Consider the following 57671-nt stretch of genomic DNA (forward strand, 5'->3'; position numbering starts at 1 on the left):
GAAGGCGACCGACGAGATCTCCTCGCACATTGCAGGGATGCAGGGCGCGACCGCCGAATCGGTCGCCGCGATCAAGGAGATCGGCGCGACGATCGGCCAGATCTCGTCGATCTCGACCTCGATCGCGAGCGCGGTGGAGCAGCAGGGCGCCGCCACCCAGGAGATCGCCCGCAGCGTCCAGACCGTCGCGCAGGGCACCCAGACCGCGGCCACCGACATCGGCCAGGTCAACCGCGGCGCCGCCGAGACCGGCTCGGCCTCGGAAGAGGTGCTGAACTCGGCCAAGACGCTGTCGAGCGAAAGCACCCGTCTTCGCGCCGAGCTCGACCGCTTCATGGGCAATATCAGGGCGGCGTAGAGACCGCGGGAAGAACGCGTAGGGTGGATTAGCGAAGCGCAATCCACCACCTTGATGTCACGGCCGGGAGTGGAACGGTGGGTTACGGCTTCGCCTAACCCACCCTACAAATCTCACTCCCTTCCGAACGCCCGCTTCAGCTCGACCTTGGCCCGCTCCAGCCGCGTGCGCTGCGTCTTCGGCAGCGTCTTGCCGGCGCGGTTGATGTAGAAGGTCAGCATCGACAGCGCCGAGCGATAGGCGCCGGTCTTGCGTCGCGAGCTGTGCTCGGCCGAGCGCTTCAACGAAGCCGCGATCCTCTTCGCGCTCGTGAGCTTGAACACCCCTTGCTTGAGGTCGAGCGCATCGCTCTCCTCTGTCACGCGCTGCGACCAGCGCCTTGTGGCGCGTTTCGTGCTCTTGGGCGCGGCCGCGCTACGCGGCGCGGGCCGCTTTTTCGAGAATGTGTCGTCTTTCTGACCTGAGCCATGCGCCAACTCCTTGCGGCTCCAGCGGAAACGAGCGGTGCCCCCGGGCGTTCCGCGGGAACCCGGCCTCATCGCAAACGTTGTCGCAGGTGGCAGGCAGATTGCCGCAGCCCGATGATCGGATCGACCCCGTCCACGTCGTGTGAAACGGGGTCGCTTCCATTGATCAGACGCAGCAACCCGATGGAATTGCAGCAAAGCCCAGCGCTGACCCATGCACCCGTTGTCCCGGCGGCGGCCGCGACCGACCGCATCGTCGAGACCAGCATTCCCGCGCGGCTCGATGCGCTGCCGTGGAGCGGATTTCACACGCGCGTCGTGCTCGCGCTGGGCATCACCTGGATTCTCGACGGTCTCGAGGTGACGCTGGCGGGTGCGCTCTCCGGGGCGCTGAAGCAGAGCCCGTCGCTGCATTTCTCCAATCTCGATCTCGGCATCGCCAACTCCGCCTATCTCGCCGGCGCCGTGCTCGGTGCGCTCGGCTTCGGCTGGCTGACCGATCGTATCGGCCGCAAGAAGCTGTTCTTCATCACGCTCGCGCTCTATCTCTCGGCAACGGCCGCGACCGCGCTGTCGTGGGACGTCGCGAGCTACGCGCTGTTCCGCTTCCTCACCGGTGCCGGCATCGGCGGCGAGTACACCGCGATCAACTCGACGATCCAGGAGCTGGTGCCCGCGCGCTATCGCGGCTGGACCGATCTCGTGATCAACGGCAGCTTCTGGATCGGCGCTGCCATGGGCGCGGTCGCCGCCATCGTGCTGCTCGATCCCGCTGTTGTCGGCCCCGATCTCGGCTGGCGCCTCGCTTATCTGATCGGCGCAACCCTCGGCCTCGTCGTGCTCCTGATGCGGATGTGGATTCCGGAGAGCCCGCGCTGGCTGATGATCCACGGCCGTCCCGACGAGGCCCACGCCATCGTCGACGAGATCGAACGCTCGGTGACCGGGCATGGCCAGGACACGGGCGAGGGTCGCTTCCCGAAGATCCGCCTGAGAATGCGCGATCACACGCCGATCGCCGAGGTCGTCCACACCTTGTTCTCGGTCTACCGCCAGCGCGCCCTGGTCGGCCTCGCGCTGATGAGCGCGCAGGCGTTCTTCTACAACGCCATCTTCTTCACCTTCGCGCTGGTGCTGACCGATTTCTACGGCATCAGCGCCGATCACGTCGGCTGGTACTTGCTGCCCTTTGCGGCCGGCAATTTCCTCGGGCCGCTGCTGCTCGGACGCCTGTTCGATACGCTCGGCCGCCGCACCATGATCATGTTCACCTATGGCGCATCGGGCGTGCTGCTGGCGCTGTCAGGCTATTTGTTCTCGATCGGCGTGCTGAGCGCGCAGGGGCAGACCATCGCCTGGATGGTGATCTTCTTCTTCGCATCGCCCGCCGCGAGCGCGGCCTATCTCACCGTCAGCGAGACGTTTCCGCTGGAGGTTCGCGCGCTGGCGATCGCGGTGTTCTATGCGGTCGGCACCGGCATCGGCGGCGTGATCGGGCCGGCGCTGTTCGGCGCACTGATCGACACGGGATCGCGAACCAGCGTGTTCGCCGGCTATCTGCTGGGCGCCGTCCTGATGATCGCGGCCGCGATCGTGGCGTGGCGCTATGCCGTCGCTGCCGAGCGCAAATCGCTCGAACACATCGCGCGGCCGCTCGCCTTTATGGAGTAGACTGATGAAATCGGAACTTGCGGAAATGGCGTTGGACCAGAAGCTCACCACACCTGATGACGAAGAGACACCGGAAACGGTGCCAGTGCCGCATGCGTTGGTGCCGCATCTCGATGAGATCGCCATTCTGCTCGACATCGACGGTACGCTGCTCGAGCTGATGCCGACGCCGCGCGAGGTGTGGGTGCCACCGGGCCTGTCGGAAACACTGAAGCATCTGACCGAGCGCACCTCCGGGGCGCTGGCGCTGGTCAGCGGCCGCTCGCTCAACGACATCGACCTGATCTTCGCGCCCGATGTATTCCGCGCCGTCGCCGGCCACGGCGCGGAGATGCGGCTGGCGGTGGACAGTGAAGCGGATGCCCTGCACGCGCCGCCGCTCGACAAGGAGCTGAAGCGACGCCTCGCCGCCATTGCCAAGCTCAGCCCCGGAATCCTGCTCGAGGACAAGGGCTATTCGCTCGCGCTGCATTACCGCCTGGCGCCGCATGCGGAGAAGGCGATCTACGAATCCGTCTCGCTGATCCGGGCCGATCTGCCGAGTGCACCGATCGAGGTGCTGCCCGGCAAGTTCGTCTGCGAGATCAAGCATTCCGGATTCACCAAGGCGAGCGGCGTGCGCGAGTTGATGAAGCACGCGCCGTTCAAAGGACGTCGTCCGCTATTCATCGGTGATGACGTCACGGACGAGACCGTGTTCGCGATCATGCCCGACATGGACGGGCTTGCGTTCTCGGTCGGCCGCCGCGCCATGGGTGTGAATGGCCACTTCGATGCGCCGGCGGATGTGCGTGCGTTCCTGGCGCACCTGCTCGATCCCAGGTGAAACCAAGGCAGCGCCATCTCGCAGACATAAAGGCTTTCATCGCAGCGCCATTGCGCGCCGCGATGCATGCTGCGCAATCGGGCCGGAAACGCTGTCTTTGCAGCGATATTCCCGGGTTCCGTGAGGAAAACCAGTTCCAACGCGCACGCCCGATTTTGGTTTCAATTGGTTGAAACGATGATCAGGAACCATATTGATGAACGGCAGTTAAATGGGGCGGAATGAACAGGAGGGGACGACCTGTGAACTTGATCGTCGTTTCAAATCGCGTCGCCCGCGGCAAACCCAATGAGCCCATGACGGGCGGCCTTGCGGCGGCTTTGCTTCCCGTGGTGGAACATTCTGGTGCGATCTGGGTCGGTTCCTCCGGCCGGGTGCGTGATGGCCATCAGAAGGAACCGTTCGCCGAGATCGAGGCGCTCGGGACAGGCGCGATCGCAACGCTGGATCTGCCGGCGGCGCATTACGGCGGTTATTACGAAGGCTTCGCCAATTCAGCGCTGTGGCCGGCGTTGCATTCGCGCAGCGATCTCATTCGCGTCTCGCGCGAGGATTATGTCAGCTATCGCGAGGTGAACGCCTTCATGGCGCGCGCCTTGATGCGGTTCCGCAAGGCCCGGACTGCTTTCTGGGTGCAGGACTATCATTTCCTCGCGCTCGGCGCCGAGCTGCGCGAGCTCCGCGTCGACGATCCCGTCGGCTTCTTCCTGCATACGCCATGGCCCGTCGCCGCAGTGATGCAGGGCGTGCCCAACCATCGCGAGCTGATCACGGCGATGCTGGCGTACGATCTGCTCGGTTTCCAGACCGAGGAAGATCGGCAGAACTTCCTCTCTTATGTCGGCGGCGAGCTCGGCCTCACCATCGAGGACGGTGTCGTGATCTCGCAGCACGGTCGCACGCGCTGCGAAGTCTTCCCGATCGGCATCGATGCGGAGAAGTTCGCGGCCTATGCCACGAAGTCGGCCGCGCATCCGGACGTGTCGCGGCTGCGCCGCAGCCTCAACGGCGAGCGCCTCGCGATCGGTGTCGACCGGCTCGATTATTCCAAGGGTCTCGTCAACCGCATCAGCGCATTCGACCGGCTCTGGACCGAGCAGCCGCAGTTTGCGCGCAGCATCTCGCTGCTCCAGATCGCCAACCCCTCGCGCGGCGGCATCGAGGCCTATGGCAATCTTCAGAACGAGGTCGCGCGTCTCGTCTCCGACGTCAATGGCCGCCACGGCGAGGTCGATTGGACGCCGATCCGCTATCTGAACAAAGGCTTCAGCCAGGCCGTGCTCGCGGGTCTCTACCGCACCGCGCAGATCGGCGTGGTGACGCCGCTGCACGACGGCATGAACCTCGTCGCCAAGGAATATGTCGCCGCGCAAAACCCCGCCGATCCCGGCGTGCTGGTGCTGTCGAAGTTCGCTGGCGCCGCCAACGAGCTCGACGCCGCGCTGCTGGTCAATCCGCACGACATCGACGGCATGGCCCGCGCGATCGCGATCGCCGCATCCATGCCGCTCACCGAGCGCAAGATGCGCTGGGACGCGATGATGAAGAAGCTGCGCGGCCACACCATCCAGCAATGGTCCGCCGATTTCGTCGCCGAGCTCGAGAAGTGCCGCACCGAGAAGGCGGCCGTGGCCCCGCTCGCAGCCCAGCCGCCGCAGGCGCTGCGCTGGCTGAAGTCGGCGATCTCAGGCGTGCGGTTGATCTAGACTAGCTCGTCTCCCTCTCCCCACAAGCGGGGAGAGGTGAAAACGGCAACCTCAATAGCAATACGACACGCCATCCAGGATCGCGCATTGCCGCTTGTTCGGCGCGTTCGGATCGTCCAGCGGCACCACGCCCTTGCCCTGGCCGACGAACACGCCGGGCCCGACATGCACGGAGCTCTTGTTGCCGATGATCACGCTCTGATGCGGCGTCGAGCTCGAGCGCGTGCCGTCCGGCCAGAGGATGGAATCGCCCGAAAGCACCCCGCGCCGGCCGTCGTCGCAGCTGACGTCGACGCCCTGCCGGGTGCAGACCTCAGCCAGGGCCGGCGTGGCAAGAGCGGAGCCGAGGACCGAAATCAGGCTCAAGGCGGCGATGGTCTTGGTGATGGTCATGGCGTCCCGGTCGTGTTTGGCGGCTTGCCGTGAATCGTCGCGCCAGAGCCGCCCGTGGTTCAGCCGGCAGTCTCGTCCAGGTACGTATCGAGCCTCATATTGTGCTGTAAATACAATAAGTTGCGGAAAATCACCTGATTTATCCCCCGATCCCTTGCAAAATCGTCGGCGCCCCTTCAAGAGAGGGCGCTCCGGAGAGATGGCCGAGTGGCTTAAGGCGCACGCTTGGAAAGCGTGTGTGCGGGAAACCGTACCGTGGGTTCGAATCCCACTCTCTCCGCCAGCTCCTCTTTCGAACACCCTCTCGACGCTCGTCTAGGCTCTTTTTCGCGCGGATTTTGTGCGCAAATTACAGGCGAACCGTACTCAGCGAATGAGTTTTGCGCCTGAAGCCTTCTCCGATGCCCCTGGCTTCTCCAAACCTCTGTACTTTCCGGGCACGTAACGGACGGATAAGACCCATTGAAATTTCAGGAATTTTGCCAAGAACCTTAAAAGATCAGCCGACCATTCTCGGATACGGACAGGGCAAGTCTTGGGATCGCTGGGATCCAGTTTTGCGTCGGGCAGCGTCGATTCTTGGGGAAGCGTTGCTCGCATCGGTTGAGGATCATTTCATACGCGCGCTGTGTAGAATAAAAATGTAGCGGGCAGGGAGGAGTTACATGTCGACCAAGACAAGGAAATTGCAGCAGCGCTGACGTCACTGTTGAGGGTACAGAGCTTCGACGTCGCGGAGCTACCTCGCAGAGAGGATTTGGGACGCGAGTGGTCTTTCGAGCCAGCCGTGCAACCGGCGCAAAAGGCCATCGCTCTGTTCCAGTTGGTCCCCGACCACATAGTCCCGGAGTTGCCGCCAGCCGCGCGTAGCCAGCTCAGAAGCGCTGCCGATTCTGTCTATAATCTGTTCAATCAAATAAAGTCATTCTCTGCGCAGTCGGGAAATGCGTCCGGCGAGCGTCAAGGCATCCTATCTAGTCTGAAAGACAGCTATGAAGGCTGGTTTAACCAATTGCAACCGGCTCTGGTTTTTTCAACCAGCACGCAACGGGATTTCTCACGGATCGAGAACGAGGCCCGCGCCGCAGCGCAAGCTGCTCAGGACGAGGCATTGCGTCTCACGTCTGTACCGGCCGAGCATCAAAAAGAAGCTGAGCGCGTCTTATCGGACGTACGGAAGCTCGCGGCTGAGCAGGGTGTAGGATTTCAGGCGGCATACTTCAAGACAGAGGCCGATAAGCACGACGATACGGCATCCAAATGGCGTTTGTGGACGGTGGGGGCTGCCCTTTTGGTCGCGGCACTAGCGGTCCTATCTCCGTTCGTCACCAAGATAGACTTACTTAAACCGCAAGACATTCACGATTCTATCCAACTGCTCGCGGCCAAGCTCGTTATCTTCACCACAACCGGTTATCTCTTAGTGCTATCTGCGCGGAATTTTCTAGCCCACACCCACAACACCATCGTGAACCGCCATCGACAAAACGCGCTCCTGACGTTTCAAGCTCTCGTGGACGCAGCGAAGGGAGAAGACAAGAAGGACATTGTGCTTACCCAAGCTGCTGCTTGTATGTTTGCGCCGCAGGAAACGGGCTTCACCAAGCACCAAGCCGAAGGGGGAGCGAACGTCATCCAAATGCTCGCGAAGCTTCCGACAGAGAAGTCTTCAGCCTAATTAAATAGCCGGTGTACGCGTCCCACATAGCAAGGTGTTGGTCCCATGCTTAGCCAGCCGGTGGTCAGGCGTCTCGTGCTTGCGCGGTACCTATTTGAGCTTGCTCTGCAGAATGTTCGATCACAACAAGAGACCGGCGACGCCGCTTGCGTTAGTCTGCTGCAGGATGCGACCGAAATATTCTTTGTGGCTGCGCTTGATCATCTCAATGTCCAACAGTCAAAGCCAAAGACCGAATTTCCGCAACTACTGGACAAGCTAAGCGAGGCACTTGGGGCGGATTTGCCTTATCGAAGGCGGCTCTTGGAGGTTAATCGAGTTCGCGTTGCTGCGAAGCATGATGGCATCTTTCCGAACCGAAAGGAGATTGATGGGTACGTGACCGATACTCGGAAATTCCTAGAGGAGGTTTGTCAGAAAGCCCTGGGCGTGGATTTCTGGACGGTGAGCTTAGTCGACCTTCTGGACGACGATGAGGCCAAAACATTCTTGCAAGCGGCCGAGGCGTCACACCGCAAGGCAGACTACGTTGACTGCCTAGTGAACTGCCGCAAGGCTTTTTTCGTGACATTTGAGACGTGGTACGACACCCAAAAGGACCTCAACAATACCTTCGGACTGTTCGGTAGCCGCGCGCCGTACTTTGCTCGCGATAGGGAGTACATTAAGAAGAACGTGCGCGACCACTTCGACTACATCGTTCTGGACCACTCACAAATAGACCGAGATTTGACTAAAGAGGGTATCGATCACACCGCATTTTGGAATGTATGGCGCCTGACACCGGAAGTTTACCGCCACAAAAAAGAGGATGTGTGGCGAATAAAGCATGATCCTCGCCGCGTTGAGCCCTCTGGCTCTAAAGAACGATCTACCGTTGCATTGTCGGCCATGACTTCCATTTTGCTCGCGCGACAAAACACAGCGCGAGCTACGCGATATATTGGAGGATCAAGTTACTCGGACGTAAAAGCTAAAGCGGGCACGACTTTCTATGAAAAGGCCGACAAAAGTAGCCCAGTTGCTGGCCATCTTCCGGAAGGGGAGGACCAAATCTCGATTAGCTACGCAACGCAGGGCCTCAACGATGATGACTGGTATTGGTCCGCGATGTTTGCGAAGCCGGGGGAGCCCCCCTTGCTCATCGTGGGATACGTCTTAGACGCAGACTTGATCCCCGGATAACACGCTAGATCACGGGGCGGGCACGTTAACGAGTGGTAGCGATTGTGCTAGTGATGGTGCGTCGAAGCGAATTGTGCAGATTACAAGGGCATTACTATTGCCTTCACGCCCTCCACTAGAGAGGGCCGGACGCCCGCCGTGATAAACGTCGGCGAGTAGCCGTTTTCATTAGTTCAATTCACGAACCAAAATGTACTCGTTGCGCTGCCCAATCCGAGGGGAAGGGCTTTAGTAGCATTTTAAGCTCAAGGGTCTTGCTTTGCCGTCCGTCCAGTATGGACTGGACTAGATCGGGAGCTAGCAAGGTAAGACGGAGCACGCGGCAGACGTAGGACTCGTTAACTGCTTCACGCTTCGAAAGTTCTGCTGCGGAGCCATAGCATCCAGTCTCGATCAGCCGCCGCCATCGGTGCGCTTTCGCGAGGGCAGTAATCAAGCTGTTGCTTGGTCGTGATCGAGGAGAGGTCCAAGGCTCGACGCCGCCGGGGACCACAATTTGCTTTCTGCCGCCGCTCTGTCGGAAATCGACCGGGATGCTAACAACTAGCTCGCTTCCGTCGCGGCTGAGCCGCACATCGTGTTTGGTTTTGGTTGTCACGCCGCCTCCGCAATCGACCCGTTGCCCTTCAGGTCCGCGACAAGCGAAGCGAAGCCATCCACCCGAAGGTGCAAATCAACCTTTGCAGCGGTCACGACGACCTTAGCCGCAATGAGCTGCAGGATCCGGGCCTGCTCGGCGGGAAATAATTCGCTCCACACCTGATCAAAATCGACGAGAGCTTCGCGGACCGATCGTTCGGTGGTTCCTGGCGTGCAGACCCGCATCTTCTTCCAGGTCGCCACAATTAGCTCAGGGGAGGCAAGCACGCGACGGACCTGGTCGACTACAATCTCCTCGATCTCCCCTGCGGGAACGCGGAAGGCCGCTGATGCGGCTGCGCCCTTGAGGGTCTGCTGGCTGACGTAGTAGCGGTATAGCTTGCCTCGACGGCGAGTGTGGGTCGGAGACATCGCAACGCCAGCGCCATCGAAGATGAGCCCCTTGAGTAGGGCAGGGGTTTGCGCCCGGTGCTTTGCGGCTCTCTTGTGAGGGCTTTCCTGCAGGATGGAGTGTACCTGGTCCCAAAGCTTACGCTCGATAATGGCGGTGTGTTCGCCCGGATAGGCCGTGCCCTTGTGAACCGCATCCCCGATGTAGGTTCGATTATTCAGCAGCTTGTAGAGCACACCCTTATCGATGGCTTGGCCATAGCGATTGCGGACGTCCTTCTGCTTGAGCTCTCGGGCTAGGAGGGTGGCCGAGCCCAAAGTCACAAATCTGCGGAATATCCACCGGACGGTCTCCGCATTCTGGTCATTGATCACCAGCTTGCGATCTTTGACCTCGTAGCCGAACGGCGCCCATCCGCCCATCCACATGCCCTTCTTGCGAGAAGCCGCGAACTTGTCGCGGATGCGCTCACCGGTGACCTCGCGTTCGAATTGGGCAAAGGAGAGCAAGATGTTCAGTGTCAGCCGGCCCATGGAGGTCGTTGTATTGAAGGACTGCGTGACCGAGACAAAGGTGACAGTGCGTCGGTCGAAAGCTTCCACCAGCTTTGAAAAGTCCATCAATGACCGAGACAGCCGGTCGATCTTGTAGACCACCACCACGTCGACCTTGCCGGCCTCAATGTCGGCCAAAAGGCGCTTGAGGGCGGGGCGTTCCAGCGTGCCACCGGAGAAACCGCCGTCGTCGTATTGATCAGGAACGAGAAGCCAACCTTCCTGCTTGTGGCTTGCGACATACGCTTCGCATGCCTCGCGCTGGGCCTCGAGGGAGTTGAATTCCATGTCCAGGCCTTCCTCGCTGGACTTGCGGGTGTAGACCGCACACCACAGCTTGCGAATGACCGGCTTGCTCATACCGACGCTCGCTGGCTCTTCAAGCCAAAGAAGATCAAGCCATTCCACCGCGTGCCCGTGATTGCTCGGGCGACGGCAGAAAGCGACTTGTAAGGCCTGCCCTGGTACTCGAAGTCGGCGTCGCGGACCGTCACCCGGTGCTCGACACCCTTCCACTCCCGAATAAGACGCGTGCCGCTGACGGGGCGGTCCGAATTTTTGTGCCGAACCCGCTTGCTGCCCTTGGACGGCAGGTCGGCCGCCAGGGCCTCCAGGCGCCGCACCGTATCAGCGGAGAGCCCACCGTACGCCAGCTCCTGGATCCGGTACGCCAACCGGCTTTCAAGGAAACGGCGGTTGTAGGGAGGTGGCTCCGAGCCGAATAGCTCGCGCCAGCGCGCCTTCAGCGTGCCCACGGGGGCACTCTTAAGAGCCGAAATCTGCGCCAAAACGCCGCCGCTAGCCATCCGCCATTCTCCAGTCCAAAGGCGCGGCATGTCCGCTCTGGCCGGGCGAGATGTCGAGTGAAACATCTCCCGTGTGGTCGGAAAATCCGCTTGCCTTTCGGGTTTGGATCCGGCTGAGGCCGAGCGCCAAAAGCTCGGCGATTTCGGAAATGCGGTCGTCGGCGGAAGGAAGGTGTGGAGATCCCGTGGGCATGTCCACTGTATGGCGATGATTCGGGAGAATATCCCGCGGTGAACCCCTGGCTTTTTGCGTTAGGTTGACACCGGCCGATTTCCGACTTGGGATGATTATGACCAGCCCCTTCAAACCTGTTCCTGACAAAGAAGTACGGCCGAAAGGCAAGCAGAGTGCTCGTGACGAGGCGGTAAGGCTCTTGAAGCCTTTTGCGCGGGTTTGGGAATGCGGGGAGCCACACGACGAGTTTCGCAGGCAGGCGAAGGAAATCACACCGCGTGAATTGGCAGAGATCGAGGTTGAAAGCCTGGCGGAAGATCTGAACTCCATGCTTTACCGAGCTCGTACGTCTCCGCGCCTGAAGGATGTGGTGGCCGGTCTCACACAGTCGCGGGAGTCCCTTGAAGCGGCCAATTCCGCCCTGAGCTCGCTAGACGGATGGTCGCGATTCCATCTTGCCTCTCGATCGGAGCTGGCTGGAGTAGAAGCCAAATGGCTCCCTCCTCTCGACTGCTCAGGACCAGGAGAGTTTGTGGAGCTCTCATCCCGAATTGCTCGCCAAATCGAGGCGACCATAGATGACTTGCGAATTCGTTTCGGCGGTCATGACACTGCAGACCGTGGCGGAAGGAGCCGTTACGAGGAGCGTTTTTTTGGTCCAGTCAAAGGCAGGTTCGTCAAAGAAGCTTTTGAGCTATTTGAGGCGTATCACCCTGGGAGAGCGACCTCTCACGCGGAATCGGATTTCTGCGAGTTTGTTCACCATGTGTATGCTTATGCCACCAATGTTACTAAGGAGGACTCGGTCGCGATAGCCTATAAGCTGCGCGAAATAGTCGGCCGTTTGCGCGAAGCGAAGAAATTGAGGCTCGAGATTCGCAAGATCGAAGAAAGAATGCAGGTGGTCTCGCGGGATAGCATTGAGTACCAGGTTCTGCATGAAGCGCATAAGCAGAAGAGAAAAGGCGTCGCCGCAGCTGGCTCAAAAGTGGTGCCAAGTCTCGTTCCTCGTTCGAAAAGGGTACCTGCGAGAAAAGAGCCTAAGTAGCCAGCGGGATTAACTGACGAATTTAAGGCCTCCTTCAGCTTCGATTCGGCTGGACGGAGGTCTCATGGCTGGGAAACAAGATCAGGACGAACAACCCGCCGTCATGCTGAGGGCCGCGCTCGGCTATGCGGCAAAGGGATGGCCAGTATTTCCCTGCCACCCTCACTCCAAACAGCCCCTCGTGAAAGGGGATGTAGATCCAGCGACAGGAAATTTCATTTCCGGCACTGGAGGTCTCAAGAAGGCGACCACAGACCGTGCGCAGATCGAAGCTTGGTGGCGGAAATATCCAAATGCGATGATCGGGGTGCCGACGGGCGCGGCCATAGGCGCCTTCGTGGTCGATATCGACGCGGGCACGGATAACACGTCAGGCGAGGTTTATGAGGCTCCGGATATCCTCGGTCGCCTCGAAGCCACGCTTGGCTGCTCGCTGCCGCCGACACGAGTATGTCGCACGCCGCGCGGCGGTATGCATCTGTACTTTCGGTTACCCAAGGGCGGCGCGGCGATGCCACGCAATCGTGCCGGCATCTTGAAGCGCGTCGATGTGAGAGGGGAGGGCGGATACGTCATTGTTCCTCCTTCTTTTCGGTCAGACCGCGCCGGTTATATTTGGCAGAGCGAGGACGATGCTGCCGAGGCCTGGGCGCCTGCTGAACTGCTGAGCTTTTTGGCGGCACCGGGTCGTCGCGATGGTTTGCGTCAGACCAGCGCCGGAGCGACCTCAAAAGGGACCTACGGTCTGAAGGCACTTGCCGATGAAATCAGCGCCCTGCGAAATGCAGCGGATGGGACTCGCAATGACACGCTGTTTCATAGCTCCATAAAGCTGGCGCAACTTGTAGCCTCCGGGCACCTCGACGAAATAGTCGCCCGCTCCGCCCTTGAGTCGGTGGCGAGGCAGTGGCCAAATCTCCATAAGTCAAAAACGACCATTGCTTCGGGCTTTGCGCGCGGTCTCGCGGAGCCGAGGTCAGTCGCGACGCGCGGAGCCAAAAATCGGCCTGCTGGGCGGGTTGCTGACCTCGCGCCGGCGGCCCCGAAGATTGCCGCCTCTATTCTCGCGCGCCTCGGTTTGGATGAGGATCACCAGATTCAGCTCGACGGAGAACTGGCTCAGTGTCCCCTGACGGACCTAGGCAATGCCGAACGCTTTGCCCGCCGGATGCAGGATCGGCTGATGGCGGTGCCGACGCGGGGGTGGTTTCAGTGGGACGGCTGCCGATGGACGATGAATGGCGCGGAGGACGCGGCGCGAATTGCAGCGCAGTACGTGGCGCGATCGATTCAGCGCGAGGCGAGTGCGCTGTCCGGAAGCGATGAAGACGCGGTGGTCGAAGTTCGCTCTCCTGGTGCCAAATGTGAGCGGGAGATCAGGTTATCCGACAAATTGAGGGATTGGGGTCGAGAGACAGAAAACGATCGGCATCTGACGGCATTGCGCAAGCAGGCCGAGCCGATGATGGCGGTCGACCAGGCGCGGCTCGACGCTGATCCCATGAAGATCAACACAAAGAATGGGACGCTTAAGGTCAATCGCAACTGCGGCGACGAGGATCCTATTAGCTTTTATGAGCATGATCCCGCTGATCTTATTACGAAGGTTATTGATGCCGAATACGAGGCAAGCGCGACGTGCCCGGTGTACGATTCCTTCCTCAAGAAAGTGCAGCCCTCGGCAAGAGTTCAGCGCTTCCTGCACCAATGGGCTGGACTCGGGCTCACGGGCGACACGTCAGAACAGAAGCTGCTGTTCTTCTGGGGAAAGGGACGCAACGGCAAGACGACGCTGGTGGAGGCGTGGGCGTCGATTTACGGCGACTACGCGTGCTCGCTTGCCGTTGAAACCTTCATGGACAATGGCAGGGGGCGAAGCGGAGGTCAGGCCACACCGGATCTCGCGCTCCTTCCGGGAATTAGGTTCGTCCATACTGATGAGCCGGCTCGCAACGCGCGCCTGTCGGAGAGCCACGTAAAGCTTCTGACCGGAGGCGACACGATCCAAGCCCGGGAGCTGAACAAGGGCTTCTTTAGCTTCAAGCCGCAGTTCAAGTTGACGATGTCGGGCAACTACCGGCCGAAGGTGGACGGTGGCGAGGCGTCTCAGGGCACGTGGCGCCGCCTGATCATGGTGCGCTGGGCAATAACGGTTCCCGAGCAGGACGTTGATAGACAGCTATCGGCAAAGCTAAAGGCGGAGGCTTCCGGCATCTTAAACCGGTTGCTCGATGGCCTTCGCGATTGGATCGACCACGGCCTGCTCGTCCCCGAGGAGATCAAGGAAACGACAGAGGAGTATCGCAGCGACAGCGACGTCCTTGGTCGCTTCCTACAAGAATGCACCATGCGGGCGGAGGGGCAGCGCTTGTCTAACGCAGAGCTCCATAACCTGTTTGTCGTTTGGAGCAGGAAGAACGGGGAGCGGCCGTGGACAAAGAAGAGTTTGACCAGCGCGATGAAAGAGCGGGACTACGAGCAGTCCCGAGGGGAGGAGCGCTATTGGAAGGACATCGTCGCCACCAAGGCAGTGGGTGACTTCGCGGTTAGCGCCTCGGCTGAGGACGATTTAGAGGGTGAGGAGGCCGAGAACGACAGTTGAAAGTGTCGGGAAATGCGAGCGTCCAGGAAGTGTCGGGGCTAAAAAAGCTCGAGAAAAGTGGGGCTTCCCGACGGTTTCGACACTTTAGACAGTTCTTCGCACATAACTCCCTAAGCGCGCGCCCGCGCGCGCAGGAAGGGCTGGCTCAGGACACCCAAGTGTCGGAAGCGTCGCGCAGGTTCGGTGTCAACCGGTGTCAACCTTGTCAACCCTGTCAACCTAACTTTTGGAGTGCTCCGGCTAGCGAGACTGAGGGGTGCGAATTACCCGCGGTTGCTCAGGACGCCAGAGGGACCCGTAAACAAAAGGGCCGAGCGCGATGAAGCCATCGGCCTGATGGATGTGGCGAAGTCTTGAGAGAAAGCATCCAAGGAGGGCAGCGGCGAACCCAACCAGCAAGGCCGCACACTTTTGGGAGCACATCGGGCCGGTTTTGCCTCAATAGCGGGCCTGTGTCGGACGGCGTGCATGGACAGCTTTTTGTCCGTTGCCGACCATCCACGTCCGTTGCGCCCGGCTAGAGCCCTGCGACGCAACAAGGCAAGCAGCGTCCGTAGCGGTTAGCGTGCTGCCTTGGCCGATTGATTGTCTAAGCCGGAGGGAGTGACGTCTCTCTCATGCTGCCCCGCTGCTTCTATCGGATGCTGCCAAGGCTCGCGGCGTATGATCCATCCCTCAACAATCGGTGTAATGCCGCTTGGCACCGCATCAAGAGTACCGATGTATATCTCAACTTGGCGCTCGTTGCGGCTGAAAAGGCGGGAACCGCAATTGGGACAGAAGCTCCGTCCCCGATACGTGTTGACTTCCCCGGTGTATTCGAACTGCTCGGGGCGCCAATCGGCGTAGGCAAGAAAAGCCGACCCAGTCACTTTCCGACAATCCGCGCAGTGGCATAGACCGCTCTTATAGGGATTTCCTGTTACCTTGTAGCGGATGCCCCGGCACAAGCATCCACCTTCTCTAATGATCTCAGCAACCATGCAAACTCCATCGGATCAGCGCTCCCTGACATTAAATGAACGCGTTGCAGCCTTTCTCGTTGCCGCCGGCGTCGAACGGAAATTTCGAGCAAGATCCTGAGCTATCAGACCGGTGACGGCTTATGGCCCATCGCTGCCCAGCGGAAAGCTCGATGGGGCGTCGGCTGCCGTGTGTAGAGCGGAAGCTGATTGCAGCGGTCGGGACCGCCGATTTTGACCCGTTGCAGACATTTGCAGATACATCCATTGGATGTTCGTGAAATGAATCGTCAATGGCGGACAAGCTTTCCGATAAAGAGCATTTAGCTTCTCTCGCTACGAATTTCCAATTTATCGAGCGGTGCGGTGCATAAGCCCGGAAATGGCCCATGGCTTCCATTAGGGCTTAGCGTCCATCGCTCACCGGATACAACAGTGCTACCATCCTGATATCACTGGAGCTGCGCATGCCGACGTGGTTTTCCGCCTCTTCGCTATGGCCTGTATGCCTGCCGCATGTGACATGGTGCGCGACCCTGAACGATCTACAAAGGCTTGGCTCTCGACCGCCTTAGTCTTTGGGCCGTTTGCGCTTCTGGCGCTGCTCATTGTTGGCCGCGCTCGAGCGTCAAGATCCCACTGAGGAGGCTTACGTAAATAGGTAGGCTTGCCCGCTTTGCGTGGTCAAACGCTCGGACCAGCGGTCAGTGAGCTTCGGTTTACCCGCATCCAGCACGCGCCATTTCGATCAGTGGTCGTCCGGACGTCGTCTCGTGCGGGCCCAAGCCGCCACACTCGTGCTTTTCACAAAAACGAGTTCCGTCTCGCGGAACTTTCAAGAGAACAGGTCGTTTTCTGGCTAACGGAGGACGAGATGGTCGTGAGCCAGCCCAGACACGGAGAACCGTCGGTTATCTCTAAGTTCTTCGGCGATCTCGCTAACCGGACTTCCTTAGCCGCAGGTCGTGCCTCGACCTTCCTTTTGGCAGCAGGTGTCGTGCTGGTCTGGGCCATCAGCGGTCCGCTTTTTCACTTCTCAGACACTTGGCAGCTCGTCATCAATACTGGCACGACCATTGTAACTTTCCTTATGGTGTTTCTTATCCAGAATTCTCAGAACCGCGATAGCGCAGCCATCCAGGTCAAACTGGATGAGCTTATCCGGGTAAGCTCGGCTCGCAATTCCCTCGTCGGCATTGAGCATCTCACAGACGAAGAGATCGACGAACTTCGCTCAAAATGCGAAGAGCGCGCGCTGGCGGAGAAGGTTGGCGACGAGACACTTGACAGGACGCGGAAGTCAGCGCGGCGAGCCGCTGAGCAGGTGGCAAGCTAATGTTGCCCCGCCCGGCGTCAACTCGAGCGTCGGTCAAAAATATTGATGCTATCCTGAGCCTTGAAAAGCGTGAGGAAGAGAAGCTCGCTCTCCATCACCGCGTTTTTCATGCGATCGGATCTTTCGTCGGTACCGTACAGTTTATCGTAGTGCAATGCGTCGTGGTGGCGTGCTGGATTGCCGTTAACGCGTTCTTCGCCGACCATGCTCTTGATTCATTTCCCTTCCCGCTGCTCGCGACCATCCTAGCCTTTGAGGCAGTGTTTCTCACGTCCTGCGTTTTGATCCGCCAAAACGCCACTGACCGCATCCTGGAGAAACGAGATCATCTAGAACTGCAAATCAATCTCCTTGCAGAAAGAGAAGCGACACGGTCCTTAAGAATATTGCAGAAGATTGCCAGTCGTTTGGATATTGATGACGAAGACTGCCGGCATGACGAACTGGCGAGTGAAACATCGGTTGACCAGATTGCTCGAGACTTGCAGGAGCGCGAAAACGCCGGGGCTGTGGAACGTTGAAAATCGAACCTGGCGGAGCACACACTGCAGTTTGGGGTTGGCGCTGACAGCCCGGGGGCCAGCGCGGTTGACAAGAAATGGTGCCATTCGGGAAGGCCAGCTTGGCGGCATGAAGGATTGATGGCGATCTCGGTGAGACCCGACGACCTCGGCAAGAGCGTGAGATGTTAAGGTGCTAAAATCATCATGGCAGGCGTGAGGATCGCCATCTGGCGGTGCCGTCATGATCTTCGAATGGTGCGCGCTGGTCGGACTTACAAGGGCGCTGAGCTTGCCAGTTTCGGTGGTGGCCTCTCCCGAATCTCAACTCGCTGCAAAAGCTCACTTGCGCTTTAGCTTCCGCTCTACCTTCTTCCGGCTACTTCCCACCTTCTTGACCGCCTTCTTCACTGCCGAAGCGGAGCGACGAGTCTTCTTCGCCTCGTAACGAACCTCGTAATCCTGTCCGCCCGCCACGCGTGCGCGATCCTGCTTGCGACCGCGAGCGGTCGATTTCGTCGCCTTAGCCATATTGGACCTCCCTTCATTCCTTTGCGAAAACGCACAGAGATTCAGCTGGTTCCGTAATCCTACGTCGGCCTTGCGGTTTGTCGAACGAATCCACCGTCCAATGGGTCCCATCCGCGATGGATCGCGAAATCAAATTCGACGGCTGCCGCTCTAGGTCCAACTCGCGCACGAAGTCGTAAAAAGTCTTCACCGACCGGTGTCACCGCCTGAAGCAACCGCGTCAAGAAGGTGCCGAGGTCTCCTGGCGGTCAAGCCGGGTCGGCGACGGCCGAACTATCGGGGACAACGGGCGTTTACTGATGATGTCAGACGCGTTCGACTATTTCCGCGCCTATGCCGTGCGAGCTCTTTGCAAAGCGCGATCGATGCCGAAGGGCCGGATGAAGCACCTACAGCTCGTCGTCGGCCGCATTTATAACCTCCTCAAGAAGGAGGCGGCTTTTGGCCCGAACACGCAGCACATGGAAGACTTCCGAGCAGCGCAGAAGCTAGAACGATCACTGGATAGTGGCCCGAAAGAACCGTCCGCTCGAACTCGCTTTGGCGCATCGAGTCCTCATCGGGCAGAGCAGGGGGGGCGTTGAGTGGCTCCCCTCGACGCGCGCACCGTAGCAAGTCTCCTGCGAGAATATGCGCAGCGGGCCGCCCTTCGTGGCGGCAACCCGTACCGGGCAAAAGCCTACTCTCGCGCGGCCGACAGTTTGGGCGCCCTTACTGTACCTTTGGACGTCCTCGTTGCCGAAGACCGGCTCACTGAGATCCCTGGGGTCGGCGATGCGATAGCTGACATCATTACCAAGATTCACAAGACGGGCACTCACCCAAGTCTGGAAAAGCTGAGGCAGGAGATCCCTGAGGGCGTGCTCGAAATGCTCGCCGTGCCTGGCCTTCGTCCGGAGAAAGTGCTGCGGCTCTACAGAGATCTGGGCATAGCCTCCCTCGCCGAACTAGAGGCCGCCGCCAAAGACGACCGCATCAAGAAGGCGAAAGGACTTGGTGCAGCGCTGCAGACCAAGATCCTGCAAAACCTCGCCATCGCGAAAAGCGGAGAAGGCCGCCTCCACCTGCACCGTGCCGCCACTCTGCTCGCGCACGCTCAGAATTCCATCCGGAAGGCTCAGCCCGAGCTCAAGCGCGTGACGATCGCCGGCGACTTCCGCCGTGGCTGTGAACTCGTCAGAGACCTTGCAATCGTTGCGGAGGCCGCCCAGTCAGGCAAGACGCCGAAGCCACCGGCGGCCGGCCTGCAAATCTCCATCTCCGACCGCAAGCACTTCGGGGCCGCCCTTCTTTTCGCCACCGGCTCCGCCACCCATGTCGAGCAGCTCCAGACATTGGCCGCGGAGAAAGGAATGCGGTTGGAGCCCGATGGCTTGCATAAGGGCCGCACTCTGGTCGCGGGCGAGGAGGCGGACATCTATCGCGCTCTCGGGCTGCCATTCATCGATCCCGAGCTCCGGGAGGGGCGGGGCGAGGTCGAATTGGCTCTGAAGGGCGAGCTGCCGAAGCTCGTCACCGACGACGATCTCCGCGGTATCCTTCACTGCCACACGGATGCTTCCGACGGCGCCGAGACCCTGGAGACGATGGCGAAGGCGACCCGTCAGCGCCTTCGAATATTTCGGGGTCGCGGACCATTCAAAGTCTGCGCACTATGCCGGTGGTCTCACCGTGGAGGAGATCGTGCAGCAGCACCGGGAAGCGGACCGACTGAACAAGCAGTTCGCCAAAGAGTTCCGGATATTGAAAGGCATCGAATCCGATATTCTGGCGGACGGGTCGCTCGACTACGACGAGGAGGTGCTTGAACGTTTCGACTTCGTCGTCGCCAGCATTCACGGTCGTTTCAAGCTGGACCGCAAGGCGCAAACGCAGCGTTTGCTTCGGACCATTTCCAATCCTCACACAACCATCATCGGCCACATGACCGGGCGGCAGCTCCAGCGGCGGCCGGGCTACGAGATCGACGTCGAGAAGGTACTTCGGGCATGCGCGAAGCACGACGTCGTCGTCGAGATAAACGCGCATCCATGGCGTCTCGACTTAGACTGGCGCTGGCACCAGGCGGCGCTTGAGTTCGGCTGCTTGCTGAGCATCAATCCAGACGCGCACTCGATTGAAGAGCTTGACCACATGCATTGGGGTGTCGAGATGGCCCGCAAGGGCGGCGTCCCTGCCGACCGGGTCCTGAACGCGATGACGCTTCCCGAAATCACGCGCTACCTCCGCCAGAAGCGACGATCGCTTTCCCGCGCTGCCTGAGACAGTCAACTTAGCGCAGCTCGGCCTCATCACCGAAGACGGATTAACAAGCGCCGGGGTCGAGGTATTCATTGCTGCGTTTAAGGCCCAACGTGAAGTATTACGCTAGACGGAATCGATCACGTAGAGCTGGGCCCTAACAGGAATTGCGGGGCCGGGCAGCAGTCCACTATTCCTCTATATGCGGCTCGAAAATCTGTTCATCGCGCTCAGAATCTGAACTCTCGGAATAACTTCTTGCAGGTAAATGGTTGTTCTCAAGAAGTCGACTTCTGCTGGTTGATGAGCTTCGTCGACATCGATGTACCAAGATCTCGGCCTTCCATCTGCGCCGTCGCTCCAACGGTAACCTCGCTTTTTCAACGTGTCTTTTAGTTCAAAGGGCGATTGTTCCGCCCATATCCGAATTGTCTTGCGCCGAGCGCGTTCCAGGAGAATGGCGAAAGCCGATCGAACCTGGTTTGGTACGTTTGTGGACAAGATTTCAATCAAGGCCCGGCAATCGTCAATTGCGCGATGCGCTTGGTGAAAGAGGCCCACACCGGCCAATAAGTAGCCCAGTCGCGATCCGTCAAATCCGTGCCTACGCCATTCGATTTCCGTCGCAGAGCATGCCCACGGCTTCCGCTCAAAAACGGGCCAATAGCGCTCGGCAAATTTCCGATCAAAATTTGCATTGTGGGCGACGATGATCACAGCGTCCGAGACAAACGCCGAAACCGCATTCGGATCGATCCGATGTCCCAGCACCATTTCGTCCGTAATGCCCGTGAGCTCGGTGATCTCGTCAGGGATCGGATTCTGAGGCTCGTTGAAGGATGAAAAGACATCGGTGATTCGTGCAATCCTGTCATCTGGCAGATAGTCGAATTTCACCATCGCCAGCTCGATGATTTCGTCTTGTTCTGTATTCAGGCCGGTGGTTTCAACATCAAGTAAAATACCCGTCTTTGTTGCCTGCCCATCGCATGGCGCGAATTCTGTCCGGGGCGTGAGCCGACGAAGGACACGATAGTCCGGGGACTTCGATAATATGTCGGCCATTGCTGTTAGATTGATCTCGTTCGACATCATAGAATCAACCAAAAATCAGGCGGAAGCGCGCGAAACACAATGAATGGTGCCTTTTATTCTAGCTCGATCCAAGAGCTTGTCGATCTAACCCCAGACGCTATTCTGGGACGTCTCGCCAAGCAGAATCCCTTTGCACTAGATGCGTTGCAGCGCAACGCGTGGCTGAGGCAGATCGAGCTCGCGCGGGCTCAATTTGGTGGGCTCGATGGTTGGATTGCATTTGAGTTTGCGATCCCGCGCATGGGCAAGCGTGCCGACGTGGTGGTGACTACGGCGGGAATCGTTTTCGTCATCGAATTCAAAGTCGGCTCGGATCAGTTCGATGCGGCAGCCCTCGATCAAGTTGTCGACTATGCCCTCGACCTGAAGAACTTCCATGCTGGGAGCCATGATCGGCGAATCGTGCCGATCGTTGTGGCGACGATGGCGGCAAATCCATCCGTTAAGCTCGCATGGCAAAATGACGGAGTCGCGAGCCCGGTCAAGTCGAATGGGGACAATCTGCGAGAAATCCTCGGGCGTGTCGTGCGCGAGATACCAAAGCAGGCTGACTTGGACGGCGCCCAGTGGTCGCGGACTGGCTACAAGCCCACGCCCACAATCATTGAAGCCGCGCAGGCGCTCTACCAGGGCCATCGGGTCGAAGATATTACGCGCTCCGACGCCGGAGCTAGAAATCTAAGTCAGACGGCAGCATGCCTTGCTGACATTATCGAGGATGCCAAGGCCCACCGACGCAAGGCGATCTGCTTCGTGACGGGAGTGCCGGGTGCCGGAAAGACCTTGGCAGGCCTCAATCTCGTGACACTTCGGACGAAGGCTCACGAGGACGAGCATGCCGTCTTCCTGTCCGGCAACGGTCCCTTGGTGGAGGTGCTGCGCGAGGCACTCGCACGGGACGAACACGCGCAATTAAAGGAGCGCGGCGAGAAGAGTAAGAAGTCCGACGCGCTCCGGAAAGTCAAAAGCTTCGTTCAGAACATTATGCACTTCCGCGACAGCAACCTCGTCACCTCTGAGCCTCCGATCGAGCGGGTTGCGGTGTTCGACGAGGCGCAGCGGGCATGGGACGCCAAGCATCTGGCAAACTTTATGAGTCAGAAGAAGGGGCAGACAAACTTCCAGATGTCTGAACCTGAGTTTCTCATCAGCGTCATGGACAGGCACGACGGCTGGTGCACAATCATATGTCTCATAGGCGGAGGACAGGAGATCAACGCCGGTGAAGCGGGGCTAACCGAATGGTTTTCCGCGCTCCAGCGAAGCTTTCGGAACTGGAAAGTCTATACTTCGGAACAACTAGCCCATCGAGACTACCATTGGGGGCAAGATCTACCGGCACTTCTCGCAGGGCTTGAGAGCCAATCTCTGCCGGCGCTTCATTTGGCGGTCTCGGTGCGATCGTTTCGTGCCGAAAAGCTCTCTGCGTTCGTTGGCGCCCTCGTCGCTGGGGAGGCCAAAGAGGCTAAAGCGCTATACCAGGCGATTAAGGAGACCTATCCGATCGTCCTGACGCGAGAGCTCGGCCACGCTCGGCAATGGCTCCGAGATCGTGGGCGGGGTTCGGAACGCATTGGTCTAGTGGCCTCGTCGGGCGCATCGCGCCTGAAGCCTGAGGGACTCAACGTTCACGAAAAGATCGAAGCAACGACATGGTTCTTGAACGGAAAAGATGATGTTCGCTCGTCCTACTATATGGAGGATCCTGCAACCGAGTTCGATATTCAGGGCCTGGAGCTCGATTGGGTGGGGGTGTGCTGGGATGCTGATTTTCGGTCGGTCGATGGCAGGTGGCAGTTCTATCGGTTTTCCGGCACGCGATGGCAGAACGTCAATGACGACAACCGCAAGATCTATCTGACCAACGCTTACCGTGTGCTGCTGACACGCGCGCGACAGGGGATGGTGATCTACATTCCGAGGGGGGATTCGATTGACGCCACCCGTCCACCAGCCTTCTACGAAGGAACGGCCGCGTTCTTAGCGGAGTGTGGGTTGCCGCTGCTTGACCGAGCAAACTGAGCAGAGTGAAAGTCGGTCGCTGGCCGACTTCTTCCATAACGTCGAATACGCGAATCGCCAGAACACCTAGATATTCATGCCTCGCCGCACCGATTAAAGGAACGAGCCCACAAACCAACTTCGCCGAGCGGCCGGACAAGGGAAGTGAAAGGAACCGACGCGATTTGCCGCCGTGGCTGCGCTCACATTCTTATTTTTCTGTCGCAATGCGATCCAGACGCAGCCGATGTCGATGATCAGTGAGCAAGCGCGCACCACCCAGGACGGCGACCAGTGTTCCCAGCCCGGTCCCGCCGGCGATCAGGAACATGATCAGCAATTGATATTTGACAGCATCGACCGGCTCGACACCCGCAAGGATCTGGCCGGTCATCATTCCCGGCAAGGAAACAAGTCCGATTGCCGCCATGCTGTTCATGATCGGCATGAAGCCGCTTCTCAAGGCGTCCCGTATGACCGGCAGCAGGGCTTGGTGTCGGGTGCCTCCCAGCGCAAGACAAGCTTCCACGCCGGCTCGTTCGCGCACCAGGCCGTTCGTCAGCACGTCCAGGCCCAGGCTTATTCCGGTCATGGTGTTGCCCAGCATCATGCCCAGCAACGGCAGAGCGTAGCGCGGGTGATACCAAGGATCGGGTCGCAGTTCCGTCAGGAGCGCGAACATCGTGACCGTACCCGCGGCGAGCAGCGTGCATCCCGCGCCCAGGCCGTACTTCCAGACGCCCTGAAGGCGCCGCTTCTGCCGCGCGACGATCTCTCGAGAGGCGAACAGGACCATGATCAGGGCGGCGAGAGCGGTCCAGAGCGGCGACACCGCGGCAAACAGGAACGTCAGCACGTATCCGACGAGAACGAGTTGCACCACCATGCGCACGGTTGCAATGGCCAGTTGCTTCTCGAGCTTGAGCCGGAGAAAAAGCGAAAAGACGCCGTCCATGACGACAAGAAGCGCAGGTAGGACCAGGTCGCCGTACGAAAGCTGGATGTAGGTCACGGCCGGCTTTCCTCGATCCCGCCGTCAGGCCTCATCACAAAAATCCTAGTCCCAACCCGGCGGGCTTGGGCGCCGTCGTGAGTGGTCCAGAGGACACTCGTTCCATCCGATATTCGTTCGGCAATCACACCTTCCACGGCCGCAGCGGCTGCCGGGTCGAGGGCCGAGGTCGGCTCGTCCAGCAGAAGGACCCGCGATCGCAGCATAAGCGCCCGCGCAAGTCCCAACCGCAATCTCTCGCCGGTCGAAAGTCTCTGGATGGACCACGATCCGCAGTGGTCCGGCAAGCCCAGTCGCGCGACCAGCGGAAGGGCATCCTTCCAGGCTGAGAAGTGCTCTTGCACGGTGTCGGACCACCAGCCTGGCTCGGCGGCGAGGTACGTCACTTGCCTTCGCCAGGCCGGGGCGGGCATCGCCTCTCTGAGAGTGCCGTCCAGCTTGACCGTTCCTTCGTTGGGATCGAGATCCGCGATGGAGCGGAGCAGCAAGGTCTTCCCGACTCCGGAAGGCCCCTGCAGGGCGACGCATTCGCCGTCCTGCAGGTCGAATGAGACGGAGAGGTGCAGGCGCTTGAGCCCACTGACGCTCAGCATGCGTCAGAGCTTAAGCTGCAGTCGGTCGGCAACTCGCCTGGCGATCTCCCCCGGCGCCTGCTCGGGGTATGGATGCACCGAGCTGACGTTGATTTCGCCGAGCACATAGCTGTCGCTCCCGTCGGCCTCGGCGGGGCCGAGCATGAAGTCGGCGTCCCAGATCGCGGGCAGATCACCTCGAGCGATGTCCAATAGAAAAGTTAGCTGCGGCGTCCACTCGTCTTCCATCAGCCGCCGGAGCCGCTGGAAGCGTGGATCCGCGTTTGACGTGTAAAGCCGCGGCCCAGCCTCGGAACGTGCGGCCGTTGATTCGACCAGGGCTTTGACTTTGTGATGGCCGAAACCGGCGCAGCGATCGCCTGCCATGTAGCAGCGCACCACGCCCTCGCTCAGGCGAGGTTGAAACACCTGGTCGACCACGCTGCCGTTCTCGAAATACTCCGCGCACCGACGGACAAAATCATCCAGGGTCAGTTCCTCGGGCGTCTCCTTGGTCGCATCCGTGACCTTAATCATAGAGGAGGTCGGCAGCTTCTCCACCTTCCAGACGCCTTGGCCACCGTTGCCCCGGCTGCGTTTGATTACGCGCGGCCCGGCGGCGAGCCGTGCAGGCAGCTCGGCGCGCATGTCTGCGGCGGTTTGATACAAGGCCGTGTCGCTGCCCCAGCTCATCGAGCGAGTGCGATAGAGGGCCTCCTTGGTTCCCATCTTGAGGATGACGTCAGGATGAGCGCTCACCCACACGCCCTGTGCGGCGATGTCGCGCAGCAGGGCGTCGAGGCCGGTGCGGTTTCTGCCACCTTGAATCGGGTTAACCCAGACGAGCACGCCGTCAACTGCGAGCAGTTGTTCGCGGACGGCGTCGGCGAAGCTTTCGTCATAGATAGCCGGGCGCCCATCGACGCCGACGGCGGCGAGCGCTTCGAAGACGTCGACAAAGCGGCCGTTCTTCGAAGTGGCATCTCGACGTGCGGCGGCATCTCCTCGCGAAAGGATGGCGACGGTACGTCGGGGAGAGGGGTGTCTTTCGGTAACCATGCGCAAGCTCCACTGTTGCGTGCTGCGCAGAACTTGGACCGAAGTCTCGCCGGGAGTCTGCTTGATCCCGCACAGGCAGTCTACGTGAACTCCGCCGGACGCTTCAAGATCGTAGCGGACGAACCTTGATCTAGCTCAACAACGCTTGTCGCCCCCCCCATCGACTCGTGGAGGCATGAAAGATACGGACAGACCAGAGCGAGAAGTTCCTGAGCCTACTCTTCGCGTCTGGAGGAAGCTGTAAAGATCATCGAAGAGTACGCGAAAGATCTCCGGGAAATCATCAAGAAGCTCCGTCAGAGGCTTCACTAAGGCCCAACTTGACGCCAAGTGTCGACTTGTTTCCTTACTTCGGATGAAATCTCGGTGACCCTCGTCTGGTGATTTCTTGAAATCCGTCGGCACACGCAGATTGACAGCCCTACCATCCGGGCCTTTATTTACGGCTCGGGGAAATGCGATCTCCCCGTGAGGCGTCATGCCCAAGAATCGCGTCCTGACCACCAAGGGCGCAGCATGTCAGCAATATTCACCCTCATTTTACCCGACGACCGGTTTCGTTTGATCAGTACGGCGGCCGCGTCGGCGCTCATCGACGCACGCATTGCCGCGCAACTGACGGACCAACAGGGCCGCGGGGCGGCTGGCCGACACATGCGGGGGAGGGCTACGCATCGAACTTCACCTGGGGCAGGGACACGACCAGGAGAACGACCATGCGAAATCGGACAATTTTCCAGACAGTCATCGTGCTTGCGACAACGATCGGACTTTCGGCTGCCAACGCCCTGACCCAGGAAGAGCTAATCGCCAAAATCCAGGCCGCCGGCTACTCGCAGGTGAGCGAGGTCAAGTCGACGGCCGAAGGTACGACGGCCAAGGCGATGAAGAATGGCAAGGAAGTACGCCTGGTGATCGACAGCAGCGGCCAGATCAAAGAGCGCAACTGAGTTCGAGGGAGCAGCACGATGAAACAAATTGGAGCATTGATCGCCCTCGGCGCGTGCCTCTTTGCACTTTCTGCCGGGCCCTTCGTATCGGCAGCACGCGCACAGAGCGTCGACTGGTCAAAGGTCGACGAAGCGCTTGGCCGCAAGGCAGCCGTATCGGATGACGTCCACCGCTACGGCTTCCCCCGCACCGATCTATCTGTCACTTTGGACGGCGTAGCGATCAAGCCGGCGTTGGCGCTTGGCGGTTGGGTTGCATTCAAGCCTGGGCACGGCGGCGCCATGGTTATGGGCGATCTTGTGCTACTGGAGACCGAGGTCAATCCAGTGATGGCGAAGATGATCGCGAGCGGCCTCCAGATCACCGCCGTGCACAATCATCTCCTGCGCGCGAGCCCGCCGACGTTCTACATGCATGTCGCGGGCCATGGCGATCCGGTCAAATTGGCCTCGGCGATCCACGACGCGCTGACCGAGAGTAAGACACCGCTGACCGTCGCGGCGCCGGCGAACCCGCCGCCCGCAGTCGATCTCGACACGGCCAAGCTCGACCAGATCATCGGCGTGAAGGGTCAGGCCAACGGCGGCGTCTATCAATTCAACGTCAAGCGGCGGGACCCGATCACGCAGGACGGCATGCCGCTGACGCCCGTCGGCCCGATGGGCGTCGCGATCGCTATCAACTTCCAGCCGACGGGAGGCGGAAAGGCCGCCATCACCGGTGACTTCGTGCTGACCGGCGTCGAGGTCAACCCAGTCATTCTGGCACTTCGGACGCACGGAATAGAAGTGACCGCGCTTCACAGCCACATGCTGGACGAGCAGCCGCGGCTCTTCTTCATGCATTTCTGGGCGAACGACGACGCCGTTAAGCTGGCCGAAAGCTTGCGCGCGGCTTTGGACAAGACTGCCAGCACAAAGAGTTGAGAAGGATCGAGGAGGAAGCGCGTGATGCCTTTCGAAGTCAAACCGTCGCCCGCGCGGGCGAGGCTTGCTTTGACGCTCATGCTCGTTTGGTGGATGGGAGGGAGCGCCGTGGCAGAAACTATGAACTTTGACGACAGTCCTGCCGGAAAACCTCCGGAAGGATGGACTTTGACGAAGACCGGCCAGGGACGACCGAAATGGACCATTGAGACCGACGCTACCGCGCCGAGCAAACGTGCTCAAGCAATCCGGGCGAGCGACCTTTCCCGTGGCCATCAAGCGCGATACCAGGATCGGTGACGGCTTTGTCGAGGTCAAATTTAAGGCCGTCGCCGGCTCAGAAGATCGGGCCGCGGGGATTATCTGGCGCGCGAAGGACGCGGACAATTACTATGTCGTGCGGGCCAACGCGCTGGAGGACAACGTGGTGCTCTACAAGACCGTCAAAGGCGTTCGAACCTCGCTAGAGATTGTCGGAGGAAAGGGCGGCTATGGTGTCAACACGCCGGTGGCGACCGGTCAATGGCACGCGCTGCGTTGCAACTTCACAGGAAATCGGTTCAAAGTGACTTTTGATGGAAAGCCGTTGTTCGAGGTGGAGGACTCCACGATCACAGACGCCGGCATGATTGGCTTGTGGACTAAGGCGGATAGCGTAACCCTCTTCGATGATATGGCATATGGCGAGGTCAAATAGCTTCCTGTCCAGCTCTGCCGGAGATAGTCGCTGGCGAGCCTAGTATTTCGGGCGATGAGACTTTGCCTATTCTCGCGCGTGCAAATTGGTTCACGTGTCGGGAGAATTGCGCGAAGTTTTTGCGTCTTTGGCAGGCTCTCCATGCGCCTTTCGCCATCGGCGGAATGCTGGATATTTCGGGGCCATGCGCCGGCCTTCTGCCGTCGGGCCGCACGCAACTGATCAGTAAAAGGAAGAATAGCGCCCGACAACTCTTTTCCTATGGCGGGAACGCCTCCCACATTGACCCACAAGGCATAAACTTCCCGAAAACTTTGATCATAAACATCGCAGGGTTCAAAATCTTGAGTGTAAGAGACGAGCGCAAGCGGGATGTCCGCTACGGGAATCCATGGCCTAAGGCGCCATCCTAGTCTGCACCGTCACATCGATCGGAATAAGCCCTCTCAGTGTTGGTGAAACGAGCGGCACTCGGTCGCCGCATCTGCCTCGATGGCAGCGATCAATGTAGCGCTCAGAATCCGTAGTTCGGTAGGGTGTTTGAGGCCTCGAAAAAGGGGGGACTATGTGAACTAGATCATTTTAGGTTGAGAAGGATGTTGGTTCACTCTGCGAGTCAATATCCTCCCGCGAGTTCTCAGGCGACGATTGGATCACCATTGGGAAGCGAATTGATGCCGGTACCACTGCCTGGCGAGTGAATGTTGGCCGTACGGCTTTTTCCAGGAGGACGGACAATGCCCCTCACCACCGAGACGACGTCTTTCACCAAAGACATCCAGGGTCGATATCTCTGCAACAACCTCGCCGAGGTCGACGCGTGGAAGGGATCAGGTGGGCGTCCGTTCGATTTTATCATCGTGGGAGGCGGAACATTCGGTTCTGCGATAGCGGAGCACCTCTGGTTCCGTCAAAAACAAGCCGGCGGCGGATTGCGAACTCTGATCGTGGATGCCGGGAGGTTCACTGTTCCGGAGCACGTCCAGAACACCGGAATTCAGGGTTTTACGGACCCAATCAATCCATTTTTTCTGAATGAGAGCCTCCCCCAGCCGGAGCCGCCGCGAAACGAGGTCTGGGGTATTCCCTGGGCATCGACCATTCCCTTCAAAGGCCTCGCATACACGCTGGGTGGCAGGTCGCTCTATTGGGGCGGGTGGTCGCCTCGCCTGCTTGACGAAGAGATGGCGACATGGCCCGAGGCCACGGTCGCTGACCTAAACGGCCGCTACTTCGGTGAGAGTTCGCGACAAATTGGTGTCGACGAAGCGAATGACTTCATTGCCGGCGAACTCCAAAACGCCTTGCGCCGGCAGCTCTTCGACAATCTCTCTACCGTTCCCGGTGCGTTTTCCCTCAGTGCACTGCCGCCGTCGCCGCTCCTGAAACCCGGCGCCGATCCCCTGCAGCTCCTCGGTTTGGCGTCTGCCGGTGGACTTTCTCAGAGCGACCTTCTGAATCTGTTGAAGCTGGAAGCGCCGCTTGCAGTTCAGGCGCGACCGCCGCATGCCGGGTTCTTTCCGCTCAACAAGTTCAGCGTCGTTCCTCTCCTGATGAAGGCGGCTCGGACAGCGGCGATCGATTCAAACGGAAATGATGCAATCAAGGAATTCATGGTCCTGCCGGACACGCATGTCCTGACGCTGCGTTCGGCTCCGACCGCCGGCGGATCTTGGCGTGTCACCGGTATCAATACCAACCGCGGCCCTATTAATCTGGCACCGGGCGGTACCGTCATCATGGCCCTGGGCACGATTGAGAACGCAAGGCTTGCACTAGCTTCGTTCGATGCAACCGGGCTGCCGACATTACCGCTCATTGGCAAAAACCTCATAGCGCACCTTCGTTCCAACCTAGTTATTCGCGTACCCCGCGCTTCTATCCCTGGGCTTTCAGCGACAGTAAACGAGCTGCAAACCGCCGCGCTGTTCGTAAAAGGGCGGGCGACGCAGTCCAATGGTGATCTAATCGGTAGGTTCCATCTGCAGATTGCGGCGAGTGGAGGCGGCGGTGCGGTCGGCGGGGAGGACGAACTCTTCCGCAAGGTTCCTGATGTTGATTTCTACGACCAACTCCGTACTTCGACTGATACGCATGTCGCGATCGCAATCAGAGGACTTGGAGAGATGGAGCCCGCCGACCCGGCAAATCCTGCCAGCCATCCGAGCCGTGTCGATCTGAGTTCGCGTACAGACGAATATGGGGTCCGCCGCGCATCGGTCACGCTCACGGCAACGCCTCGAGATCAAGTTCTCTGGAGCGCAATGGACGCTGCGATGCAGCAGGTCGCCGCGATATTTGCCAATGGGCAGCCAATGCAGGTGCTACAGAACGGGCAAGACGGGCTGGGGACGACACATCACGAGGCAGGCACGCTTTGGATGGGGACTGATCCGGCCTTGAGCGTCACCGATAGCAATGGCCGCTTCCATCACGTCGAAAACCTGTATGCGGCAGGCCCGGCGCTGTTCCCGACTATCGGCTCACCCAATCCCATGTTGACGGGCATAGCCCTCTCGCGCCGTACAGGCGACTTCATCATGTCGCCGTCACCATTCGTTGCGGACGCCGGCTTTGAAAGGCTGTTCGACGGCAACTCGATTGGTGACTGGAAGATGTCGACGATCAGCAATCAGCCCGGGCGAGACGATCCCGGTTCGTTTCGAGTTCGCCGAGGTGTGCTCGAGGGACGGACCGGCACAGATCTCGGTCTCCTCTGGCTCTCGCGAACAAGTCCAAGCCGCTACGTATTGCGGCTACAATGGATGATGACCGCGCCTGACGACAATTCCGGCGTATTCATCGGCTTCCCGGACCCGCGGAACGAAGGTTACGACAACACAGCCTATGTCGGCGTCAACTTCGGTTTCGAGATACAGATCGACGAATTGGCCCGGCCTGACAATGCGCCGATCCATAGAACTGGTGCCGTCTATTCCTTCAAAGGACCCACAGACGGGACATTGGTCGTCCGACCGCCAGGAGAGTGGAACGACTATGAGATCACCGTCGACGGCGCTGACATCACGGTCGCGTTGAACGGACAGACGGTGAATGTCTTCCATTTCGCCGGTGACCCGCAGTCTCCGCGTCGAGGTCTTCCATCAACCCCGCAGGACCCTCGGTTCATCGGCTTGCAGACGCATACCGGCCGCGTGCTCTTTCGTAACATCCAGTGGAAGCCGCTAGGAGGCATTGTGGCATGAACCTTATGCCACTTGGATCGCTGGGCGCCATCGAGACGAATGGCACCGTTGCGTTCGGACTTTGGCTTCCCTGGGTATCGGGGACCGACGGCAATGTGGTGACCGTCAAGATTATCCACGAGGCCGATCAGTTTCTCCAGGAGATTCCAGCACGCGAATTTCAGCTAGCGCACAGCGATCGTCCGCCATACGGGGACTTTTGGTCAACGACCGTGCCCATCGCCGGAACTGCTCCCGCGGCGCCTGGCTCTGCCTGGGGAACGCCCGGCCGGTATGTGTATCGCTACACGATCACGAATCCGAACAGTGGTAAGCTCGATTGGATCATAGACCCATTTGCACGCGAGTTCGGGGGCGGCAAGCAGTCTGCTTTCACATTGGGCTACCAGCCCTACGAATGGAGCTCCGGGGAAGCGCAATGGAAAACACCTGCGCTTGCCGATCTGATCCTCTATGAAGTCAACATCGCAGAGTTTGGCAGCGACCTCGATCACGTCCGCAGGCTCGTCGCCTACCTAGCGGATCTCGGCATCAACGCGATCGAGATCATGCCTCTGTCCAACGTCGGCGGCTCCGTCGACTGGGGCTATCTGCCGATTGGCTACTTTGGCGTCGACGAGCGTTTTGGGAAGCGGTCAGATTTCCAGCAACTTGTCGATATCTGCCATCAGCACGGTATCGCCGTTATCATTGACGTCGTGTACGGCCATACGGGGGTAGACTTCCCCTATTACGATGCATACACGCGGTTACGGTATCACGAAAACCCGTTCATGGGGCCGTTTGCCAAAGACTATTTCAGCAACTTCGGCAAGAGCACGGATTTTAATCGAGCGATCACTCGAGACTATTTCTATTCCGCAAACCACCATTGGCTCGACGTGTATCACGTCGATGGTTTTCGCTACGACTGCGTGCCGAACTACTGGGATGGGCCGATGGGCGTCGGCTATGCGAACCTTGTTTATCAGACTCACCAATTAACGAAAGCCAAGATTGCGGCGGGTAGTCCGTACTGGAGCCGGTTCGATAAGGGACCGGGTCAACCGTTGGCGCTCATTCAGATGGCTGAGCAGTTGGAGGGGCCGGAGGACGTACTGCGTACCACTTACTCGAACAGCACGTGGCAGAATAGCACGTTCGATGCCGCGCGCGCGGTGGCAAGGGGTGACCGCGGACGGCTCTCCGATCTTGGCTTAAAGCTCGGACTATTCGGCTATTCCGACCAGGAAACCGCAAACGGCGACATCATCCCCAAAACCGCTCTTCAGTATATTGAAAATCACGATCACGAACGCTTCCTGTGCAATTTCGGCACCTACAACCCTGATGAAGCGGGGAATCCGCTCTTCATAGAGGGCGACCGCGCGCGCTGGTACATGCTGCAGCCGTACTTGATCTGTCTCCTAATGAGTAAGGGCATGCCGATGCTCTGGCAAGGTGAAGAGTTTGCGGAGAACTACTTCTTGCCGGATTTCGGAATGGGGAGGGTCGCGCTGCTCCGACCGATGCGGTGGGATTTCTTCTACGATGAGTCGGGTCGGCCAATCGTAAGCTTGGTGCGCAAGCTAATGCGCATCCGGAGGGAGAGAGACCACATTCGTCGAGGGACGTACTTCTTCTTTAACGATTGGGACCGCTATCAGCAGTTTGGCATCTTGCTGTTCGCGCGTTATGACGGCACACAATACACATTGGTCGCGGTCAACACTGGCGACACTGATCAGACCGTTCCATTTTGGTTTCCGGTCGCTGGCGACTATGCCGAGGAGCTGCACGGGGGTTCACTTAGTCTGACAAACATTTCGGCGCTCCAGCCGGTGGCGCTCCGCGTTCCCTCGCACTACGGTCGAATTTGGACCTTGAAGCGGCTGTGAGGCAAGCAATAGCGTTGATTGCGTGTCTGCTTGATCACGGCCTGCGCTGCAGCCATGGGCGAATCGATTTGACCTGGCTAGACAGAGCAAAGCAAGCCGCAAACAAGGTAACGGCACGCACGTAGCTACCGGGCGGCGGCTATTTTTCTGCAGCACTTTGCTTAAGGCGGTCGGCCATTGGCCGACTTATTCCATAGCTAGTTATACAGCTCAGAGTTTCAAGCCGCGCCGCACGATCCTGATTGAGCAGACGAGCCCACGGACCCACGCCTGCTTTGAGGCTGGAATGTCGTCAGTGAGTAAAAGCAGACAATCGGCGGGCTCGCCGACAAAGGTCCACTAAGGGGCCAACAGGGGACATCCGCGCCGCAGAGGAAGTCAACGAACTTGCCTTCTTAGTCGCCCGTTGGGGTGATGCGGAACTCAACAACTTCTGGTCGGTCGCGCAAATGTTTTGCGAGTCGTTCGGCGTTGAGCCTGTCGCGGCTCTTGATCGTCATCCGGTACTCGAACTGCTGCCCGCGTTCGCTTAATCGCGATGACAAGTTGGCAATCGTAAAACCGTGATCGCCGATCATCTTGTGAACCTCGTCTTCTCCCATCACCCGATCCCGCGCAAAACGCAGCATGTGGTGAGCATAGAACTCGCTCGGCAGTCGCGCCTCGATGAGCCTAAACAGCGCGAGCACCATGAGAGTCGCCAAAGCGCCTACGAAGGCAGCAAACCAGAATCCAATTCCAACCAAAATACCGATAGCCGCCGTCACCCAAATTGACGCGGCCGTTGTTAGTCCTCTGACAGTCAATCCCTCTTTGAAGATGACGCCCGCGCCCAAAAAGCCAATGCCAGTCATGATGCCTTGGGCCATGCGGGTTGGGTCGGTGCGAATCGCGTCATGCTCGAGCAGAGTCATCCACTGATTTTGGTAAACCGTGACGATCATCAGAATAGAAGAGGCAATGCAGACAAGGGAATGTGTTCTAAAGCCTGCTGGACGTCCGTGAAACGTGCGCTCGAAGCCGATCATCGCGCCGATCGCGAGGGCTCCGGCCACTCTGACAATAATCACCAGTTCATCGTGACCCATGACTTAGCACCTTGGTCTACAGGGCTTACACCACCTCATGTTCATCTCGATTCGGAGCAAGCTCTCGGGCCGGCAGTCGATCAGCCACGCAACCGTTTTGCGCGTGTCCAAGCCTGCCGGAGATATCGCTTTCGAGCTTTCGGCGCATCAACTTTGAGACCCCAAACCCTCACCACCTGCTTTGAACAGCCGGAAAGCTCCGCGATCTCTTTGTAACTCGCGAGGCCGTTCCTCAGCATGTAAAGCGCAGCGGACTTCGTAGCGTCCCAATCTGGCTTGTGCGTTTTCACCAACAGCTCATGGACAATTGGAAAAGAAGAAGCCCGCCTCCCGGCGGGAATTTCAAAAGGCGGGAAGCAACTCAGAGCCACAGAGGCACGGCTCCTGCCGCCCAAAGTTACGCTAACACACTGATCGTGTACGCCAAAGCGTATTGGCAGCCGATGCCATGAGCCCGTCCACAGGGAAGGTCGCTTCGCACCACAAAACGAAGTGGTCATTTCGGCCCAGCGCCTGCTCCCGGCCAGAGGCTGCCTTCGCCAGCCCTGCATGATCCTGTTCGGGCCACCTTGAGAAGGCAGACCTTATGGCGCTCTGATCTAAGGTTCATCGGGGCCAACAACAGACATCCCCCCGCGGCACCTTTGGAGCTTCAGCCACGTTCGCCAGAACGCGAAAGGTCTCACCGGCGATCTCGGCCGCTTGGCCATAGAATGATGACGCCGATGATGATCGGAGCCAGCCCAAAAGCCAAGGCCAGCCAGAACATGGGTTCTTGGAGAATGTAGAAGATCTCACGCATGCGTAAGCATAGCGGCGCCTAAACACGTGGTCACGGGTTGGCGCCGTGGCCTTCGTGGTCTCCACTCTGCATACGGAAAAACCCCGCCTCCGAGAGGAGGCGGGGCTTAGTTAAAGGGAGGTACTTGCTTGGCCAGCGCGTACCCCCACGCCAAGGCTACCACAAGAGGGGCATGCATCAACAGCCAGTTTGACAGCGAAAGCCTGTCGCGGCCACCGCTCGGGGCGTATACAAGAAATGGCCCAGCCCCTCATTCATTGTGTCCATTGCCCAGGGCCCGCCAGGGGCGTCGCACTTCGAAGTATGTTTTGCCGCCGCGCTCGAAGCCCGCCCCTTCATAGAAGCGCAGGGTCGTCTCACGCTTCGAACCTGTCGCCAAATGAATCTTATAGCAATCAGCCCGCGCGGCGAGATCAAGAGCGTGGGCAAGAACCCGGCGGCCCAGCCCGAGCTTTCGGTATTCTGCGTGGGTGACCATATTTTCGATCACTCCATACGGCCTACCGCCGCGAGACAGATTCGGCACGATGGCGAGAGTGCATGAAGACACAAGCAGTTCTGCTGTTTGCGCGACAATCACAGTCATGAAGCTGGAAGCAAGCAGGGTCGCCCAAACGCGCTCGGCTGTTGCCGCCTCCGGTTGAGCCTCATGCGGATGAAGGTGCTGGTAAAGTGTCAAGACCGCAGGCAGATCGCATTGCGTGGCAGCACGGATAATGATCTCGTTCATTCAATGATCCACAAGGAGGAGTTTGCCGCCGCGGAACGAGGCGCTCACTGAGCCCGCGTGTTAACCCCGCTATTGAGGAGGTGAAGGGCCTCTTGATGAAGATCGGCAGTTGCTGAAGCTAAGACTGGGCCACCCTCCTCGGCCCTTTCTCCATCAATCCGCGTCACCACTCCGCCCGCCTTTTCGATGATCGGGATCAACGCGACGATATCGTAGGATTGGAGCGAAGGTTCGACTGCGAGGTCAATACGGCCAGCAGCGACCATCGCGAAGGCATAGCATTCGCCACCGTAGCGAGTCATTCGAACCGAGGCGGCAAGGCGATCGAAGCCCCGCTTGAGCTCACCATGATAGCGCTCAGGCGAATTCGTATGCAGGATGGCCCGCGAAAGCGTGCCGACGTCTCGCGTAGACAGTCGCTCGCGCTTACCTGCATATTCGCACCAGGCTCCATCGGCGGAGGCCCAGAAACGCTCGCGCGTGAAGGGCTGGCTCATCATTCCCAGTTCGGCTCGGCCATCTACGGTGAGCCCGATCAGCGTGCCCCAGACAGGAAGGCCGCAGATGAAGGGACGCGTCCCATCCACGGGGTCCAAGACCCAGCGGCAAGTTCCGCTTCCGGTTAGACCGAGTTCTTCGCCCAGAATAGCATGGTCAGGATATTCGGCTTCGATCGCTGCTCGAATCGCAATCTCGGCTTGCCGGTCAGCGTCGGTCACCGGGTCAAAGTAACCCGCCCCGGTTTTGGAATCGACGACAAGGTCGGTTCGAAAGCGCGGCAAGGTTTCGCGATCGGCGATATCTGCCAATCGATGAAGGAAATCGGCGCCCGGCAATTTCGGCATATGTATCCCCAATCGTGCACACTCCCTGCTGTTGTATACGGACAATTGTCGAACTACACCCTAAACTTGCATAATGGCCGGCTGTGATCTTGAAGGTCGAAGCCGACACACCGCGAGACCAAGGCGAGACCAAAAAATGACCGCGTCACGGCTGGTTGCGCATGTCTTAACGGGCCAAATTGGTCCGCCATTGCTCGAATTGGACGCAAGTACGTCTCCAATCGGACGCCGGATTGAAGAGACAGCCGCACAAGTTGAGGAGGTCAACATAACGAGGGGTGACCCGACTAAGCGGAATCTCATCAGTTCGCGGCGACTAGAACGCGATCGACGAGGAAGGCGAGCCCAGCGACCAGCACGAGCGCGGAGAGCGCCGTCACCGCCCGCCGCTCCCACGCGGCGCGCCGAAACCAGAGGAGGACCGGCAGGAAAGCGGCGATCACCGCTGCCTGGCCGGCTTCAACGCCGAGGTTGAACGACACGAGCGCGCCGGCCAGGGCGGCCGGCGGCAGATCGAGATCGAGCAACGCGCCGGCAAAGCCGAAACCATGCACGAGGCCAAACGCGAAGCCCACGGCCCAGCGCCACGACGCCGTGCGCCTGACGAAAATATTTTCGGCCGCGACGTAGACGATCGACAGCGCGATCACCGGCTCAACGATCCAACTAAGCGGCGACGCCGCGCCCAGTACCGCCACGGCCAAGGTGATGCTGTGCGCCACCGTGAAGGCGGTGATGACGGCGAACAAGGATCCGATTCCTCCGCCGCCCAGGACGAGGGCCAGCACGAACAGGAGGTGATCAATTCCCGTCAGGATGTGTTCGATGCCGAGCCGAAAGAAGGCGAAGACGCCGCTCCCGGCGGTAACCTCGGGCGCCGGGCTCCCGCTCGGTGCTGCGACAGCGAGGCGAGCCTCGCGCCGGTCGCGTTCGAGGGTGTATTGCTGCACGCTCCCCAGGCCTTCGACACGGACAAGCGTGTGGTAGTCGTTGCCGAGCGCGTCGGACAGGTCGTCGCGCAGCAAAAGTTCGTGCGGCGGACCGGGGCAGGCGTAATCGACGATTACCACGGCGTTGGCGCGGTCTGGCGTGGGCGCCGTGACCGTCCCGGGCACCGGCTCGCACTTCACCTCTTTTGCGGAAATCGAGACTTTGCGCGCGACCAAATCGGCCAGCGTGGCGTAGCTTTCATTGCGCTGCGGCCGTACGCCGGCGGCCGTCTCGGCGACGGCCGCCGCAAGCGCGTCGGGCCCGAGCGTGAGGCTATATCGGACAGTTCCGCCAGACAGGCTCACCGTGGCATAGCCCATCGATCCGGCGACGTGTCCGTGCGCTGTTCCGAACAACAGCAGCAGGGCAAGAGCGGCCCACGGCGCCGTGCGATGGGGAGAGGCGGGCGGCGTCATAGCGCTTCCGCTCCAGTCATGACCTCGGCCCATTCGCCGCCGACGAAGCGGGACATCAGGTAGAGCCGCGGATTGCCATCGATGCGCATGTACTGGAGGTACCCCTCGGGGTTGAACTCACCGAAGCTGGCGGCAAGCACCAGATCGCCGTCCCGTCCGTAAAGCTTCACGGAGAGCCGCGGCGGGTCGAGGCCGAACGGCGCCGGATCGCTCCCCACAAGCCCTGCCGCCTCGATCTCGCGGACAGGCCCGGAATTGTGCATGATTTGAACGGCCTTGCTGGCCTGGAGCCCGGCGGCGCCGATGTTGACGCCATCAGGCGTCACCCACTCTGTCTCGCCCGCACGGAGCAGGGTAACTCGCCGCGTGCCGCGGCTCAACTCCACCCGCGTGACCTCTTCCGGCGCGCGTTTGAGCACGCCCTTGGCCTCGAACCGCACGAGCTGGCGTTGCACCGGCATGGCGCCGCTCACCACCATCGCCGCGAGGTAGAGGAGCGCGAGCGCCGCGAGGACGGGATGCAGCACGTGCCCCCTCATCGGCGCCGCCACCAAACGACGCAGCCGAGCGCGATCACCAGGAGCGGCATTGCGACGACGACCAGGAAGAACACCGCATTCGACTGCCGCCCGGTCAACGCGATCAGCGGAGGCACGGGGACGCGCGCGGCGACGGCCGTCGTGCGCTCCTCACGTGCCAGCCACCGGGCTACCGAGAGCAGAAGGTCGCTATTCGCCATATAGGGAAAGAACGAGTTGCTGGCGAAATCGCTGTCGCCGACGACGAAGGCGCGCATGGGTTCGGCGTCGCGGTCGAGGCGCCCTTGCACGGCGACGCCCAACACGCGCGGGCCGGGGACCGGGGGCGAGGCCCCGCCCTTCTCCCCCGTCGCGTCAGGCTCCACTGAGTGTGACCCCACCGGCTTCACCGGGCGCGTGTAGCTGTCGCGGCTGCTGAGCAGCAGCGGGGTGACGCGGAGGTCGCCAGCCGGCGGCAACAGCGTGATCGGACGGACACCGGGATAGAAGGTGAGCGAGATCGAACGCGTAACCGGATGGGGGTCGTAGCCTGTGACCGCCACGATCTCGGGGTTGGTCGAGTAGTGGCTCAAGGGATCGACGACGACCTCCTGCTCCGGGCGGGCGCCGAGCTCGGCGATGAGCCGGGCGAGCCCGGGTTCGAGCACGAAACCCAGGTCCAGGAGGAGGAGGACCGACCCGCCACGCCGCAGATAGGCGCGCAAGGCTGCGCTCTCAGCCGGCAGGAACGTGGTCCGCGGATTGGCCGCGATGAGGAGCGTGCAGGCGGCAGGCACAGCGCCCTCGGTGGCGAGGACGAGCTTCCGCGCCTCATACCCCTGCGCTTCGAGCGCGCGGCGCAGCCGCCCCGCGCCGTGGCCCGGCATCTCCACCACCTGCGAGCTGGCGTCGTCGTGGCTGTGGCCAGCGCCACTTTCCAGGTGCGTGTGGTACTCGAAATTATCCATCGGCAGCTCGCCGTGGCCCTCGAGGAAGCAGGCCGTAATCGCGCGCCCGCGCAATGCGCGCTGGATACCGATGGCGATCTCTGTCTCGTCGGTGCCCTGCACCAGCACCCGACGTCCGTCCGCCTCGATGACCGCGGCGTTGTAGATCTGGATCCCTTGCTCGCGCGCCAGTCTCGGGTCGCGGTCGGGATCGACTGCGACGACCTTGAGCAGCGGGTTGCGCCGGGCCATGATCGCAAGGAGGTCGCGCGCGCGTCGCCCCGCGGGGTCCTGCGAGCGATAAAAGTATGTAACGCTTACCTCGCGGGAGACCTCGTCGATCGCCCGCATGGCCGCCCCCGAGGGCGTATAGACCTTCTCCCGCGTCAGGTCGAAATGCACGTCGTGCAGATGCAGCGCGACATTGGCCAGCACCGCGGCGCCGACGGCGGCCAGCACGATTCCGGCAGAATAGGCCCGCCCCCGCCAGCCCGCGAGCCCGGTCTGCAGCGGCAGCCTCAGCCCGGTCGCGAACAGCACCAGGACGGCGGCGAGCCAGCCACCAGCCCAGAGCAACGCGTTCCAGTCGAGCTCGGAGTGTTCCATGGCGTCAGCGCCGGGCCAGCCCGCGCACGGCGAGGAACAGCCCGAGCAGGGTCACCGCGAGGAAGAAGCCGAAATCCGAGGCGTACATGGCGCCGACGGCGAACGGCTGGAAGCGCGCCAGCATCGACAGTCCGAGCACCCAATTGTCGATCGGCGACGGCAGCAACGCGGCCCAGGCGTCAATCGCCCACAGCATCCCGAACACACCGAGCGAGACGACCGCCGCCACGATCTGGTTGGCTGTGAGCGCGGAAATGGCAAGACCGATCGAGACCAGGGCGGCGGCGAGCAGAGCGAGGCCGAGATAACCGCTATAGATCGGCCCCCAATCGGGGGTGCTGAAACGCGCCAGTATCCCCGCATAGACCAACGTGAGCGCGACCATCGCGAGCAGCATGCCCATCGAGGCTGCGAACTTGGCGAGCACGATGTCGCCTTCGCGCACCGGTGCCGTCAGCAGCAGCTCGAGGGTGCCACCCCGGCGTTCCTCCGCGAACTGCCGCATGGTAACGAGCGGCACGAACAGGACGAGCTGCACGGCCGCCTGAAAGAAGACGTTCACCAGCGTCGCCTGCTTGGTCGCGATGAGCGTGACGGCAAAGCCGTAGCCGTTGAGCACAAGGAAAACGGCGATGACGGCGTAAGCGATCGGCGAGACGAACAGCGCGCGCAACTCCTTGGCAACCAGGGCGAGAAACGCCGTCATTGGAGCGCTCGGCTCGCCGTTAGCCGGAGGAACAGCTCCTCCAGGTCTGAAGCCGTCTCGACCGTCTCGACGCTGGCGATGCCGGCGAGGCAAAGGGTCGCGGCCACGTGCGGCGCGGCGCCGGGCTCCGACACCTCCACCCGCCAGCCGGCCAAGTCGTCATCAGACTGCTGCTCGCGGGTCACGCTGTCGATCCCCGCCATGCCCGACAAGGCCGCCGCCACCTCGTCCGCCCGATCCGCCCGGGCGCGGACCCGGAGCGAGGCGCCGCGCCTGGCGCCGGCCAGGTGGTGAACGGTGAGCAGCCGCCCGTCGAGCAGGATCGCGACCCGATCGGCGACGCGTTCCATCTCGGCTAGGACGTGCGAGGTTACAAGGACCGCGCTGTCGCGAGCCAGCGTCCGCAGCAGGCCGCGCAGCTCGATGACCTGACGCGGGTCAAGGCCGTTGGTCGGCTCGTCGAGCACCAACAGTTTGGGTTCGTTCAGCACGGCCTGAGCGATTGAGACGCGCTGCCGATAGCCGCGCGACAGCCGGCCAATCACGGCGTCGCCGACCGGCTCGAGCGCGAGCCGCGCACGGGCGGACTCGATGCCTCGGCGCAACGCACCTCCCCGCAAGCCCCGCAACCGGCCCATGAAGTGGAGAAATTCGTCCACCCGCATATGGCTGTAGAGCGGGGCGTTCTCCGGCACGTAGCCGATCCGCGCGCGCGCCTGGTGTCCGTCGCGGACCACGTCGAAGCCGTCGATGCGGACGGTCCCTTCGGTCGGCCGCAGATAGCCGGTGATGACGCGCAAGATGGTGGTCTTACCCGAGCCGTTGGGACCAAGCAGGCCCACCACTTCCCGCTCGTTCACCTCGAACGAGACGCCGTCCACTGCCTGGCGGCGGCCATAACGTTTGCCCAGCCGTTCGACGGAGGCGACGGCGATGCCGTGCCGCGAGCTTTCAGCCGGCGCGATGCCAAGCCCCGCCGGGGCTCGGCGCGGTTGATCGGTCAGGCGCAGGTCCAGTGGCGGCGTCGAGCCGGTCAATCGTAGAATTCCGGCGCCTTCTTCATCGCCTTGAACGCGTCTGGGTCGTGGGCAGTGAAGAAATTTGCCTTCTGCGTCGCCATCTCCCGCCTGATCCACTCGAAGGCCGAGTAGAATCCCGATGTCGAATAGACCAACGGGGTGCTCGGCGGTATATTCTGCTCGACGTTCTCGCGGAAATAGACGTTGTCCCCGGTGAGGATGGTGAGGCCGGTGTTCTTCAGCCGCACCGTCATCATCTGGCTGCCCGGCGTGTGGGCAACCCAGCGCTTCACGACGAGCGTGCCATCTCCAAACAGGTCCTGATCGCCTTCGAGCTGCAACATCTTCACCGCGTTTGCGCTTGGTGTCATGTTTCCGCGCAGCGGAAGGACGTCGCCGAGAACGTAATTGGAGCCGGTGCCAGGCTCCGGCCAGAAGAAGTTCTGAAGCTCGCTCTTTTGCACGACGAGCGTCGACTTCGGGAACTTGGCCACGTTGCCGCCGTGGTCGAGGTGGAGGTGGCTCACCACGACGTAGGTGATATCGTCGGGCGTAAGATCGATTTTCTTCAGCTGCGTATCGATCGCGACATCTGGCGTGTTGACCGGCTTCAACCCAGTGAACGCGGCACCCCAGTAGCCTGGGTCGGTGATAATCTTGTCGTTGTTACCCGTGTCGAAGAGAACATTCCCTTTCGGATGTTTAATCACATAAAAACCGACCGGAACCTGGATCGCCGGCTCCATGGGTGCGCCGTTCACCAAAAATCCTTTGCCGAGAGTCAACGCGCCGGAACTGAACGCGTAGAGCTTAAGGTCTTGGGCGCTTAGTGCCGTGCTCGACAATACGCTCCCGAGAAGAGCGACCATTGCCGTCAAATATTTGCGGGTCATTCTTTGCCTCCCTCGTCGCGAATTTTGTTATGGTTCGCTTCTGTGCAAAGCCGCAGAGGCGCCAGCAGGATGCACTTAAGTTCAACACGCCGCAGTAGAGCTGTCAATAATTCTGGACGGCGTCCCGGTTCACCCGACAGTGCTGCGAAGCGTCCCATCCGTAAGCCAATCCAGGGACGTCACTTCGCACGCGCAAAAGTGCTCATTTCGACCAGCCCAAGTTGCGGACCACCGCCATCGCCGAAACCACCACCAGGAAAGGCACGTCTTGCGCTCGCCGACGACCTCGGCCAGCGCGACCGCCAACTTGCGGATGCAGCAGATGCTCGCCACCAACGTGCGAAGCTTGCCGAAGCGAAGAAGGTCCAGGCGGAGATGATGCGGAAGAGCAGGCACGGATGGCGCGCAAGGGCTCTGGCCGGAGCTTTTATCCCATCGTGGGATTGGGGGGCATCGATCATTCCGGGGACCTTGTCCATTCCAATACATTCGCAGCCGACAAAATGGGCGGCTGCGTCGAACCGGCTTTCGGCGGCTCGCGAATGGCGGCGAAGAGGGCTGGCAACACGTGCCAATTATAGTAGCGTTGTTGCAATAAGAAGCGCAGGGCTGAAGCCGGGCGCGACATATAAAAAAGGGAGGACTTTCGATGCAATTTCTCAAGGCTGCGGTTGTGGTCGGGCTTGTAGTTGCGGCGTTTCCAGGCACCTCGCTCGCGCAGAGCAAGCCGTCGGAGCTCAAAATTGGCATCACGACGTTCCTGTCGGGCCCTGCGTCAGTCTTCGGTGTGCCGGCGAAAGCCGCGGCCGAGATGATCGCGGAGGACCTCAACAAGAGAGGCGGCATCGGCGGCGTGCCGGTCAAGCTCTCTTTCATCGACGAAGGCGCGGGAGGCGAGGCGCTCGTCTCGAACTACCGACGCGTGGTGCAGGACGAAAAGGTTGATGCCACGTTTGCTTCGATCTCCTCGGGCAGCTGCACCCAGCTGGTGCCGGTCGCAGAAGACCTCAAAGTCATGAATTTCATGTGGGACTGCGGTGCGGCCTCCATCCTCGAAACCAAGAAGTACCGCTACAATTTCCGGACTCAGGCGAACGGCACGCCGGAAATGCTGGCCGTGCTCCTTTACCTGCTCAAGACCAAGCCCGATTTTAAGACTATCGCGGTGGTCAATCAGGATTATGCATGGGGTCGGGAGAGCTGGGAGATCTTTTCGACCGCGCTCAAGGCGATGAAGCCGGATGTGCAAGTCGTCGCGGAGCTCTTCCCGAAGTTCGGCGCACCGGACTACTCCACTGAAGTCTCCCGTCTGTTGGCGCTGCGGCCGGATGTGGTTCTGACCACGTCCTGGGGCGGAGATCTCGACACGCTGGTCCGCCAGGCCGGTCAGCGCGGCCTGTTGCAGCAGTCGACCTTCGTGCTCGGCATCGGCGAATCATCGATCCAGCGGTTGGGCAAGGACTTGCCTGAAGGCCTGATCGTCGGCGCGCGCGGAGACCACTGGTTCCTGCATCCCGAGAAGAAGGACGACCCGGCCTTCAAGGCGTTCAATGAAGCGTTCAAGGCGAAGACCGGTGCATGGCCGATCTACCCGGTCTATCACATGGCGCAGGCGTTCAAGGCCCTGCAGACGGCCTACGACAAGGCAATCAAGTCCAACGGCGGCAACTGGCCCACGCGCGAACAGGTCGTCGATGCGACGGCGGGCGCCGAGTTCGCCACCGGCTTCGGCCGTCCGATTACGCTGCGGCCTGAGGACAACCAGGGTCTCGAGGCTCAACTGGTCGGCGTCACCAAGTCCGTTCCGGGGTACGACTTCAAGCTGCTCGACAACATTATGATCTTCGATCCGAAGATGATCACCAACCCGGCGGGCGTACGGTCGGTTGATTGGCTCAAGACGCTCAAGCCGGACTTCGTCAAGTTGGACGTGCCGACATTCAAAGCTCAGTAACGGCATGCTCGACTTTTGATCCCCGTCCTCCGAGCCGCGTCCGGAGGACGGACCTTTTCCGAAGGCCATCATGAACTCGACACTCGCTATCTTGGCGATCCTCGATGGGATCAGCTACGCCGCATTGGTGTTCCTGGTCTCGGTCGGGCTCAGCCTGATTTTCGGCGTGCTGCGCGTGGTCAACGTTGCGCACGGTTCGCTGTACGCGTTCGGCGCCTACCTAGCTGCGACGTTCAGCCTTGCAATCGCGCCGATCTCGCCTTGGCTCACCTATCCCGCGCTGCTGGCCGCCTCCATCGTGATCGGTGTCGTGTGCGGCGGTTTCATCGAACGGTTTCTGCTCCGACCGCTCTCCGGACAGGAGGACGTCCTTCAGCTTCTGATCACTTTCGCCGCCTTCATGATCATGGACAACCTGCAGCGTCTGATCTGGGGCGTGCAGCCCATCTTCGCCGCAGAGCCGTTGAGACTACTTCCCAACGTCGCCGTGCTCGGCGTCAGCTACACGTCGTATCAGGTCATTCTGCTGCCCGGCGTCGCATTGGCGACGTTGTTCGGGCTCCGCTATTTCCTGCGCAGGACGCTGTCGGGAGCGGTGATCCTTGCGGTCACGGAGGACCGCGAAGCTTCGACGGCCATCGGAATTGACGCAAAACGCGTGTATTTCGTCACCTTCGTCATCGGCGCGAGCCTGGCCGCGTTGGGAGGCGCGCTGGCCTCGCCGACCACCTCGCTGGTCCCCGGTATGGGCGCCGATATGATCGTGCTTTCCTTTGCCGTCGCTGCGACCGCGGGTCTCGGCCAGATCGAGGGCACCGCGCTCACCGCGCTGATGATCGGCCTGACTCGTGCCTTCGTGATCTATCTCCAGCCGGAATTCGAAGTTCTCGTTCCCTATCTGCTGATGGTGCTGGTGCTTCTGGTGCGTCCGTTCGGCCTGTTCGGCGCTGCGCAGGTAAGGAAAATATGATGAGCGGGCGCATCAAGCCGGTCACCATGATCGCGTTCATCTTCTTTCTGGTCAGCGCCGTCGGGCCCCTTTTGGTATCGAGCTGGGCGACCTTATTCGCGTTGATCCTCGCTAAGGGCATCGTCGTTCTCGGTATCATTCTTCTGCTCCAGGCGGGGCAGGTGTCGTTCGGACATGCAATGTTCTTCGCTACCGGGGCGTATACTTCGGCGTTCTGGGGCAAATACGTCGGCGGCGGCGACATCGTGCTCTTCATAGCGCTCGGCGGCATAACCTCGGCGGTCTTCGGCCTCATCGTCGGGCTCTTCGTCGTGCGCTACCGGGAAATCTTTTTCGGAATGCTGAATCTGGCGTTTTCGATGGTGCTGTGGTCGCTGCTGGAGAAGATGTTTCATTACACCAACGGCGCCGACGGCATCCGCGTCCCTCGTCCGGCCCTGTTGGGGTTGTCGTTCACCCCCGAAACCTTCCAGTACGTCATTCTTTACGTGAGCCTCTTGATCGCGGTCATCGCGTTCTACGGCGTGCAACGCTATCTCGATAGCCCGCTCGGACACATGCTGCGTGCCATCAAATCGAACGAGACCCGGCTCGAATACCTCGGGACGTCCGCACGGCGCGTGCTTCTGATAGGCTACGTCATCTCGGCTTTTCTCGGCGGCATCGGCGGCACGCTGGTGGCGATCATCCAGCAGATCGCCACGCCCGAGTTCGGGTTCTGGACGAAGTCGGGCGAGTTCGTCTTTATCGCGATCCTCGGTGGCAGCGCCCACGCCTTCGGAGCGTTCGCCGGCGCGGCGACGTTCGAGTGCGTGCGCTTCTATGCGGCGGCCCACTTGGCCGACACCTGGCAGCTGATCCTCGGCGTTGTCTTGATCGTCATTATTCTCTATGCGCCTAACGGACTGATAGGTCTCAGGCAGCGCTACGGCCAGGCGAAGCAGGGAGGACATTGATGGCCAACGTCCTCCTTTCCGCGAAGGGCATCAAGATCCGGTTCGGTGGCGTCGTCGCCGCCGACGGTATCGATCTTGACGTGCTCCAAGGCGAGAACCTCGCGATTATCGGACCGAACGGCGCCGGAAAGACCACCTTCCTCAACATCTCGACGGGTTATCTGCGGCCGCAGGCCGGAACCATCACCTTCCTAGGCCAGGAAATAACGGCGCAGCTCCCGCGCACGATCACCAAGCTCGGCATCGCGCGGGCCTTTCAGATACCGCAGCTTTTTCTCGATCAGACTGTGATGGAGAACATGCTGATCGCCGCGGCCTCGCGGCTGGGAAGCCCTTCCGGCTTCACGGCTCTTTCCGCCCTGCCTGAGCTGCCTGAAATGGAGCGCCTTCTGGATCTCGTCGGCGTCAAGTTGTACGCGTCTCGCAAGGCGAGGGAGCTTCCCGAGGGACAACGTAAGCTGGTCGACATCGCTCTGGCGCTCGCGCTTAAGCCCAGACTGCTGCTGATGGACGAGCCCACCTCGGGCGTCGCCTCCGCCGAAAAGCTGGAGATCATGGACATCCTGACGTCCGCGCTCGCCAAGGAGAATGTGACTTCGGTCTTCGTCGAGCACGACATGGACATGGTGGAGCGCTATGCCCACCGAGTCGCGGTGTGGAACGTGGGGAAGATCCAAAAGGTCGGCACGCCGGCGGAGGTTCTGGCCGATCCCAAGGTCCGCGAACAGGTGATCGGTATATGACGGCGATGCTGGACTTTGAGAACGTCAACGTCGCGATCGCCGATGCGCCGGTGCTGCGCAGCGTCAGCTTCTCGCTGCCGCCGGGTGCGACCGCCGCGCTCGTCGGGCGAAACGGCGCTGGCAAGACCACGACGGTACGGACCATCATGGGCTTCACGAAGGCGAGCGGCACCGTGCGCCTAGGCGGTCAGGACATGAGACATGTTCCTCCGCACCGCCGGCCATTCTTAGGCATCGGCTACGCCCCCGAGGACCGTCGTCTCTTCTCGGCGTTTACGGTGGAAGAAAACATTCTTTTGCCCGGTCGCGTCGCGAAACTTAGTGCGGACGAGGTGCGCCGGCGGCTGGAGCGAGCCTACTCCGTCCTGCCGGAGCTCAAGGAACTGGCGAGTCGCCCGGCGGGCTCCGTCTCGGGCGGCCAAGGCAAGATGGTCGCGCTCGGGCGCGCACTGATGTTAGGCACCCGCCTCGTCATTCTGGACGAGCCGTTCCAAGGCCTCGCCCCTGTGCTGGCGCAGAGGTACGCCGAGGCGCTGCGTCGACTTCGTTCGCATGACCGCGACATTACCCTGCTGATCACGGAGTCGAATCCGAAGCTGCTCGAGACCTTCGCCGACGTGACGCTGACGATCGAGCGCGGCGAAATCGAAAGCCGGGTCCTTGCGTAGCACTCGCCCGGTTCGGCGCGCAAAACAGACGATCACGCCAAGCTCTATCGACCTTGCGCTCAATGCACGGCCCGTTCGCTTGGCCCAGGCAGTTAAGCGGTAAGTGCCCTTCGACGCCAAAATCGAAGTTGCTGAAACTTCATAAGTTTTTGCGACGAGCGCGGTTTAGGCGATTGGAGAATGTTCGAACCCGGTTTCTCTCCCTCCGCCATTGGCTAAAATCGATCGCGCCGGCTTATTTGCCTTGCGCGCCAGCAAACGTCGCCAAGCGGCCGAGCAGGGCCGCCTCGGCCTTGGGGGTCAGACGGTAGCCTTCCGCCATCTCGACGATGTCGCCGCGGGCGACGCACGCGTCCCACCAGTCCCTCACAAAGCCCTCGGCGTACCCGCGCGTGTTGAAGCCGTAAGGTTCGGCGACGAGGTCGAAAGCGATCATCAGCTCGTAACATGGCGAGTCGTAGGAGGTGCCGGTCTCGGGACGGCCCACGAAAGCTTCGAAGGATCTGGCGGTACAAAGGCTCGAATAGAGCCAGAACATCAGCCCATACATCAGGTGCGAGCGCTCGTCGTCGTGCAGGGCAAAGAAGCCTTTCTCGTCCACGATCTGCCGGGCCAAGGTGCGCAACATCTGCTCGCCGTGCGGCAGACGGTCGCCGACGGCGGCCAAGGCTCGCACCACGATTGGCGATAACGTTCCCCGCTCGACGGTTGCGATCGCAGCAGCCCGATCCTCATCAGCGGTGTCGTACTCGGACTCCTCGACCAAGCCTCGAATGAAGGACTCGAAGTCCGGCGCGATGACGGCGATGCTGTAGTCAGCCTCTTGGTCGACGTACACGACCTGCGGCTCGCCGCGCTTTCCGCAGGTCCGGTAGTCCAGCATAATCAGCTCGTGGCCTCCGGCCGGCGTGTCGGCGATGCCGATGCCAATCGGCGGGTAGCCCCATTCCTCGATCATGAACTTGGCGCCGAGCTCGCCGCCGAGTGAATATTTGCACGTGCGGCCGATGGCGTAGAGGCCCTCGATTGCCACGTGGTCCTCCGCCCAGCCTGTACGCTCCTTCATTGGGTGGCAGCTGCGCTTGACCATTCCGCCATTGTGGCGCCGTGCGAGATCGACATAGGCCGCCGGCAGCCGATACCCGCCCATCTCCTCTTCAATCGAGGCGATCAGCCCGTCGCTTGGCGGAGGCTCGACATAGTTCTCCAGGGAATACGGACAGTCGTCCCAGAAGCCTTCGAAGTCGAAGCCGTCAAAGGGCCTTTTCGACGTCATCCTCGTTACCCCATCATATTACGGCAGACCTATCCAACCCAGATCCGACGAACACCGTAGCTTTCTCGACAGACCTCGGCTCCGACGCCACCGCATTCGTTGGGACGGAATGTCGATGCCAGCCATCGTCTGCTGATGATCCATCGCGGACGCCGCACGAGTGTTCAGCACCGACCTGACGGGAAGCCGATACGCGTTGGATTGCATTCCGGCGGCTGGTCCAACAAGCTGCCAAACCATCTGCTCGTCAACGAGCCATCCCTGTCGATCCAGGGGATCGGTGGCAATTGCGGCAGGTAGGATGCATACGGCATGACTTTCGCAAGCGTCACTCTGCCCGGAAACCGTGTGAGGAACACCTTGTTCATTCCCCCGTCCAGTCCGCTGTATATCGGGGCGGCCGGCAAATCGTCTTCAAGCAATCGCGCGTATTCGAGCTCGTCGGCGCGCCTCTTCTCCAGGGCCCGCCGCGCGATGTCCGGATTGACGGCGAAGGGGGGACATTTTTCGGTAGGGTTGAACACTGGAGGCGACGGCGAATTCGACGGACCTTGCGCATCGAAGACGTAGCGGCGGTCGCACACATCCACCTTCGGTTCGATTCGCGTCGTCTCGAAATGATCGTTGCCGATCTTGAGCATTTTCCAGAACGCGAGGTTGGGACTGTTTCGATGCCGCGCCAGATTTGCCGGTGTCAGGCGGAACGGATAGGCCTGGACCTGGAACGACGGGCGGCCGCCGAGGAATGTGTCGCGCGCCAGCGCATAGATTTCGCCGATCTGTTCGTCGGTCATGGCATAGCAACCGCTCGACCAGCAGTCGCCGTGGATCATGAGGAAACTGCCATTGCGCTTGTGCGCCTTGTCGAACGTGTTGGGGAAGCCGAGGTTGATCGAAAGATAGAAGTTGGAGTTGGGGTTCATCAACTCAGGTGTAATCGTATAGAACCCTTCCGGAGCTTGTCGGTCGCCCTCGTACAATTTCGGCCCGAGATCGCCCGACCACCGGCAGATCGGATAGGTCTTGAGGATCTGGAAACGGCCGGTCGTGTCCTGTTTCCAGACATCGAGCTCGGCCTCCTCCTTGAAGAGACGCACGAGGATAGGTGAATACTTCGGCATCTTTTTCTGCTCGAGCAGCGCGAGCAGGTCATCGGGTAGTTCCCGCGTCGCCTTCGCCGGCAACGGCTTGCTGCTTTCGCCAAGACACATGACCGGCGTCAAGGCGGCGGCAAAAGCCGCCGCCAGCACAAGGACACGTCGGACCATGGCGCGGATCACTGCTGTGCCTCCAGCCCTTCCGACCGCGCGCCGCTACGTCTCGAACCCGACGAACACCGTCGCTTCCTCGACGGACTTCCGCGCCGACACCACGGCATTCGCCGGAAAAGTTTCATCCGGCCAGCCCAGCGCGATGCTTTTCATGATGACCTGATCGTCGGCGATCCCTGCGTGCTCGCGCACCACGGGGGATTGCATGATGCCCTGGCTGTTGATCACGGCGCCGAGCCCGCGGGACCACGCGGCATTGACCAGGGCGGTCGCCACGGCGCCGCAGTCGAAGGGCGTATCGTCGCTACCGTCGAGCACGCGGTCATAGGTGATGATCACGCAGACGGGCGCGTCGAACTGACGGAAGCCGCGCAGGACCCAGTCCTGGCGCTTCTCCATGTTCTCGCGCTCGATTCCCATCGCGGAGAATAATTGCTTGGCGACGCCGACCTGCCTGTCGCGGTGCTTGCCTGCAAAGGCCTGGCCCGTGCGGAACTCGCGCGACTGCGGAATGCCCGCCAGCATCCGTTCGGTATTGCCGGCGCGGATCCGATCAAGTGGTTCGCCGGTGATGACATAGAAATTCCAGGGCTGGGTGTTCATCGACGACGGAGCGCGCATCGCCAATCCAATGATTTCCGCAATCAGCTCCTTGGGCACCGGATCCGGCTTGTAGCCGCGGATGCTCCGGCGACCGAGGATGACGTCATCGAACTGCATTTGTGTGGAATTCCCCTGGCGAGTTCTGAAACAGCCGGGATTTTCGCGATTTCCGCGCCATCGCGCAAGCGCCGGCGGCGTGTCCTCGACGGTCCAGCCACACGGAACATGATCGCATCAATCTGGATTGGCTGACGCTCGCTCCGCCATCGCGCCTCACCCCACCAGCTTCCACTTCCCATCCGCGGCCCGCTTCAATGCGGGGTCGCTCACGCGCACGTGCTCGGCGAGGAAATCGATGAACGCGCGCACGCGCGCCGGGAGTGGGGCGGTGTGGCCAACATAGACGGCGTGGATGTCTTCGCGGTCGCCGGGATTGTAGCTTTGCAGCACCGGGACGAGGCGGCCGGATTCGATATCGGGGCCGATGTGGAAGAGCGCGAGGCGCGCGAGACCGACACCGCCGAGGCAGAGGCGGCGGGCGGCTTCGCCGTCGCTGGCGCGCGCGACGGGCGGGGGCAGGGCCTCCTCGGCGTGGTCGCCACGCCTGAACGGCCAGCCGCGGATGCTGCGTGGAAAGGTCCAGCCGATGCCGCGGTGGTCGGCGAGGTCGGCCGGAATCTTCGGCGTGCCGCAACGGGCGAGATAATCGGGCGCGCCGACCACCACCATGCGGCTGGTGCCGAGCTTTCGCGCGACCAGACGCGAGGCGCGTAAGGGACCGACGCGGATGGCGACATCGGCGCGCTCCTGCATCAGGTCGATCACCGTATCGGTCAGCACGAGATCGAGCGTGACGTCGGGATGCTGCTTCAGAAAGCGCGGGATCAACGGCATCACATGCAGCATGCCGAAGGGAATGTTGCAATTGACCGTGAGGCGGCCGCGCGGCGCCGCGCCTGAGGCCGCCTCGCGCTCGGCCTCCTCCATCTCGGCGAGGATGCGCAACGAGCGCTCGTAGAAGGCCTGGCCTTCCGCCGTCAGCGTCAGCATGCGCGTCGTGCGGTTGACGAGCCGCGCGCCGAGGCGCGCCTCCAGACGCGAGATCAGCTTGCTGACGCCCGATGGCGTCAGGCGCAGCTTTCGCGCGGCCTGGGTGAAGCCGCCGAGGTCCACGACGCGGACGAAGACCTCCATCTCGGCCGAGCGGTTGGTGTCGAAACGGGCCATGTTGAATTCACGTCACAAATGATTGGATTGCGGACATTCTAATGGTTTGGCGGCAGCGCCGCTATCTGCGTGGCTCATCTCATCCCTTGGAGCAACGCATGCCTCCCGCCGTCCTCGCTCTCACCGCCGGTGCCTTCGGCATCGGCACCACCGAATTCATCATCATGGGCCTGCTGCTGCAGGTCGCCGCCGACATGCACGTCTCGGTGCCGGTCGCGGGCCTGCTCATCTCCGGCTACGCACTCGGCGTGTTCGTCGGCGCGCCGGTGCTGACGCTGGCGACGCGGCGGATGCCGCGGAAAACCGTGCTGCTGGCGCTGATGGCCATCTTCACCCTGGGCAATGCGGCTTGCGCGCTGGCGCCCACTTACGAATTGCTGATGGCCGCGCGCGTGCTGACCTCGCTCGCGCACGGCACGTTCTTCGGCGTGGGCTCGGTGGTGGCCACCAGCCTCGTCGCTGAGGACAAGCGTGCGTCTGCGATCTCCACCATGTTCATCGGCCTGACGGTTGCGACGCTGCTGGGCGTGCCCTTCGGCGCCTGGTTCGGCCTGATGCTCGGCTGGCGCGCAGCGTTCTGGGCGGTGACTGTCATCGGCCTGATCGCATTCGCGGTCGTCGCCGCGCTCGTGCCGGGCCATGTCGGCAACGACGACAAGCCGATCTCGCTTGCCGAGGAAGTGGCCGTGCTCGGCCGTCCGCAGGTGCTGCTCGGTCTTGCGATGACCGTGTTCGGCTTCGCCGGACTGTTCGTCGTCTTCACCTATATCCAGCCGATCCTGACGCGCTTCACCGGTTTTTCGGAGACCGCCGTGTCGCCGATCCTGCTGGCGTTCGGCGTTGGGCTTGCGATCGGCAATGTCGCCGGCGGCAAGCTCGCCGATCGCGGCCTTGCGCGCGCCCTGATCGGCACACTGGCCGCGCTTGCCATCGTGCTGCTTGGCCTTGCGGCGCTGCTGTCGGTCAAGATCATCAGCGTCGTGCTGATCCTGCTCCTCGGCGTCGCCGCCTTCGCAACCGTCGCACCGCTTCAGCTCCGCGTGCTGGAGGCTGCCGGTCCCAGCGGCCGGACGCTCGCCTCCAGCCTCAACATCGCCGCGTTCAATCTCGGCAACGCGCTCGGCGCCTGGGCCGGCGGCGTCACCATCGACCGCGGGCTCGGCCTCTCGGCGCTGCCGCTGGTCGCAGCCGGCGTCACCGCCATCGGCCTCGTTCTGGCGCTGTGGAGCCTCCAGCTTGATCGCACGGCGACCGCAGTCGCGGCGTGCCCGGCGGAATAGGAGAGCGATCATGGAATACCGCAACCTCGGCGCTTCCGGGCTCAAAGTGCCCGTCCTCAGCTTCGGCACCGGCACGTTCGGCGGCCACGGTCCGTTGTTCTCCGCCTGGGGCCGCAGCGGCATCGAGGAGGCGCGCAGGCTGGTCGACATCTGCCTCGATGCCGGCGTCAATCTGTTCGACAGCGCCGATGTCTATTCGAACGGCGCCTCGGAGGAGATCCTCGGTGCCGCGATCAAGGGGCGCCGCGACAAGGTGCTGATCTCGACCAAGATGAGCCTGCCGATCGGCGACGGTCCGCTCGATGCCGGCTCGTCGCGGCAGCGACTGCTGGCCTCGGTCGATGCGGCGCTACGACGGCTTGGCACCGACCACGTCGACTTGCTTCAGCTCCACGCCTTCGACGCGTTCACGCCGATCGAGGAGGTGCTGTCCACGCTCGATACGCTCGTGCGCGCCGGCAAGCTGCGCTATGTCGGCGTCTCGAATTTCGCCGGCTGGCAGCTGATGAAGTCGCTCGCCATCGCGGACCGGCATGGCTGGCCGCGCTATGTCGCGCACCAGGTCTATTACTCGCTGCTCGGGCGCGACTATGAATGGGAGCTGATGCCGCTCGCGCGCGATCAGGGCGTCGGCGCTCTGGTCTGGAGCCCGCTGGGCTGGGGCCGGCTCACCGGAAAGATCCGGCGCGGCCAGCCGCTACCGCAAGGAAGCCGCCTGCATGCCACCGCACAGTTCGGTCCGCCCGTGGACGATGCGCGGCTCTATGCCGTCGTTGACGTGCTGGATGCGATTGCCGCTGAGGTCGGTCGTACCGTGCCGCAGGTCGCGATTGCCTGGCTGCTGTCGCGTCCCACGGTCTCCTCCGTGATCATCGGGGCACGTGACGAAGCGCAGCTGCGCGACAATCTCGGCGCCGTCGGCTGGTCGCTGAGCGCGGACCAGATCAAGCGGCTCGATGAGGTCAGCTTCGTGATGCCGCCTTATCCGTACTATCCCTATCGCGTCCAGGAGGGTTTCGCGCGGCTCAATCCAGCGTTGGTGTAGGAGCTCTCTCAGAACGCGGCGAATTGCGACAGAGCGTCGCGATAATGCGCCATGCAGAAACGCGCCTGTACACGGTCGCGTGACCTCCATAACCTCCGCCGCGCAATTTTTTGGAGATGCGACGTGGCGAAGAAGACGACCAAGAAGAAAAGTGCTTCAAGGCAGGTAAGCAGGGCCTCGAGCAAGACGAGCACCGCCCGAAAGGGCGCCATTGCGAAAACCGCGAAGACGACAGTCAAGAAGGCGGCACCGCGCAAGCCAGCCGCGGTCCGCCGCCCCAAGGGGCCGATCTGGCAATGGTCCGCGGTCGAGACCGCGGCCGCGATCCGCGCCGGCGCGATCTCCGCCGTCGAGACCGTCGAGGCCCATCTGGACCGGATGCGCGCCGTCAATCCCAGGCTGAATGCGGTCGTCGTCGATCTCGGCGAGGAGGCGCTGAAGGCGGCGCACGCGGCGGACAAGCAGCGCGCCAAGGGCGGCGATCTCGGTCCCCTGCACGGCGTACCCATCACCATCAAGGAAAATGTCGACTACCAGGGCCGGCCGAATTTCAACGGCGTGCCCGCCAACAAGGACCTCATCGCGCCATCGGATGCGCCCGTGGTGCGCAACCTGAAGAAATCAGGCGCGATCGTCATCGGTCTCACCAACACGCCCGAATTCTCCTTCCGCGGCTTCACCGACAATCCCCTGCACGGGCTGACGCTCAACCCCTGGGATCCCGATATCACCTGCGGCGGCTCCTCGGGCGGCGCGGGCTCGGCGGTTGCCGCGGGCATCGGCACCATCGCCCATGGCAACGACATCGGCGGCTCGCTGCGCTGGCCGGCGCATTGCAACGGCGTTGCCACCATCAAGCCGACGCAGGGCCGCATCCCCGCCTTCAACGGAAGCGCGACGTCGGAGCGGCCGATGCTGGCGCATCTGATGTCGGCGCAAGGGCCGCTCGCACGCCATGTCGCCGACGTCCGCCTCGCGCTGGAGGTCATGAGCCGGCGCGATCCGCGCGATCCCTGGTGGGTACCGGCGCCGTTGGTCGGCGAGCGGCCGAAGGGGCCGATCAAGGTCGCGCTGGCAAAGATCCCCGAGGACATGGATGTTGATCCGTCTGTCGCCGCGGCGCTGCGTCAGGCTGCCGATCATCTCGAGCGGTCCGGCTATCGCGTCAGCGAGGTCGAGGTGCCCGACATCAACGGGGTCTGGCAGACCTGGTGCGACATCATCACCAACGAGACCGTGATGATGCAGGAAGCCGCCATGCTGAAGGTCACGTCCGAGGATTTTCACAAGTCCTGGGGCGGCATGAAGGCCAAGGCCAACGTGCTCGATCTCGAGGCCTGGATGCAGGCGACCGCCGCGCGCAACGGTCACATCCGCGCCTGGCAATTGTTCTTCGAGGACTATCCGATCGTGCTGGCGCCGACCACGGTGAAGCCGACGCCGGGCCCGCGCGAGGACACCGTCAGCGCAGAGCGCGTGCGCGAAATCTTCTGGGGCGAGATCCGCTTCATCTCCGCCATCAACGTGCTGGGCCTGCCCGGCGCGGTGGTGCCGGTGGCGCTGCATGACGGCAAGCCGATCGGCGTGCAGCTGATTGCGGGACGCTATCGCGAGGATCTCGCGCTCGACGCTGCAGCTGCGATCGAGAAACGCGTCGGCGTGCTCACCCACCGGCTGTGGGAGCAGATGGGCTGAGGCTGCGAGCTATCGCAGCGCTGACGGCGGCCCCCTCGTCCTCGTGGGCGAGGGTGGCGCCGCGCGTTCGTTAATCGGCTTTAACCCGGTTTCCGGCCATTTCGCGAGCAAGCATTAGGGTTACTTCCTCGATCTCTAGGCGAATTATTGTCCGCTTTACCACCCGCCTCTAACAGAGGGACGGCGGACAACGCACATGCCTCATTCTAGGCCAATAAGTGCGGCCCGCTCCACGCGGAGGTGGCACGATGCGCAACGAGACGATCGCTATTCACGCCGGTTACGAGCCTGAAGCCACCACGCACGCAGTGGCCGTGCCGATCTACCAGACCGCGGCCTACGCCTTCAACAGCGCCGATCATGGCGCCGCCCTGTTCAACCTCGAGGCCGAGGGCTTTCGCTACAGCCGCATCGCCAATCCGACCAGCGCGGTTCTCGAGAAGCGCATCGCGCAGCTCGAAGGCGGCGTCGGCGCGCTCGCTGTCGCGACCGGGCAGGCGGCGCTGCATTTCGCCTTCGTCAACGTCGCCGATCACGGCGGCAACATCGTCTCGGTGCCGCAGCTATACGGCACCACGCACACGCTGCTCTCCCACATCCTGCCGCGCCAGGGCATCACTGGCCGTTTCGCCGAGAGCGACAAGCCAGAGGCGGTCGAGAGGCTGATCGACGAGAACACCCGCGCCGTGTTCGCCGAGACCATCGGTAATCCCGCTGGCAATGTCTGCGACATCGAGGCGCTGGCGAGAATCGCCCATGCGCATGGCGTGCCGCTGATCGTCGACAACACCGTCGCAACCCCGATCCTCTTCAAGCCGTTCGACTACGGCGCCGACATCGCGGTGCATTCGCTGACCAAGTTCTTGGGCGGTCACGGCACCACGCTCGGCGGCGCCATCGTCGATTCCGGAAACTTCCCCTGGGCCAAGCACGCCGAGCGCTTCCCGGCCTACAACAAGCCCGACGACTCCTATCACGGCCTGGTCTATGCCGAGCG

48 protein-coding genes, 1 tRNA gene and 2 pseudogenes (1 of these 51 cut by a window edge) are annotated in these 57671 nt (G+C 61.2%); 28 read left to right on the forward strand and 23 right to left on the reverse strand.

Annotation, left to right across the window (positions count from 1 at the left end; all coding sequences use genetic code 11):
* Positions 1–358: pseudogene (locus XI05_RS00435) on the forward strand (methyl-accepting chemotaxis protein); the annotation flags it as partial.
* Positions 359–471: 113 nt separating this feature from the next.
* On the opposite strand, the gene XI05_RS00440 reads toward XI05_RS00435, so the two are convergent.
* Positions 472–720, reverse strand: coding sequence for a DUF3175 domain-containing protein (locus tag XI05_RS00440; protein ID WP_036026154.1), 249 nt, complete (start codon positions 718–720; stop codon positions 472–474).
* 288 nt (positions 721–1008) lie between these two features.
* Between XI05_RS00440 and XI05_RS00445 the strand changes: the two genes are divergently transcribed.
* The 3 genes from XI05_RS00445 (at position 1009) to XI05_RS00455 (ending at position 5028) form a co-directional block, all read left to right on the forward strand.
* Positions 1009–2496 (forward strand): MFS transporter, encoded by a 1488-nt coding sequence (locus XI05_RS00445; protein WP_271497801.1) that lies wholly within the window; start codon positions 1009–1011, stop codon positions 2494–2496.
* Positions 2497–2500: 4 nt separating this feature from the next.
* Positions 2501–3322 (forward strand): trehalose-phosphatase, encoded by an 822-nt coding sequence (otsB, locus tag XI05_RS00450; protein ID WP_271497803.1) that lies wholly within the window; start codon positions 2501–2503, stop codon positions 3320–3322.
* Positions 3323–3564: 242 nt separating this feature from the next.
* The gene (locus XI05_RS00455) at positions 3565–5028 is read left to right on the forward strand and encodes a trehalose-6-phosphate synthase (protein WP_271497806.1); all 1464 of its coding nucleotides are present in this window, start codon (positions 3565–3567) and stop codon (positions 5026–5028) included.
* A 51-nt stretch (positions 5029–5079) separates the two neighbouring features.
* Here XI05_RS00455 and XI05_RS00460 read toward each other — a convergent pair whose 3' ends face one another.
* Positions 5080–5421, reverse strand: a complete 342-nt coding sequence (locus XI05_RS00460; RefSeq protein ID WP_172788248.1) for a hypothetical protein — start codon at positions 5419–5421, stop codon at positions 5080–5082.
* A 193-nt stretch (positions 5422–5614) separates the two neighbouring features.
* Between XI05_RS00460 and XI05_RS00465 the strand changes: the two genes are divergently transcribed.
* From XI05_RS00465 to XI05_RS00475, 3 genes are all read left to right on the forward strand, one after another.
* Positions 5615–5704, forward strand: a tRNA-Ser gene (locus XI05_RS00465).
* A 504-nt stretch (positions 5705–6208) separates the two neighbouring features.
* A complete protein-coding gene (locus tag XI05_RS00470) occupies positions 6209–7099 on the forward strand; it encodes a hypothetical protein (RefSeq protein ID WP_271497808.1) in 891 nt (296 codons plus the stop codon).
* Between the two features lie 45 nt (positions 7100–7144).
* On the forward strand, positions 7145–8284 hold the full coding sequence (locus XI05_RS00475) for a hypothetical protein (RefSeq protein ID WP_271497811.1): 1140 nt from the start codon (positions 7145–7147) through the stop codon (positions 8282–8284).
* A gap of 594 nt (positions 8285–8878) precedes the next feature.
* Here XI05_RS00475 and XI05_RS00480 read toward each other — a convergent pair.
* Together XI05_RS00480 and XI05_RS00485 are read right to left on the reverse strand one after the other, a co-directional pair.
* Positions 8879–10189, reverse strand: a complete 1311-nt coding sequence (locus tag XI05_RS00480; RefSeq protein WP_271497814.1) for a recombinase family protein — start codon at positions 10187–10189, stop codon at positions 8879–8881.
* Positions 10186–10635, reverse strand: coding sequence for a DUF2924 domain-containing protein (locus tag XI05_RS00485; RefSeq protein ID WP_271497816.1), 450 nt, complete (start codon positions 10633–10635; stop codon positions 10186–10188). Before XI05_RS00485 ends, XI05_RS00480 begins: the two co-directional genes overlap by 4 nt.
* A gap of 290 nt (positions 10636–10925) precedes the next feature.
* Between XI05_RS00485 and XI05_RS00490 the strand changes: the two genes are divergently transcribed.
* Both XI05_RS00490 and XI05_RS00495 read left to right on the forward strand, forming a co-directional pair.
* The gene (locus XI05_RS00490) at positions 10926–11858 is read left to right on the forward strand and encodes a hypothetical protein (protein WP_271497819.1); all 933 of its coding nucleotides are present in this window, start codon (positions 10926–10928) and stop codon (positions 11856–11858) included.
* 64 nt (positions 11859–11922) lie between these two features.
* The gene (locus tag XI05_RS00495; RefSeq protein WP_271497822.1) at positions 11923–14460 is read left to right on the forward strand and encodes a phage/plasmid primase, P4 family; all 2538 of its coding nucleotides are present in this window, start codon (positions 11923–11925) and stop codon (positions 14458–14460) included.
* A gap of 560 nt (positions 14461–15020) precedes the next feature.
* Here the strand turns inward: XI05_RS00495 and XI05_RS00500 are convergent.
* On the reverse strand, positions 15021–15443 hold the full coding sequence (locus tag XI05_RS00500; protein ID WP_271497825.1) for a GFA family protein: 423 nt from the start codon (positions 15441–15443) through the stop codon (positions 15021–15023).
* A gap of 859 nt (positions 15444–16302) precedes the next feature.
* Here XI05_RS00500 and XI05_RS00505 point away from each other — a divergent pair.
* Both XI05_RS00505 and XI05_RS00510 read left to right on the forward strand, forming a co-directional pair.
* Positions 16303–16758, forward strand: coding sequence for a low affinity iron permease family protein (locus tag XI05_RS00505; RefSeq protein ID WP_271497828.1), 456 nt, complete (start codon positions 16303–16305; stop codon positions 16756–16758).
* The gene (locus XI05_RS00510) at positions 16758–17279 is read left to right on the forward strand and encodes a DUF1003 domain-containing protein (protein WP_271497831.1); all 522 of its coding nucleotides are present in this window, start codon (positions 16758–16760) and stop codon (positions 17277–17279) included. The genes XI05_RS00505 and XI05_RS00510 overlap by 1 nt, the downstream gene beginning before the upstream one ends.
* 321 nt (positions 17280–17600) lie before the next feature.
* Here XI05_RS00510 and XI05_RS00515 read toward each other — a convergent pair whose 3' ends face one another.
* Entirely contained in the window at positions 17601–17789 is a 189-nt protein-coding gene (locus XI05_RS00515; RefSeq protein ID WP_271497834.1) for a DUF3606 domain-containing protein, read from the reverse strand.
* 299 nt (positions 17790–18088) lie between these two features.
* On the opposite strand from XI05_RS00515, the gene XI05_RS00520 reads away from it, so the two are divergent.
* Both XI05_RS00520 and XI05_RS00525 read left to right on the forward strand, forming a co-directional pair.
* On the forward strand, positions 18089–18373 hold the full coding sequence (locus XI05_RS00520) for a hypothetical protein (protein ID WP_271497837.1): 285 nt from the start codon (positions 18089–18091) through the stop codon (positions 18371–18373).
* Positions 18374–20051: pseudogene (locus XI05_RS00525) on the forward strand (PHP domain-containing protein). It abuts the gene before it with no gap.
* 177 nt (positions 20052–20228) lie between these two features.
* Here the strand turns inward: XI05_RS00525 and XI05_RS00530 are convergent.
* Complete coding sequence (locus XI05_RS00530; RefSeq protein ID WP_271497839.1) at positions 20229–21125, reverse strand: 3'-5' exonuclease; 897 nt, start codon at positions 21123–21125, stop codon at positions 20229–20231.
* Between the two features lie 39 nt (positions 21126–21164).
* Here XI05_RS00530 and XI05_RS00535 point away from each other — a divergent pair, with 39 nt between their 5' ends.
* Entirely contained in the window at positions 21165–23147 is a 1983-nt protein-coding gene (locus XI05_RS00535; RefSeq protein ID WP_271497843.1) for a DUF2075 domain-containing protein, read from the forward strand.
* Between the two features lie 190 nt (positions 23148–23337).
* On the opposite strand, the gene XI05_RS00540 is transcribed toward XI05_RS00535, so the two are convergent.
* The 3 genes from XI05_RS00540 to XI05_RS00550 are packed head-to-tail and all read right to left on the reverse strand — an operon-like array spanning position 23338 to position 25769.
* Entirely contained in the window at positions 23338–24138 is an 801-nt protein-coding gene (locus XI05_RS00540) for an ABC transporter permease (protein ID WP_271497846.1), read from the reverse strand.
* A complete protein-coding gene (locus tag XI05_RS00545; RefSeq protein ID WP_271497849.1) occupies positions 24135–24731 on the reverse strand; it encodes an ABC transporter ATP-binding protein in 597 nt (198 codons plus the stop codon). Before XI05_RS00545 ends, XI05_RS00540 begins: the two co-directional genes overlap by 4 nt.
* Before the next feature lie 3 nt (positions 24732–24734).
* On the reverse strand, positions 24735–25769 hold the full coding sequence (locus XI05_RS00550) for a Cj0069 family protein (protein WP_271497853.1): 1035 nt from the start codon (positions 25767–25769) through the stop codon (positions 24735–24737).
* Between the two features lie 716 nt (positions 25770–26485).
* On the opposite strand from XI05_RS00550, the gene XI05_RS00555 reads away from it, so the two are divergent.
* From XI05_RS00555 to XI05_RS00575, 5 genes are all read left to right on the forward strand, one after another.
* On the forward strand, positions 26486–26719 hold the full coding sequence (locus XI05_RS00555; RefSeq protein WP_271497856.1) for a hypothetical protein: 234 nt from the start codon (positions 26486–26488) through the stop codon (positions 26717–26719).
* An 18-nt stretch (positions 26720–26737) separates the two neighbouring features.
* A complete protein-coding gene (locus tag XI05_RS00560; RefSeq protein WP_271497859.1) occupies positions 26738–27646 on the forward strand; it encodes a DUF1259 domain-containing protein in 909 nt (302 codons plus the stop codon).
* A 235-nt stretch (positions 27647–27881) separates the two neighbouring features.
* A complete protein-coding gene (locus XI05_RS00565) occupies positions 27882–28343 on the forward strand; it encodes a hypothetical protein (protein ID WP_271497862.1) in 462 nt (153 codons plus the stop codon).
* A 737-nt stretch (positions 28344–29080) separates the two neighbouring features.
* Positions 29081–31549, forward strand: coding sequence for a family 16 glycoside hydrolase (locus XI05_RS00570; RefSeq protein ID WP_271497864.1), 2469 nt, complete (start codon positions 29081–29083; stop codon positions 31547–31549).
* Positions 31546–33426, forward strand: coding sequence for an alpha-amylase family glycosyl hydrolase (locus XI05_RS00575; protein WP_271497867.1), 1881 nt, complete (start codon positions 31546–31548; stop codon positions 33424–33426). The genes XI05_RS00570 and XI05_RS00575 overlap by 4 nt, the downstream gene beginning before the upstream one ends.
* A gap of 395 nt (positions 33427–33821) precedes the next feature.
* Here the strand turns inward: XI05_RS00575 and XI05_RS00580 are convergent, their stop codons facing one another.
* The 9 genes from XI05_RS00580 to XI05_RS00620 all read right to left on the reverse strand — a co-directional run bounded on the left by XI05_RS00580 (position 33822) and on the right by XI05_RS00620 (position 42986).
* Entirely contained in the window at positions 33822–34514 is a 693-nt protein-coding gene (locus tag XI05_RS00580) for an MgtC/SapB family protein (RefSeq protein WP_271497870.1), read from the reverse strand.
* A 1052-nt stretch (positions 34515–35566) separates the two neighbouring features.
* Complete coding sequence (locus XI05_RS00585) at positions 35567–36046, reverse strand: GNAT family N-acetyltransferase (RefSeq protein WP_271497873.1); 480 nt, start codon at positions 36044–36046, stop codon at positions 35567–35569.
* Between the two features lie 44 nt (positions 36047–36090).
* The gene (gene hisN / locus XI05_RS00590; RefSeq protein ID WP_271497876.1) at positions 36091–36891 is read right to left on the reverse strand and encodes a histidinol-phosphatase; all 801 of its coding nucleotides are present in this window, start codon (positions 36889–36891) and stop codon (positions 36091–36093) included.
* A gap of 302 nt (positions 36892–37193) precedes the next feature.
* A complete protein-coding gene (locus tag XI05_RS00595; protein ID WP_271497879.1) occupies positions 37194–38297 on the reverse strand; it encodes a HupE/UreJ family protein in 1104 nt (367 codons plus the stop codon).
* Complete coding sequence (locus tag XI05_RS00600) at positions 38294–38824, reverse strand: hypothetical protein (RefSeq protein ID WP_271497882.1); 531 nt, start codon at positions 38822–38824, stop codon at positions 38294–38296. Before XI05_RS00600 ends, XI05_RS00595 begins: the two co-directional genes overlap by 4 nt.
* Positions 38825–38832: 8 nt before the next feature.
* Positions 38833–40368 (reverse strand): GldG family protein, encoded by a 1536-nt coding sequence (locus XI05_RS00605; protein ID WP_271497885.1) that lies wholly within the window; start codon positions 40366–40368, stop codon positions 38833–38835.
* 4 nt (positions 40369–40372) lie between these two features.
* On the reverse strand, positions 40373–41074 hold the full coding sequence (locus XI05_RS00610) for an ABC transporter permease (RefSeq protein WP_271497887.1): 702 nt from the start codon (positions 41072–41074) through the stop codon (positions 40373–40375).
* Positions 41071–42111 carry an ABC transporter ATP-binding protein gene (locus XI05_RS00615; RefSeq protein WP_271497890.1) on the reverse strand — a complete coding sequence of 347 codons (1041 nt, stop codon included), beginning with the start codon at positions 42109–42111 and terminating at the stop codon, positions 41071–41073. The genes XI05_RS00610 and XI05_RS00615 overlap by 4 nt, the downstream gene beginning before the upstream one ends.
* Complete coding sequence (locus XI05_RS00620; protein WP_081494395.1) at positions 42108–42986, reverse strand: N-acyl homoserine lactonase family protein; 879 nt, start codon at positions 42984–42986, stop codon at positions 42108–42110. Before XI05_RS00620 ends, XI05_RS00615 begins: the two co-directional genes overlap by 4 nt.
* A gap of 649 nt (positions 42987–43635) precedes the next feature.
* On the opposite strand from XI05_RS00620, the gene XI05_RS00625 reads away from it, so the two are divergent.
* From XI05_RS00625 to XI05_RS00645, 5 genes are all read left to right on the forward strand, one after another.
* The gene (locus XI05_RS00625) at positions 43636–44940 is read left to right on the forward strand and encodes an ABC transporter substrate-binding protein (RefSeq protein ID WP_038973279.1); all 1305 of its coding nucleotides are present in this window, start codon (positions 43636–43638) and stop codon (positions 44938–44940) included.
* 70 nt (positions 44941–45010) lie between these two features.
* Positions 45011–45910 (forward strand): branched-chain amino acid ABC transporter permease, encoded by a 900-nt coding sequence (locus XI05_RS00630; RefSeq protein ID WP_038973278.1) that lies wholly within the window; start codon positions 45011–45013, stop codon positions 45908–45910.
* Positions 45910–46866 carry a branched-chain amino acid ABC transporter permease gene (locus tag XI05_RS00635; protein WP_240536513.1) on the forward strand — a complete coding sequence of 319 codons (957 nt, stop codon included), beginning with the start codon at positions 45910–45912 and terminating at the stop codon, positions 46864–46866. Before XI05_RS00630 ends, XI05_RS00635 begins: the two co-directional genes overlap by 1 nt.
* A complete protein-coding gene (locus XI05_RS00640) occupies positions 46866–47609 on the forward strand; it encodes an ABC transporter ATP-binding protein (RefSeq protein WP_038973276.1) in 744 nt (247 codons plus the stop codon). Before XI05_RS00635 ends, XI05_RS00640 begins: the two co-directional genes overlap by 1 nt.
* On the forward strand, positions 47606–48277 hold the full coding sequence (locus XI05_RS00645; protein ID WP_081494394.1) for an ABC transporter ATP-binding protein: 672 nt from the start codon (positions 47606–47608) through the stop codon (positions 48275–48277). The genes XI05_RS00640 and XI05_RS00645 overlap by 4 nt, the downstream gene beginning before the upstream one ends.
* A gap of 235 nt (positions 48278–48512) precedes the next feature.
* Here the strand turns inward: XI05_RS00645 and XI05_RS00650 are convergent, their stop codons facing one another.
* From XI05_RS00650 to XI05_RS00665, 4 genes are all read right to left on the reverse strand, one after another.
* Positions 48513–49553 carry an SMI1/KNR4 family protein gene (locus tag XI05_RS00650; RefSeq protein WP_271497893.1) on the reverse strand — a complete coding sequence of 347 codons (1041 nt, stop codon included), beginning with the start codon at positions 49551–49553 and terminating at the stop codon, positions 48513–48515.
* A gap of 164 nt (positions 49554–49717) precedes the next feature.
* Positions 49718–50833 carry a L,D-transpeptidase family protein gene (locus XI05_RS00655; protein WP_271497896.1) on the reverse strand — a complete coding sequence of 372 codons (1116 nt, stop codon included), beginning with the start codon at positions 50831–50833 and terminating at the stop codon, positions 49718–49720.
* A gap of 33 nt (positions 50834–50866) precedes the next feature.
* Positions 50867–51544: a nitroreductase gene (locus tag XI05_RS00660; protein ID WP_271497899.1), complete on the reverse strand. Its 678-nt coding sequence runs from the start codon at positions 51542–51544 to the stop codon at positions 50867–50869.
* Between the two features lie 156 nt (positions 51545–51700).
* Entirely contained in the window at positions 51701–52654 is a 954-nt protein-coding gene (locus tag XI05_RS00665; protein ID WP_271497902.1) for a LysR family transcriptional regulator, read from the reverse strand.
* A gap of 98 nt (positions 52655–52752) precedes the next feature.
* Here XI05_RS00665 and XI05_RS00670 point away from each other — a divergent pair, with 98 nt between their 5' ends.
* The 4 genes from XI05_RS00670 to XI05_RS00685 form a co-directional block, all read left to right on the forward strand.
* The gene (locus XI05_RS00670; protein ID WP_271497904.1) at positions 52753–53934 is read left to right on the forward strand and encodes an MFS transporter; all 1182 of its coding nucleotides are present in this window, start codon (positions 52753–52755) and stop codon (positions 53932–53934) included.
* Positions 53935–53944: 10 nt separating this feature from the next.
* The gene (locus XI05_RS00675) at positions 53945–54979 is read left to right on the forward strand and encodes an aldo/keto reductase (RefSeq protein ID WP_271497906.1); all 1035 of its coding nucleotides are present in this window, start codon (positions 53945–53947) and stop codon (positions 54977–54979) included.
* Positions 54980–55102: 123 nt separating this feature from the next.
* Positions 55103–56674 (forward strand): amidase family protein, encoded by a 1572-nt coding sequence (locus tag XI05_RS00680; protein WP_271497908.1) that lies wholly within the window; start codon positions 55103–55105, stop codon positions 56672–56674.
* A gap of 248 nt (positions 56675–56922) precedes the next feature.
* On the forward strand, positions 56923–57671 hold the 5' portion of the coding sequence (locus XI05_RS00685; RefSeq protein ID WP_271497910.1) for an O-acetylhomoserine aminocarboxypropyltransferase/cysteine synthase family protein. 553 nt of this gene lie beyond the right edge of the window; the window shows 749 of its 1302 coding nt (coding positions 1–749); its start codon is at positions 56923–56925; the stop codon falls past the right edge of the window.

This window comes from Bradyrhizobium sp. CCBAU 11357 (genome assembly GCF_028128865.1).
Lineage (GTDB): Bacteria > Pseudomonadota > Alphaproteobacteria > Rhizobiales > Xanthobacteraceae > Bradyrhizobium.

What these genes read in the sequence shown, in the direction of transcription:
- XI05_RS00475 (WP_271497811.1), top strand. Translation starts at nt 7,145, where the DNA reads ATGCTTAGCCAGCCGGTGGTCAGGCGTCTCGTGCTTGCGCGGTACCTA.
- XI05_RS00575 (WP_271497867.1), top strand. Translation starts at nt 31,546, where the DNA reads ATGAACCTTATGCCACTTGGATCGCTGGGCGCCATCGAGACGAATGGC.
- XI05_RS00580 (WP_271497870.1), bottom strand. Translation starts at nt 34,514, where the DNA reads ATGGGTCACGATGAACTGGTGATTATTGTCAGAGTGGCCGGAGCCCTC.
- XI05_RS00605 (WP_271497885.1), bottom strand. Translation starts at nt 40,368, where the DNA reads ATGGAACACTCCGAGCTCGACTGGAACGCGTTGCTCTGGGCTGGTGGC.
- XI05_RS00610 (WP_271497887.1), bottom strand. Translation starts at nt 41,074, where the DNA reads ATGACGGCGTTTCTCGCCCTGGTTGCCAAGGAGTTGCGCGCGCTGTTC.
- XI05_RS00490 (WP_271497819.1), top strand. Translation starts at nt 10,926, where the DNA reads ATGACCAGCCCCTTCAAACCTGTTCCTGACAAAGAAGTACGGCCGAAA.
- XI05_RS00485 (WP_271497816.1), bottom strand. Translation starts at nt 10,635, where the DNA reads ATGGCTAGCGGCGGCGTTTTGGCGCAGATTTCGGCTCTTAAGAGTGCC.
- XI05_RS00650 (WP_271497893.1), bottom strand. Translation starts at nt 49,553, where the DNA reads ATGACGTCGAAAAGGCCCTTTGACGGCTTCGACTTCGAAGGCTTCTGG.
- XI05_RS00625 (WP_038973279.1), top strand. Translation starts at nt 43,636, where the DNA reads ATGCAATTTCTCAAGGCTGCGGTTGTGGTCGGGCTTGTAGTTGCGGCG.
- XI05_RS00620 (WP_081494395.1), bottom strand. Translation starts at nt 42,986, where the DNA reads ATGACCCGCAAATATTTGACGGCAATGGTCGCTCTTCTCGGGAGCGTA.
- XI05_RS00555 (WP_271497856.1), top strand. Translation starts at nt 26,486, where the DNA reads ATGCGAAATCGGACAATTTTCCAGACAGTCATCGTGCTTGCGACAACG.
- XI05_RS00495 (WP_271497822.1), top strand. Translation starts at nt 11,923, where the DNA reads ATGGCTGGGAAACAAGATCAGGACGAACAACCCGCCGTCATGCTGAGG.
- XI05_RS00660 (WP_271497899.1), bottom strand. Translation starts at nt 51,544, where the DNA reads ATGCAGTTCGATGACGTCATCCTCGGTCGCCGGAGCATCCGCGGCTAC.
- XI05_RS00500 (WP_271497825.1), bottom strand. Translation starts at nt 15,443, where the DNA reads ATGGTTGCTGAGATCATTAGAGAAGGTGGATGCTTGTGCCGGGGCATC.
- XI05_RS00585 (WP_271497873.1), bottom strand. Translation starts at nt 36,046, where the DNA reads ATGAACGAGATCATTATCCGTGCTGCCACGCAATGCGATCTGCCTGCG.
- XI05_RS00520 (WP_271497837.1), top strand. Translation starts at nt 18,089, where the DNA reads ATGATGTCAGACGCGTTCGACTATTTCCGCGCCTATGCCGTGCGAGCT.
- XI05_RS00545 (WP_271497849.1), bottom strand. Translation starts at nt 24,731, where the DNA reads ATGCTGAGCGTCAGTGGGCTCAAGCGCCTGCACCTCTCCGTCTCATTC.
- XI05_RS00445 (WP_271497801.1), top strand. Translation starts at nt 1,009, where the DNA reads ATGGAATTGCAGCAAAGCCCAGCGCTGACCCATGCACCCGTTGTCCCG.
- XI05_RS00530 (WP_271497839.1), bottom strand. Translation starts at nt 21,125, where the DNA reads ATGATGTCGAACGAGATCAATCTAACAGCAATGGCCGACATATTATCG.
- XI05_RS00670 (WP_271497904.1), top strand. Translation starts at nt 52,753, where the DNA reads ATGCCTCCCGCCGTCCTCGCTCTCACCGCCGGTGCCTTCGGCATCGGC.
- XI05_RS00635 (WP_240536513.1), top strand. Translation starts at nt 45,910, where the DNA reads ATGAGCGGGCGCATCAAGCCGGTCACCATGATCGCGTTCATCTTCTTT.
- XI05_RS00480 (WP_271497814.1), bottom strand. Translation starts at nt 10,189, where the DNA reads ATGAGCAAGCCGGTCATTCGCAAGCTGTGGTGTGCGGTCTACACCCGC.
- XI05_RS00570 (WP_271497864.1), top strand. Translation starts at nt 29,081, where the DNA reads ATGCCCCTCACCACCGAGACGACGTCTTTCACCAAAGACATCCAGGGT.
- XI05_RS00640 (WP_038973276.1), top strand. Translation starts at nt 46,866, where the DNA reads ATGGCCAACGTCCTCCTTTCCGCGAAGGGCATCAAGATCCGGTTCGGT.
- XI05_RS00510 (WP_271497831.1), top strand. Translation starts at nt 16,758, where the DNA reads ATGTTGCCCCGCCCGGCGTCAACTCGAGCGTCGGTCAAAAATATTGAT.
- XI05_RS00550 (WP_271497853.1), bottom strand. Translation starts at nt 25,769, where the DNA reads ATGGTTACCGAAAGACACCCCTCTCCCCGACGTACCGTCGCCATCCTT.
- XI05_RS00675 (WP_271497906.1), top strand. Translation starts at nt 53,945, where the DNA reads ATGGAATACCGCAACCTCGGCGCTTCCGGGCTCAAAGTGCCCGTCCTC.
- XI05_RS00560 (WP_271497859.1), top strand. Translation starts at nt 26,738, where the DNA reads ATGAAACAAATTGGAGCATTGATCGCCCTCGGCGCGTGCCTCTTTGCA.
- XI05_RS00595 (WP_271497879.1), bottom strand. Translation starts at nt 38,297, where the DNA reads ATGACGCCGCCCGCCTCTCCCCATCGCACGGCGCCGTGGGCCGCTCTT.
- XI05_RS00535 (WP_271497843.1), top strand. Translation starts at nt 21,165, where the DNA reads ATGAATGGTGCCTTTTATTCTAGCTCGATCCAAGAGCTTGTCGATCTA.
- otsB (WP_271497803.1), top strand. Translation starts at nt 2,501, where the DNA reads ATGAAATCGGAACTTGCGGAAATGGCGTTGGACCAGAAGCTCACCACA.
- XI05_RS00645 (WP_081494394.1), top strand. Translation starts at nt 47,606, where the DNA reads ATGACGGCGATGCTGGACTTTGAGAACGTCAACGTCGCGATCGCCGAT.
- XI05_RS00665 (WP_271497902.1), bottom strand. Translation starts at nt 52,654, where the DNA reads ATGGCCCGTTTCGACACCAACCGCTCGGCCGAGATGGAGGTCTTCGTC.
- hisN (WP_271497876.1), bottom strand. Translation starts at nt 36,891, where the DNA reads ATGCCGAAATTGCCGGGCGCCGATTTCCTTCATCGATTGGCAGATATC.
- XI05_RS00515 (WP_271497834.1), bottom strand. Translation starts at nt 17,789, where the DNA reads ATGGCTAAGGCGACGAAATCGACCGCTCGCGGTCGCAAGCAGGATCGC.
- XI05_RS00630 (WP_038973278.1), top strand. Translation starts at nt 45,011, where the DNA reads ATGAACTCGACACTCGCTATCTTGGCGATCCTCGATGGGATCAGCTAC.
- XI05_RS00460 (WP_172788248.1), bottom strand. Translation starts at nt 5,421, where the DNA reads ATGACCATCACCAAGACCATCGCCGCCTTGAGCCTGATTTCGGTCCTC.